Below are 57,671 nucleotides of genomic sequence, written 5' to 3' on the forward strand. Positions count from 1 at the left end.
CTGACCTGTACACTCATCTGCGTGTAATTAAGCTGATACGGATACCCTTTGCCATCGACGCGCTCATGATGCCCGCCGGCAATCACCGGCACGTTTGACATCGTGCGCGGGAATGGCAGGTTTTCCAGCATGATAATGGTCTGCATGATGTGCTCGTTGATTTTGTAACGCTCCTCGTCGTTCAGTGTTCCGCGGCGGATTGCCAGGTTGTAGATTTCGCCATAGTTATACTGCAATTCCGGTTTTTTCAGTTTGAAGTGATAACGGTCCGCCTGTTTGCTGGTGCCATCGCGGTAGACGATATGCTCTTCTTTGTCTGCCAGCATCGGTTCCTGAACCGGTAACGCCGGTTGCGGCAGACGTTGTTTGCGCACCAGCTCTTCGCGTGAAATCCCTGCCGTATCGTCGAGCGTGCGCGTCCAGCGGTAACCGGCAATCTGACTGATTCGCACCAGCGAATCATCGGAGAGAAACTCACTGCCGATATTACAGCGGGCAATAAAATAGAAATCATCGTCGAGCTGGCGCAGCGTTTCGTTCAGGGCGTGCGCCTGCGCGCTGTCAGCAGGCTGTCCGGCGTGTTCACGTAAAAATGCGATCTCTTTCTCGCGTTTCAGCAATTCAAACCGCATACGAATTTCATGGATCCGGTTATAAATCAGCTCCAGCTTGGTGGCTTTATCTACCACGGCTTCCGGCGTGGTGATCTTGCCACAGTCATGCAGCCAGCAGGCGGTATGTAATTCCTCCCACTCGTTTTCGGAAAGCGTAAAACTGGCGAAAGGCCCCTCGCGGCTTTCAACCGCGGCTTTGGCCAGCATTTTGGTAATGACCGGCACGCGCTGACAATGTCCGCCGGTATAAGCGCTTTTCTCATCGATGGCACCGGCGATCAGCTTGATGAAGGCGTTCATCAGATTCTTTTGTTCCACCAGCAGATGCTGTGCTTCAATCGCCACGGAAAGCATGCCGACCAGCGAATTGATCAGCTGGATTTTGGCATTTTCATGCTTATCGGTGAGCGTTCGGGTATTGAAAAGCAACAGAAAACCCAGAAGCTGGTTATCGTGCGTCTGCATGGGAACCGCGACGTAGCGCAGCGGTAAATGTGGCCGGAAGAAGGTGAGCAGCGGGGCGGGCAGCGACTCCTGCGTCAGCGTTCCGCTAATAGTCTGGCCTTTAACGATTTGCCAGAACTCGCTGCAACGGTCGTTATCGATTTCCAGAGGCGAAATCCCGGCAAGCTCAATGTTTTCCTCACGCCAGCGAAATGCCGCGGGTGTAAATAAATTCATGTCCTGATTGGCAAGAAAGACCATGCCGCCGGTCATGTCGGCTATTTCCGTCGTTTCCGTTAACAGCCCCTGCATTTGCTGGGTAAAGTTATTCTTCACCGTCAGCATACTGCCCATCGAGATGAATTTGGTCAGCGTGAGTTTCATTTTCGCCATCGCGGTATGTAAATCATCGACCTCTTCAATCACCGAACTGTGCCCGGCATGGTCTTCCACTTCGAAGTGCAGATTACTGATTGCCTCGGCATCTTTTCGCAGGCTGATCAGCGGGCGGGAGATCCTGCGCGAGAAATACCAGATCACCGGCAGACTGAGTAACAGCAGCAGGAAAGCAATCAGCGTCGAGCGGTTACTGATCGCACTGGCATCCGCCGTCAGGAAAGCCGAAGGCGTGGCGATCGCCAGGCGATAGTCGTTTCCCATACTGTGAATATTGATAACGGCACCGTACCAGTCCTGATTATCCACCCTGAAAAGACGGCTGTTTCCGGCGTTATCCTGCGTGAACAACGGTTGTAAAACGGGGAGATTTCCCGCACCGGTATTCCCGCGTATTTGTGCCGGCTGGCTGGCGATGACTTCGCCGGATTCTGACAAAATCGCCGCCTGACTGCCCGGCGGTAATCCCTGCTGTTGCAAAAAGGCGGACAGCGAGGCAAGAGAAACGTCGAGCCCGATCACGGCGTGCTGATTATCTGCCTGCTGGCTGTAGGTAAAGCCGGTTTCGCCCGTGCCTTTGAAAATATAGTTGGGCGAGGTAATCAGTCCCTCTTCCGCGCTGGCCAGCGTGAACCATTTTCTGCTGCGCGGATCGTAATTGTCATAAGGCACGGTGGCTGAGGAAATCATGTTTTGCTTATTGTCTAAATAGAACTCTTTTTTCTCCGGCGTCGCTAAATCAAACCGGTAGTTTTGTGCCAGCCATTGCGCACTGGCCGGTGCATTAAATAACGTTCGATTCTGATCGGTTAACCGGCGAAGAATAAAAAAGTCGCCGTTCTGATAGGCGCTGTAGACCGAGCTGGCGTAATGATTCTGCTGCAATACCATGATGAAATTGCTCACCAGCGCCATGCGTTGTGCTTCGGTTTGCGCTGCGGTGATGGGCATTTTCGTCAGAATATCCACCGACATCGCCATATTACGTGTCACTGAATCCAGCTCAGCGGCAATGGCCTCACCGGTTTTCTGGTACTGCTGATGCGTGCTGACTTCGGTCAGTATTGTCAGCTGGGTGTGGCTGAAAAGAATGATAATGCAGCCGATCGAAACAATTAAAAACGTAAAAAGGACTGTGATCTGGATGTGTAGCGGATACCGGTTTTTTAGTTTTTTAATACGGGTTTTCATGCTGTGTTCCCCGGAAAAATGTTTCTGCTTTTTAAGCATAACCGACGCGGGTAAAAGCGACAGGCTGGCACGAAAAAAGGCCGCTTTTCTGCGGCCTTAAAGGGGAGATATTTAAACGTTAGTTCAGTTCCAGCAGGGCATTCAGTTCGGCGATTTGCTGTTGCCACTGGCGCTGTAATTCCGGTTTCTGATGTCTGGGCTTTCGCGCCAGATCTTCTTCCAGTTTACTTTCCAGTTCCAGCAGCGTCGCCAGCCAGTGCTCCTCTTCGGTTTCGGGAACCGCAGACGTCGCCACCTGTGGTTTTACCGCAGCCGGAGTATTGGCCACCGGAATATCGGCGAGGATCGCGCAGACCGGCGCGAAACTGTGCCATTCCTCCAGCCGTTGCTGATGAATAAGCCAGAAGCGGTTGCAGCTTTGCGCAATCAGCGTCCGGTCGTGAGAAACCAGCAGCACCGCACCGCTGAAAGTTTTCAGCGTTTCCGCCAGCTCCTCTTTACCCTCCATGTCCAGATGGTTGGTCGGCTCATCGAGCAGCAACAGAGAGTAATTCGCCAGCGTCAGCCCGATAAACAGCAGCCGCGAACGCTCGCCGCCGCTCAGTGTGCTGACTTTTTGCTGATGGCGGAGATACGGAAAACCAGCACCGATCAGCGCCATTTTTCGCTGTTCTTCGGTCAGCGGCGCAAAGTGTGCCAGCGCATCCGACAGTGAATCCTCATCCTGTAGTTGCCGCAGGCTCTGATCGTAATAGCCTGTACGCACTTTGGGATGAAACATCACGCCCTCAGCGGCGGTTTCCTGCTGACTATAAGCCTGCCAGAGATGGTGCAGCAGCGATGATTTTCCGCAGCCGTTGCGACCCACCAGCGCGATACGGTCGCCGCTTTTCACCCGCAGTTCGCCAAGTTCAAACAAGACCGGCGCATCCGCGGCGGGCCGGATCGGTAAGGCAGAAAGCGCCAGTACGCGATCCGCCGGTAAGGCTTCTCCGCGCAGCCGCAACTGCCACTGATTGCCCGCGGTGACATCGGTTTGCTCTTCCTTCATGCGGTCGACCTGTTTTTCCATTTGCTTGGCCTTGCGCGCCAGACCTTCGTTGTCGTAAACGCTGCCCCAGACGGCCAGCCGTTTGGCGCTTTTGGTGACACGGTCGATCTCCTTTTGCTCGGCTCTGCGGCGCAATGCGTCCGCCGCATCTTTTTCGGCCAGCGCCTGACGTGCCTGAGTGCAGGGGAGACGGATAAATTGCAGCGTTTTGTCGCGCAGGATCCAGGTGCAGTTGGTGACGCTGTCCAGCAGGCTGCGGTCGTGGGAAACCAGCACAAAGCTGCCGCCCCAGTTTTGCAGAAACTGTTCGAGCCACAGCAACGTGGGCAGATCCAGATGGTTACTCGGTTCATCGAGCAGCAGTAAATCCGGCTGCCGGACCAGCGCCCGCGCCAGCATCAGCCGCGTATGTTGCCCGCCGCTGAGCGTTCCAGCGGCCAGGCTCCAGGTTTTTTCCTCAAAGCCCAGCGTCGCGAGCAGCACTTCGGCCTGCCAGCGTTCCGGCTGATGGAGGCTGCCGGGCAGGTGGTTTTGCACCGCATCAATCAGCGTCGCCTCCTGCAATGCTGCCGGAAGATGCTGTTCTACCGTCGCCATAATGCACTGATTTGCCAGCGTCAGCGTGCCGGAGGTCGCTGCCAGTTGGCCGTTGAGTATTTTCAGAAGGGTACTTTTTCCGCAGCCGTTATGGCCGATAAGCCCGATGCGGTCGCCTTTTTTCAGGCCGAATGAAATCTCCGTCAGCAAAGGGCCGAAGGAATTATCGAAGGATAAGGATTGTGAAGATAATAATGTCATGGTGCTTACTCAAGTTTTACAGGCAAAAAAAAGCCTCTCGTCAATAAAGCCGACGATAACCGGTAAGCCGGAGGGAAGTTCTCAGATTGTCAGTTAGCTTCGCTCAAGCAGGTTATCGCAGCACGATACCGGTAACGCTTGAGCAGTGACGATCGCTAAGGACGAGTGAAATTAAAAAAACTTCACGGGTCAGCATGGCAATCCTCCTTATGTATTCTGTTGGTGAATGAATTATATTGGGGATTTCCGAATTGTTCCAGTCTTGAAAACCCCCTCAATACGTTACGGTGTCACCGCTTCATTTTCCAGCTTCTGCCGCTTACGCAAGGCAGGGAACCAGGTCATCCATAATCCCACCACGATCAGCGTACCGACGCCGCCAATCGCCGCAGCGGGCACGGCACCGACCCAGGCGGCCAGTAAACCCGATTCAAACTCGCCGAGCTGGTTGGAGGTATTGATGAAAATAGAATTCACGGCGCTGACGCGGCCGCGCATATCGTCCGGCGTGTCCAGCTGAACCAGTGCGCCACGAATGACCATGCTGATCATGTCGAAACCGCCGAGCGCAAAGAGCGCAATCATGGAAAGCCATAACGACGTTGAGAAGGCGAAAACTAACGTCGCGACGCCAAAACCGGCCACCGCCGTAAACATGGTCATCCCGACATTGCGTTTCAGCGCGCGGTGACTCAGCCAGAATCCGACGATTAACCCGCCGACCGCAGGCGCGCCGCGCAATAAGCCCAAACCCCACGGGCCGGTATGCAGAATATCGTGAGCAAAAATCGGCAGCAGGGCCGTCGCGCCGCCCAGCAGTACGGCAAATAAATCCAGTGAAATGACACCCAGAACGTCCGGCCGGTTACGTATAAAACGGATGCCGGCAAACAGCGTCTTGAACGTGGCCGGAACACGGCGCGGAGGTGCCTGTTCATAGCGTAAACGGCTGACCATCAGGATCGACAGCAGATACAGCACGGCGCAGACCGAATAAGCCACGCCTGCCCCGGCGACATACAGAAAACCGCCCAGTGCCGGGCCAACCATTGCCGCCGCCTGGCCGGATACGCTGTTTGCCGCCATGGCGCGCGCCAGTAAATGCGGCGGAACCAGCGCCGGAAGCATCGACTGCAAAGACGGCGCTTCCATCGCTTTGGCGGTTGAAATAATGAAAATCAGCCCGAGCACAATTACTTCATTAACGTGATGTGTGAGCGTTAACCAGGCCAGTGCGGCAATTGCCAGCCATTCGACGATCTGCCCGAGCAAGACGACGCGGCGGCGATCAAACTGGTCAGCGACGTGCCCCGCGACCAGCGCCAGTGCGACGGAGGGGAAAAACTGCACCAGCCCGATCAGCCCGAGATCAAACGCCCGGCCGGTGATGGAATAGATTTGCCAGCTCACCACGATGGAAAGCATCTGAAAACCAAAGCTGGACGCGGCGCGCGCAATCCAGAACGCCACAAATGAACGATGTTGTAACAGTGAATCCGAATCCGCTGGGGAAGCAGGAGGCATGATAAATCCCTGAAATAAAAACGTTTATACGCCGCGACTGAGCCTTATTTTGGAATAAGTTAGCCCGGCAATTATTGTGTGTACAAATTATTAACAACCAACCGGCTAGTTTTACCATAAAAGAGAAACATCACAAAAGGTTCAGCAAATCTTCATTTAACGGAGTTTGCCGTCACATTGTGAAGAAGAAATGGAGTTCCCGGGCAGGGGATTACGGTTGTGTTTTAGAATTGAAAACGGCCTCCTGAGAGGCCGTCAGCGAACGGGGAACTGCAAATTTACCAGCGCAGTTTGCGGCCGGAATATTCCACAAAGTGATGGCCGCCTTTGCCGCGGAATGCGTCGAACTGATCGGCAATCCCGGTGGCGCTTTCTTCTACGGTCAGCGTGGCATCTTCGCCGCCCATATCGGTTTTCACCCAACCCGGATGAACAGACAACAGCGTCAGCTCCTGTTTTTCAGTCGCTTCCTGCAACCCGCGGGTCAGCATATTCAGTGCGGCTTTACTGGCGGAATACAGCGGATACGTGGCGACTTCATTCTCATTGAGGCTGGAAAGCTCAGAAGTCATCAGCGCCAGCACGCCGGTGCGGTGGTTCAGCAGCGGAAGGAATTCAGCCGCGGTGCGCACAGGGGAGATGGCATTGGTGAGAAGCAGCTGAATAATTTCTTCATCGGTAGCCTGGTGAATGTCCTGATGGTCAGGGCCAAACACGCCCGCATTGACAAAAATCAGGTCAAAACGGCTTTCGGAAAGTGCATCTTTAACTGCCTCGCGGGCGTCGGATTTGTTGATGTCCAGTTTAACCCATTCAACCGAAGCCGGGCTTTTGGCCGGAACGGCATCCCGGGTTGTCGCCGTGACCTGCCAGCCACGTTTTGCCAGAACGTCCACCACACCCAAACCGATACCGCGTGAAGCGCCGATGATCAATGCTTTCTTAGAGTCAGTCATATTCATCCTTTTATTCAATGCGTAACGTTAATTTATAGTTTTCGTTAAACCTGTAAAACCTCATAGCGTGAGTTTCAGTATGGGACAGCCCGCCGCTGGCAACAATGGGCTGGAGTCCGATTTTCCTGACAGGTTTTTTATCGTGAGCTTTCTCGCAAATTCGCTAAGAAGCGCGGGATAATAATTTTGTAATCGATTACTTTTCATAAAACACGTTTTGTAATCGATTACTTTTTGTGAGGCGAAAATGATGTCAGCATTAGAAAGCCATGAAAAAAGTCATATCCGGCACCGTTTTCTGGTACCGCGTTTATCTCTGATGATGTTTTTACAGTTCTTTATCTGGGGAAGCTGGTCGGTGACGCTGGGGCTGGTGATGGCGCATCACAATATGTCACTGCTGATCGGTGATGCTTTCTCGGCAGGGCCAATTGCGTCAATTTTATCGCCGTTCGTGCTCGGGATGTTGGTCGACCGTTTCTTCCCTTCACAAAAAGTGATGGCGGTAATGCATCTGGCTGGTGCGGTGATCTTGTGGTTTGTGCCGCAGGCGCTGATCGCAGAAAACGGTACGCTGCTCATCACGCTGTTGTTCGGCTACACGCTTTGCTACATGCCGACGCTGGCGCTGACCAATAACATCTCTTTCCATAGCCTGAAAAACATCGATAAAAGTTTCCCGGTGGTGCGCGTTTTCGGCACGATTGGCTGGATTGTGGCAGGGATTTTAATCGGCGTGACCGGCGTCTCGGCGAGCGTCAGTATCTTCTCGATTGCCGCCGTGTGTTCCGTGGTGCTGGCGGCTTACAGCCTGACGTTGCCACATACACCTGCGCCCGCAAAAGGCCTGCCGTTTGCCCTGCGCGATCTGTTTTGCGCTGATGCCTTTGCGCTGCTGAAGACCCGTCATTTCTTTGTGTTCTCGCTCTGCGCCATGCTGATCTCTGTACCGCTCGGGACGTACTACGCGTACACCGCGTCGTATCTGGCGGATACCGGCATTGCGGATGTCAGTACCGCGATGTCCTTCGGCCAGATGTCAGAAATTTTCTTCATGCTGGTGATCCCGCTGCTCTTCCGCCGTCTGGGCGTGAAATACATGCTGCTGATCGGCATGCTTGCCTGGTTTGTCCGTTACGCCTTCTTTGCACTGGGCGTCAGCGAGGAAGGGCGTTTTCTGCTCTACATCGGGATTTTGCTGCACGGTGTCTGCTACGACTTCTTCTTTGTGGTCGGGTTTATTTACACCGACCGCGTGGCGGGGGAAAAAGTAAAAGGTCAGGCGCAGAGCATGATCGTCATGTTCACCTACGGCATCGGTATGTTGCTGGGGTCGCAGATTTCCGGTGCGCTTTATAACCGTCTGGTCGCCGGGCAAACCGTGCCGCAGGCGTGGGTGACGTTCTGGTGGATCCCGGCGATTTCCGCTGCGGTTATCGCATTAATTTTCCTCTTCTCGTTCAGATATGACGAGAAAGAGCGTGTTGAGTAACTCAGGAGGTGCAATGAAAACCATTAAGGGACCGGGCATTTTTTTGTCGCAGTTCATCGGGGCTGAAGCCCCGTTTAACACGTTAGAAGGCCTGGCGGAATGGGCCGCGGCGCTGGGCTATAAAGCGTTGCAGATCCCGTGCAACCATCCGCACATTTTTGATTTGCCGAAAGCGGCAACCAGTCAGGCATATTGTGACGAAATTACCGCCACGCTGGCGCAGCACGGGCTGGTGATCAGCGAGCTTTCCACCCATCTCGAAGGGCAACTGCTTGCCGTGCATCCGGCGTATGATCTGGCGTTTGATAATTTTGCGCCGGAAGCGGTGCGCGGAAACCCTTCAGCGCGTCAGGCGTGGGCGACGCAGGCGTTAAAACAGGCGGCGGCAGCGTCCGAAAAACTCGGGCTGACGGCGCACGCAACGTTTTCAGGCTCGCTGGCCTGGCCGTATTTTTATCCGTGGCCGCCGCATAATGCGGTGTTGCTGGAAGAGGCGTTCGCCACGTTAGCGCAGCGCTGGCTGCCCGTTCTGGACTGTTTTGATCAGCACGGAGTGGACGTCTGTTTTGAAATTCATCCGGGCGAAGATTTGCATGACGGCGTGACGTTCGGGCGTTTTCTGGCGCTCGTCAATCACCATCCCCGCTGCAATATTCTCTTCGACCCCAGCCATCTGCGGCTTCAGCATATGGATTATCTGGGCTTCATCGACCGCTATCATGACCGCATTAAAGCCTTCCATGTGAAAGACGCGGAATTTGCTGCCAGCGCCCAGAGCGGAGTTTACGGCGGCTATCAGAACTGGGCCGACAGGCCGGGGCGTTTCCGCTCGCCCGGCGATGGCGACATCGATTTCAAAAGTATTTTCAGCAAATTGTCGCAATATGATTATTCCGGCTGGGCAGTACTGGAATGGGAGTGCTGCCTGAAAAACGCTGAAACCGGCGCGCGTGAAGGCAGCGAATTTATCCGCCGTCACATCATCCCGGTTTCAGAACGGGCGTTTGATGATTTTGCTGCCGGCCAGAATGACCGCCATCAGGCACGCCGGATGCTCGGGCTGGCCGGAGATGTTTCTCATGATTAATGTCGGCATTATCGGCACCGGTTTTATCGGGCCTGCGCACATCGAAGCGTTACGGCGGCTGGGATTTGTCAATGTGGTCGCGTTGTGCGATACGCCTTTTGAGGCCGCGCAGAAAAAAGCCGGACAGCTGAATATCCCGCATGCGTACGGTGATATCGACGCGTTGCTGGCACATCCTGGTCTGGACGTGGTGCATAACTGCACGCCGAACCATCTGCATGCGGAGATTAACCGCAAGATCCTTCGCGCCGGGAAACACGTCTTCAGCGAAAAACCTTTGTGCATGACGCCGGAGGAAGCGCAGGAGCTGGTTGTAATGGCAGAAAACGCGGGTGTCGTTCACGGCGTGAGTTTTGTCTACCGGCAATTCGCGATGGTTCAGCAGGCCGCGAGCATGGTGCGTCAGGGGCAAATCGGAAAATTATTTTCGGCGCACGGCAGTTATTTGCAGGACTGGATGTTGCTGGAAACGGACTATAACTGGCGCGTTGATGCGGCTCAGGGCGGGGCTTCACGGGCCATCGCGGACATCGGTTCGCACTGGTGCGATACGCTCCAGTTTGTTACCGGCAAACGCATCACCGAAGTGATGGCCGATCTCTCTATCGTCTGGCCAACGCGCAAAGCTAATGTGCAGGGCAATTCGACGTTTGCCGCCAAAGAGGCGGATACGCACTATGAAGACCGGCCGGTCACCACCGAAGATATAGGATTCGTGCTGCTGCGGTTTGATGACGGCAGTAAAGGCTGTTTCCATGTTTCGCAGGTCAGCGCAGGCCGTAAAAACCGGCTGAGTTTCGAAGTGAATGGCAGCGGGGCATCAGTGGCCTGGGATCAGGAAACGCCGCAGTAACTTTGGGTAGGCCATCGCGCCCAGCCTAATCAGATGTTATCGGACGATCCGGGGCTGATGAATGCCGATGTGGCTCACAGCGCACATTTCCCCGGCGGGCACATTGAAGGCTGGCCGGATGCGTTCAGGAACATGATGTTGCAGTTTTATACTGCCGTCAGGGAAGGGCGTCCACCGGCTAAAAATCACAGTCCGTTTGCCACTTTCTATGAGGGCGCCCGCGTGATGTCCGTTGTTGATGCCATTTTGCAAAGTCACCGGCAGCAGCGGTGGATAAAAGTTTAAGTCCTTTCTTCACGCCCGGCGCACAGATAACGCCGGGCTTCCATTCATGCCATCTCCAAACTGTGGTAGCCTCTGGCAAAAAAGAGCAGACCGCAGGATGTGTTGTCGTTATGTCGATTCAGAAAATTGCCAAACTGGCCGGTGTCTCGGTGGCAACGGTTTCGCGTGTACTCAATAACAGCGATTCCGTCAAAAGCAAAAACCGCGAACGTGTACTGGAAGCGATCAGGGAAAGTAATTACCAGCCCAATTTATTGGCCCGCCAGCTGAGAACGTCCAGAAGCTCAATGATTCTGGTGATGGTCTCGAATATCGCCAATCCGTTTTGTGCTGATGTCGTGAAAGGCATTGAAGAAGAAGCTGAAAAGAACGGCTACCGCATTCTTTTGTGCAATTCCGGCTCCGACATCGAGCGCTCTAAATCCAGCCTCGGTCTGCTATCCGGCAAAATGGTCGACGGCATTATCACCATGGATGCATTTTCCAAACTCCCCGAACTGACGAATATGATCGGCCAGACGCCGTGGGTGCAGTGCGCCGAATACGCGGATACGGGGGACGTTTCCTGCGTCGGGATCAGTGACACTGACGCCTCCGAATTTGCCATCCGGCATCTGCTCGCCCGCGGTTGTCGCCGCATTGCGCTCATCAACCACGACCTGAGCTACAAATACGCCCGGCTGCGCGAACAGGGGTATAAAACGGTCATGCAGGAACAAGAGCACGGTTATCAGGCCATTGAATATGCCAGCGAGCTGAGTTTCAGCGCGGGCAAAGCGGCGATGGAAAAATTGCTGCAAGCCGCGGAACGACCTGATGGTGTGTTTGCCGTCTCCGACACGCTGGCCGCTGGCGCGATGCGTGCTATCGGGGAAACCGGGCTGAAGGTTCCGCAGGATATTGCGGTCATTGGTTTTGATGGCACTGAACTGGCCGAAATGGTTTCTCCACAGCTTACGACCATCGAACAACCGTCGGGCGACATTGGCCGGCAGGCGGTTTCCTTACTGATTAAAAAAATTGATAACCCGGAATCTCCGGCAGAACGCCTGATGATGGACTGGCATTTTATTGTACGCGCGAGTGCGTGAGTGAAATTGCCCGCAGCGGGGCGGGCATTTCTGAAATAAAAATGCCTCGCCAATGCGCCCGGATGTCACCGAACAAATACGTTGCCTATTGAAACTTGCCTCTTGAACACCGGCAGGCCTGATTTATATCGCCAGTTTTTTGCTGGCGTTCACATATTATTAATTAATTCATTGGTGGCATGAATAATAAAAATCTAATTTTTTAGTCATGCATAAATATCTTGTTTTTTAAAAATCTCAGGAACAAAATCACCCTCTGTTTCAATCATCAAAACTCTGATCAATAGTAATTTACTGTGATGAATTATCTGATTAACGGGTTTTCATTAATTGAATCAGTAACAGGAATGAATTATCGCCGAAGCTGACGTGATGTCGAAATGGAAAGTATCACTCATCCAAATAATTTCTAAGGGATTAATATGGCAAACTTAACTTATCTGACGTTAAACGGACAAACTCAGGGGCTGATCTCTGCAGGATGTTCGTCACTGGACTCCATTGGTAATAAAGCGCAAATCGGAAATATCGACAAGATCATGGTTTACAGTATGAAACATACGCTGTCCCGCGATCAGAACGTTGACCATCATGAAGTCACTATTCTTAAGCCGATAGATAAATCTTCGCCGCTTCTTGGGAAGGCTATAACAGATAATGAAATATTAACCTGCGATCTGGAACTCTACCGCACAAATAAAGTCGGCATGGGAGAGTGTTATTACAAAGTGAAATTAACCGGTGCCCGCATAACAAATATCGATTTTATTGTGCCCCACAGCATTCTTGAGAGCGAAGCAGAAGCACAGGAAAGAGTCAGTTTCAGCTACGAAACCATCACATGGGAACACTGCATAGCGGGCACCAGCGCTTACAGTTTATGGAATGAACGCGTTTATTAAGAAAGGGAAACAAAATGTCAGATCTAACGGATGCAGCTTACTGGCGTCGGGTCAATGCCGGCAAGAAAATGTTAATGGGCGAGGACTCGTTCAACTCTTTCCCCAGCATGAATCCTGTGCAGCGCGATATGGCTTTCGCGAACGGTACATTCATTACCGAAACTCGCCATATCATGTTGCTGACGATGGAAGAGGCGCAAGAAATTGTCGATACCCTGATGGGCGGAACGGATAAAATCTTCTCCTACAAACTGGCGCCGGGCAACATTAAAGATATCCTGGAAGGCACTGGGAATATCAGTAAATTAATGACCTATAAGAATTCAGCCGGTGATCTGGTGTTTCATTTCAAATCGCTCGGTGTCCGGGCGATTGAATACACCTTCAAGGGAAAGTCTTACATAAAAATAACCGGGTATGCCGGATTGCGCCAAATTCTCAAGGGCACCCGTTATGCTGTTAATCATCCCCAGATGCTGGAAATGGGCATTGGCTACCGGGGCGTCGGTGGAGCACTTGTTAAAGGGATGAAATTCTGTATTTTTGCTTCCGTAGCCTGGCGCGCACTTGAACTGATCTTCAAATCTGATTATCACCTTGCCGATTTTCTTGTTGATGTTTCGGTGGATGCGGTGAAAACCATTGTTACTAGTATTGTAATAGGAATACTTGGCGGCGTTTTAACAGTAATCGGTTCACCCATAGCCTTATCTATATTTATTGTCGTGATAATAGGTGTTGCTCTAAATATTAGTTTGAATGTATTAGATGATCACATTGGTTTCTCGGTAAGTCTTAAAGAAAATTTACGGAAGAGTTGGGATGAGTATCAAAAAATAAATGAATGGAATTTTAAAAACTCCAAGCTGTTTTTAAATACACCTGTCGGATTTGGATATTGAAATGGTAAGTGACAATTTGTGGCAGTTCATTATTTTCAAGCTTTCTGCAATTTGCATGATCGCCTTTTGCGTGGGATTAATTTATCTTTGCACGGTTTTTATGGATGTAGAGGATACTTACTCATTAATCTCATTAGGGGATATTATACAATATAACGGCAAGACTATTATTTGCATTGGAGGGGTTCCTCTTTTGATTTGGGTGTTTTTCTTTTCATTGAAAACACTTTTGCATAAAGGAATAAAACCTCTAAAAAAAGCTACTGTAATCGGAAATATTTGGTTAGGAATTAGTATAGCCTCCTGCTGCTTAGGGTTTGTTATGTCCTTTATCATTCCTTTCATATTTATGTTTTCATCCTATACCGCCTGCAATACAGATACATACAGCAATTATTATGTCATTCACCCTGATTTATGTAAGACTATAGTTACGCATCGTTGGAGGGATAAATGAAAGATAATGAATTACGAAAATTTATTATTTATAAGTTATCAGCAGCATTTATGATGGTGCTTAGTGTAGTGTTGATTTGTGCTGTTATTAAATTCACGGACATGTTTAATACTTCCTCCATATTTTATCGTGGTGATATAATACAATATAATGGGAAGGTAATTATATGCGTTGGAGGAATTCCTCTGTTCATTTGGTTTTTCTTCTTTTCATTGAGAATATTATTGCATAAGGGAATGAAGCCTTTAAAAAAATCCACATTGATTGGAAGTTTGTGGGCAGGATTTAGTATAGCCTGCTGCTGCTTAGGGTTTGTTATATCTTTTATCATTCCTTTCATCCTAATGTTTTCATCCTACACTTCCTGCAACGAAGATAAACTCGGCAGTTATTATGTTATTCACCCTGATTTATGTAAGACGATAGTGCCTTACGACAAGTTGAGATAATGAAATAACCCTCTTCTTCAACCGCCTTTTGCTACAGAGTTTGTGACGCGCACCAGACTTTCACGTTGCCAGCCTTGTACTGAATGCGTACTGTTGTTCTTTCGAAATGGCTGACAAGAGTGGGCGAAAAAATGGCCGTGAAATGGATAATTCTATGTTTTGTAGGGGTTTTGTTGCTGTCATTCGGTTACAGCTATGCCAGGGCGGCTCACACTAAAACGGAGCCTGCCAGCCAGAACTGGGCGACGGCGCGTCGTGATTCTGCGGGTATTGCGCCCGATCCGGTCAAACTGCGCAGTACTGCGATTATCCAGATATATGCCGCACCGACGTATGGCTGGCGCGGGCTGGTGGCGGTACATCCGTGGATCATTTTCAAACGCGAAGGCGAAACGGCGTTTACACGTTATGACGTCATCAGCTGGGGCAGCACGAACGTTGTTCGCCGCAATTATGCGATCCCTGACGGTTACTGGTTTGGGTCAAAGCCTAAATTACTGGTCGATCACCGCGGGGCTCAGGCTGAAGCGATGATCCCCAATATTGTCGCGGCGATAAAAAGTTATCCGTATCCGCATACTTATCACGCGTGGCCGGGTCCCAACAGCAATACATTTATGGCGCACATTGGCCGTGAAGTGCCGGATCTGCAACTTGATATGCCGTCTAACGCCATTGGCAAAGATTATCGCGGCATCACAAACCCGATCGGTTTACCGCCATCAGGACGCGGCGTGCAGGTTTCAGTACTGGGGCTGTTGGGCGTCACGCTTGGCGTTGAAGAAGGTGTTGAAGTGAATGTACTAGGGCTGAATCTGGGAGTTGATTTCAAAAATCCGGCGCTGCGTTTGCCGTTTGTCGGGCGCGTTGGTTTTGATAATCCGCAAAATGCCGGGCTTTAGCGTTTTTTACTAAAATGTACTTCAGACTTAAAACTGGCCGGACTCTCTCCGGCCAGACAAATGATCAGAACGATGAATGCTTGTAGGACCGGTATTCTGGCTTCCAGAATTCAGTATCAAGACGGTTTTGCAGCGTCTCTTGCGACATTTCCGGCGCCACACCTTCCTGCTGTGCCACACGGGCGACTTCGGCGGCAATCACTTTCGATACATGCTGAATATCGGCGATAGCCGGTAACAGCGAACCTTTGCCGGTGGTTGCCAGCGGAGATAAGCTCGCCAGCGCCTGACTGGCAGCCAGCAACATTCCATCAGTTACGCGACGCGCTTTAGCGGCCAGGATCCCCAAACCTAAACCGGGGAAGATATACGCATTGTTACATTGCGGGATCGGGTAGGTGCGGTCCTGATAATGCACCGGTGCGAACGGGCTGCCGGTGGCCATCAGCGCGGCGCCTTCTGTCCACGCAATTACGTCCTGCGGGCGGGCTTCAGCGCGCGACGTCGGATTCGACAACGGCATGATGATCGGATGGTGGCAGTTGTGGTGCATTTCGCGGATGATTTCTTCGGTGAACAGCCCCGGTTGCCCGGAAACGCCAATCAGAATCGTCGGTTTGGAGTTATGTACGACATCCTGCAACGAGATGTTTTGGGCATCGACCTTCCAGTGGGCAATGTTGGCTTTACGCGTGACCAGCTTGCGCTGGAAACCGAGCACGTTCGGCATGTCATCCGTCAGCAGGCCAAAGCGATCCACCATAAAGACCTGGCTGCGCGCTTCATCTTCCGTTGCGCCTTCTGCAATCATCTGCGCAACAATTTTTTCTGCGATACCACAGCCGGCAGAACCCGCGCCGAGGAAAGTCACGCGCTGGTCGCGCAGTTGCGTTCCGGCGGCGTGGCTTGCCGCAATAAGGCAGCCCAGCGTGACAGCGGCGGTGCCCTGAATATCATCATTGAAGCAGCAAAGCTCTTCACGATAACGCTCCAGCAAGGGCATCGCGTTGGTTTGCGCGAAATCTTCGAACTGTAGCAATACGTCCGGCCAGCGTGTTTTCACCGCCTGAATGAACATATCCATGAATTCATTGTATTCGCCGTCGGTAATGCGCGGGTGGCGCCAGCCCATATACAGCGGGTCATCGAGGCGCTGCGCATTATTGGTGCCGACGTCGAGCATGATCGGCAACGTATTGGCCGGGTTGATCCCGCCGCAGGAGGTATATAACGACAGTTTACCGATAGGAATCCCCATCCCGCCGATGCCCTGATCGCCCAGCCCCAGAATGCGTTCGCCGTCGGTGACGACGATCACCCGGATGTCATTTTTGGAGAAGTTTTGCAGCATTTCATCAATGTGGTCGCGATCCGGGTAGGAGATAAACAGTCCTCTCGCGCGGCGGTAGATATCAGAGAAATGCTCGCAGGCTTCACCAACGGTCGGGGTGTAAATGATCGGCAGCATTTCTTCCAGATGAGAATTCACCAGGTTATAGAAGAGCGTTTCGTTGGTGTCCTGGATATTGCGCAGATAAACGTGTTTGGAGATATCACGTTTGAATTCAGAGAATTGGGTGTATGCACGGTCGGTCTGTTCGCTGATGGTTTCCACCTGATTTGGCAGCAATCCGTTCAGATTAAGCGCCAGACGTTCTTCGCGGCTGAAGGCCGAACCTTTGTTCAGCAGCGGATTTTCGAGTAACAGCGAACCGGTGTAATGCGTGTAGAGTGGGCGTTTTTTTAACATCATTAAGCCTTAGAGTTTGTACTCAGTGATTTCCCTCGGCGTTATTTCTTCGCTTCAGGATCCCTCGCAGTAAAATCCTATAAACAATCAAATCGGAGTGAATGGAAAATAAATAAAATGGCGCACAGCAGCCGGAATAGTATTTTTTATTGTCTTATTTTTATATCACGCGAGGGGTGAGGGTTCTGGTTACATAAATTACAAAAGCATTTAAATACTTACTTAGTGATGAAAGACGTCAGTATGTTGTTGGATATTTCTGAATAATTCAGCGTAAGTAATAAAATGACTTTGCACTTAAGCTAAATATTTGAAATTAATATAATCCATTGATTTTCATGCAGTTTACGGTTAAGTAATTATTGTTATTCCTATCTGATATACAGATGTGAGCATTATCACAAATACCTCTGGGTGAAAATAATATAAAGACTCGCGGTTTTATTTTTCTTCATTCAATTAACAATAAAAAAGATAAAGGTCTGATTATGCCAACGTTACTCTTATCCTCTTTATTTCCTTTAGTTTTTGTTATGGTTTTAGGCTGGCTGAGCGGGAAACTCGGTTATATGAAGCGGGACGATGCAACGGTATTAGCCACCGTGGTGATTCGTTTTGCTTTGCCATTACATCTTTTTATCGGCGCATTACACACCGATCCTTCCAAAATACAGAATTTATCCTTTATGGCTGTGCTGGTGATTGGCCTGATGGGGTCTTATCTTCTGACATTGTGCATCTCGCGGTTTCTGTTCCGGCACGACATAAAAACCAGCGCCATTCAGTCGCTGGTTTGTGCGTTTCCGGATATGGCATATTTCGGCGCGCCGGTTCTGGCTGTGCTTATCGGGCCGGAAGGTTTTCTCGGCGTACTGGTCGGGAATCTGATCACCAGCGTACTGATGATCCCGCTGACCATCGTTCTGATCCGCATGGGGGATAAAGACAGTGAACTGGCCGGGCAGGGCAGCCTGGGCAAAATGATTCTGACCAATCTGTTTAAAGCGGTGCGAAACCCGATTGTGTGGATCCCGGTGCTCGGCGTCATCATGAGTCTGGCAGGGATCAAAATCCCGGAACTGCTGTCATCTTCAGTTGAAATGATGGGGAAAACGGCAGGCGGGATTTCGTTATTCGCGCTGGGGCTGTTGTTCTTCGGTGAACGTCCGACCCTGAATATCCATACGTTGACCAACATCGGGATGAAAAACTTAATTCAACCCGCCATCATGGCCGCCGCCGGGATAGCATTTGGGCTGAGCCATACGCTGATGCAGCAGGTGGTGATTATCGGTGCTACGCCGTCGGCGATTGCCGCCGGAATGTTTGCGGTGCGCAGCGATACCTACGTGGAATCCGCGTCTTCTTCCATTCTCATCGGGACTGCACTCGGAATTGTGACGGAAGGGATCGTGATTTTTATGATGTCTTAAACCAGTAAGATTCACGGAGAGTGAACGGCCTGATTAAAAGCTCAGAACCCGTTCACTCTCCTCAGTTTGAAGCGATGCGCACAGGCTTATTCACGGCAATATACACGGTCTGCTGCCCGTTTGTTTTATGTTCTTCTGACAACTGTTCCCGCACCAGTGCACGCAGATCGTTTCTTGCCGTGTTATCAGAAACGCCCATTTTTTGGCTGACTTCTGCTGCGGTAAATTCCTTACCGGGTGCAGCCAGCATGATGTTGACGAGTGCTATCTGGCGCTGAGTGAGTCTTTGCAGGGCTCCTGATTTGAACAGCATGATGTCGAGAGATGTCCGGCGCGTTACAAGAGCATCTATGTGGTGATAGAGATTATCAAGTGCCCGTCTGATGATACTCAGCTGATATTCCAGGAAGTAGGTGAGATCCATGCCATCAGTTTCCGTGTACTGATAACTACGGGCGTATTTGACCGGTGCTGAGTAAAGCAGGTTGCTGATTGAAATAAACCGAAAGGCTTCATAGCCCGATTTAAGCAGATACCAGTAAAACAATGCCCGGCTGGTCCGGCCGTTGCCATCCCGGAACGGATGTTCATGGGCAATCATAAAGTGCAAAATGCAGGCTCGCAGAAGCGGATGAACGTAGGGACCCGCATCTGAGTTTATCCACGAACAGACGTTCTCAAGCCGCTCAATAATATTGGCAGCTTGCGGCGGTTGGTGAACGATATCGCCGTCGTAATCCGCAATCACGATATCATCTGAATCACGAAACTGACCAGGCATGTACTTGCTATCGTCAATTCCCTCCATACCGACAGCATGCAAATGTCGGATCAGGCTGATGGAGAGGGGTTCATCCAGATGCTCAGAGATTTCGGCCATCAGCCGGGCGTTCCCGACAATCATTTGTTCGCTCTCGGTACGCGGTTTTCTGCCTGACTCGAGCATACTGCGTGCCACCCGCGTTGTGGTATTGGCCCCCTCAAGCTGCGAACTGGTTATTGCTTCATCAAGTTCAAGCTGTATCAGCGCGGCGCCTGTACCCTGCAACCTCTCTTCCTGCTGGCGCAGCGCCTGCGTTGTGCCAGATTTGTCAACGCGCTCGCAGGTCTCATTCATGGATGCCGTAGTATTGAAACCCGCACGCTGTCCTGATTCGTTCTCATAGTCAATAAATTGGGATGCGAAAGCTCGCGCCCTGCGGGTAAAACTCCAGGCCAAAACCTGATCATCACCCTTATTCACGCGGTGCCTGAATTCATCCCAAGGCATATAACGTCCGCGTTCATCCACCAGACGCGCGTAGGGCAGGTAATGCTCTAATTGTTCGCCTGTGACGGATGACAGAGGGGTTAACTCAGGCGGCAGTTTAATGCTCATTTTCAATCTATCTCAAAAATTAAGAATATTGATATAGTTTACGCTGCTGCGGGATGGCGTCAAATTGTTCTGATCTGTAAGAACCCGGTTCTGCGGCATAAATAAAAAAGGCCCGCCATTTACGGCGGGCCTTTTGTTTTACTGCAATGCGATTACTTCACGCATTTAGCACATTGGTTTTGCTGAATCTGCTGGAAGAAGTCGTTGCCTTTGTCATCCACCAGGATGAACGCCGGGAAGTTTTCGACTTCAATTTTCCAGATTGCTTCCATCCCTAATTCAGGATATTCAACGCATTCCAGGCTCTTGATGCTTTGCTGAGCCAGAACCGCTGCCGGGCCGCCGATGCTGCCCAGATAGAAGCCGCCATGTTTGTGACACGCATCCGTCACTTGCTGGCTGCGGTTGCCTTTTGCCAGCATGATCATGCTGCCGCCGTTTGATTGCAGCAGATCCACGTAGGAATCCATACGGCCTGCGGTGGTCGGGCCGAGGGAACCGGATGCATAACCTTCTGGTGTTTTCGCCGGGCCCGCATAGTAAATCGGGTGATCTTTAACGTACTGCGGCAAACCTTCGCCGTTATCCAGACGCTCTTTCAGTTTGGCGTGCGCAATGTCACGGCCTACGATAATCGTACCGCTCAGGGAAAGGCGGGTTGATACCGGATATTCAGAAAGCTGCGCGAGGATTTCTTTCATCGGACGGTTCAGGTCAACTTTAACGGCTTCGCCTTCGCCTGCATGACGCAGTGATTCAGGGATATATTTGCCCGGATTGCTTTCCAGCTTCTCAATCCAGATACCGTCTTTGTTGATTTTCGCGCGGATGTTACGGTCAGCTGAGCAGGAAACGCCCATGCCTACAGGGCAGGAAGCGCCGTGGCGTGGCAGACGGACAACGCGGATGTCGTGCGCAAAGTATTTGCCGCCGAACTGTGCGCCGAGGCCCAGATTGTTCGCTTCGACCAGCAATTCCTGTTCGAGCTGTACGTCGCGGAACGCCTGACCGTGTTCGTTGCCTTCAGTTGGCAGGCCATCGTAGTAATGTGTTGACGCCAGTTTCACTGTTTTCAGCGTGGCTTCGGCAGAAGTACCGCCGATAACAAACGCGATATGGTACGGAGGACAGGCCGCTGTGCCCAGCGTGCGCATTTTCTCAACCAGATAACCTTTAAGCTTCGCCGGGGTGATGAGCGCTTTGGTTTCCTGATAAAGATAGGTTTTGTTCGCAGAACCACCGCCTTTGGCGATGCACAGGAATTTGTACTCGTCGCCATCGACGCTGTAGAGGTCGATTTGCGCTGGCAGGTTGGTGCCGGTGTTCACTTCTTTGTACATATCCAGCGCAGCATTCTGCGAATAGCGCAGGTTGTCTTCGATGAATGTGTTGTACACGCCCTGAGACAGGCTGGCTTCATCGTTGCCGCCAGTCCAGACGCGCTGGCCTTTTTTGCCCATGATGATCGCGGTGCCGGTGTCCTGGCAGGTTGGCAGAATGCCTTTCGCGGCGATCTCTGAGTTTCTCAGGAACTGCAATGCCACGTATTTGTCGTTTTCGCTGGCTTCCGGGTCATCCAGGATAGCGGCAACTTGTTGCTGATGCGCAGGACGCAGCATGAAAGAAGCATCGTGAAATGCGTGCTGCGCCAGCAGGGTAAGCGCTTCGGGCGCGACTTTTAAAACGTCTTCACCGTCAAACTGGCTGACAGAGACGTGCTCTTTGGTCAGCAGATAGTATTCGGTTTCGTCTTTGGAAACGGGGAAGGGATTCTGATAGTAGAAAGGTTTATTCGACATTGTTTTCTCACTTAATCCGTTATGGCCGCCACGGGTACAACGATTTTCAGGAAGAGTACGGGAAAATCACGGCGACGTTTCTATTCGTTCCGTATGTTGCCAGCCAAATACACAGGCTGGCAACGTGGTTTAACTGTTTTATTTCAGTAAATGCTCTGTTAATGCTTTGTAGGTGATTTTATGCACACCCTCAGAACATCATCACCATCCACGGGTAGCCGATAACCAGTAATGCGACCAGGAAGATTGCACCGAAGATGGTGCCCAGACGCCAGTAATCTTTGGTTGGCAGATAACCACTCCCGTAGTAAATCGGGCTCGGGCCAGTACCGTACGGTGTGATGATCCCCATAACACCCAGAGACGTCACCATCAGCAGACAGAACACCTGCATATTGATGCCCGGGATCGCAGCACCAATAGTCAGCATAGCCGGTAAAAGTGCGGTGGTGTGTGCGGTGGTGCTGGCAAACAGATAGTGCAGCAGGTAGAACGCCAGCAGCAGGGCGATTGTCGCCGCGCCCGGAGAGATACCGCCCATCAGCGCAGCGCCTTCTTTACCCAGCCAGGCGATGAAACCCGTACGGGACAGGCCGTCGGCCAGAGCAACCAGCGTGGCGAACCAGGCAAAGGTGTTCCAGGCCGGTTTATTGCTGGTGATATCGTTCCAGTTCAGAACGCCGGTCCACAACATCAGAACCACAACCAGCAGGGCAGCCATTGCTGGCTCAATGAAGCTGGCAGCAAAAATCCACATCGCCAGCGCACAGCATACGAAGACCAGCAGCAGGATTTCGTGACGGGACATTCTGCCCAGTTTTGCCAGTTCAGACGTCGCCCATTTTGGCACTTCGTCATTCACTTTGACTTCCGGCGGATAGAACCAGTAGGCCAGCAGCGGCATGGTCAGCAGCAACAGCAAGCCGACCGGCAGGAATGCCATGAACCAGGTGCCCCAGGAAATGTTGATTCCGGTGACGCTGTTCACGATGCCCAGCGCCAGCAGGTTAGGTGCCAGTGCAGACAGGAACATCGAGCTGGTGATACACGCCGCGGTGATCGCAACCCACATCAGATAAGAACCGATTTTACGCGCACTCGGGTCGTTTGGTTTTGAGCCGTACAGCGGGGGCAGGTTGGCAATGATCGGGTAGATCGTGCCGCCGCTGCGCGCGGTATTGGACGGTGTGAACGGTGCCAGCAGCAGGTCTGCGAAGGTGATGGCATAACCGAGCGTCAGGCTGCGGCGACCCAGATATTTCACCAGAATCAGCGCCAGACGGCGGCCAAACTGGGTTTTATCGTAGCCCGCGGCAAACATGAATGCGCCGAAGATTAACCAGACCGTAGAGTTGCCGAAACCACTGACTGCCCATTTAAAGGACTGTGCAGCCATTTTGAATTTCGGATCCGCCAGTTCTGCCGGGCTGAACAGCAACCACTGGCTGAAAAGGGCGATGACCACGACACCGGTCAGGCCGATAACGGCACCTGGCAATGGCTCGAAGATCAGACCGACGATGACACCGACAAAAATGGCGAAGAAGTGCCATGCGTAAGGTTCAAGGCCATCAGGAGTAGGAACCAGCAGCAACAGAACCGCCACCAGCACGGGAAGTAACATAAAGATCCAGCGATTTTTTTTGCCGGATTCGGCTTTTTTCGCTGGCTCTTTCACCGCAGTTTTTGTTATTTCGCTCATAATATTTATCTTAGGTAGTTAGGAATATTGTGATGATGCTTAGGTAAAATGTCTTATGTGTTTTTTTAGTTACTTTGCTTTTTTTAGTTATTTAACGTTGCCCGTTACTTATTGAAAATCTGCCCCGTTATTATTATTTGTGTTTGGTAGATGTCATTCCCCTTAAGAGGGAGGAGATGTTTATATAATGCGTTTTCCCTATTTATTACTGTTGATCTTGATCAACAAAATACGGTGGCAGTTTAAATTTTAGAATGAATAAATGCCCTGAAGAGACGCTATTAAATCAAACTCCCGGGAAGTTGTGATGGGAGTATCTTTACGGATGTAACCCTTGCACAAACAGGGGTATTCATAAATGAGAGTCATTCACATCCGTGAGCCTGACTGCGCCGATGCCCGTGGCCTTGCGGGCAGGTGAAATCTCTGATTTCTCGCGGGAAAGCCGGTTACGGATGTAATAGTTATCTGATCATATAAATACAAATAAGATCGTAGTTTACACGAATGTGATTATTTATTTTTAGCGTTAACATATTTTTAATATAACAGGCATTAAGTTAATAGATAAATAGTTAATAAACTAATGTAAGAGGTTTTGAAACTAAAAATAAAACTATATTAATAAGCATCAGACCGGCAATGAAATAAAACACATAAATAATAATCAGATATTTCGTCAAATAGCGGCCGGTAAAGAATTCAGAAAATTAATACTTAAAATTTGGAGTTATCATTATGAGCACCAACCAACCGCTATTGAGTCCGTTCACTCTGCCAAATGGTACTGTACTGAAAAACCGTTTCCTGATGGCACCTATGACCACCTGCACCGGTTTTTATGATGGCACCGTTACCAGCGAACTGGTGGAGTATTACCGTGCCCGCGCGGGCAGTATCGGCACCGTTATCGTCGAGTGCTGTTTTGTTGATGATAAAGGCCTCGCATTCCCGGGCGCTATCGGTATCGACAATGACAGCAAAATCGCCGGTCTGGCGAAAATTGCCGAAGCAGTGAAATCTCAGGGTTCCAAAGCGCTGTTGCAGATTTATCACGGCGGCCGCATGAGTGAACCCAAACTGATCGGCGGACAGCAGCCGGTTGCGCCAAGTGCGCTGGCTGCTCCGCGTGACGGCGCAGCAACGCCGGCTGCGTTAACCGCCGAAGAAGTCGATGGCATGATAGCCAAATTTGGTGAAGCAACCCGCCGCGCGATTGAAGCCGGTTTCGACGGCGTGGAAATTCACGGCGCGAATACTTACCTCATCCAGCAGTTTTTCTCCCCGAACTCCAACCAGCGTAACGACAAATGGGGCGGCAGCCGCGAAAACCGCGCACGCTTCCCGCTGGCGGTGCTGGATATCACTCATGAAATGGCGAAGAAATACGCCGATTCCTCATTCATTATTGGCTACCGTTTCTCACCGGAAGAACTCGAAGAGCCGGGCATTCGCTTCGCGGACACTATGTATCTGCTCGAGCAACTGGCGGCACGCGGTCTGGATTATCTGCATTTCTCCCTCGGTTATTCGCTGCGTCCTTCCATCGTCGATACTACTGACCCGACGCCACTTATCGACAAATATGTTGCGATGCGTTCTGACGTGCTGGCGGCCATCCCGGTGATGGGCGTGGGCGGTATTGTGAATAAAGCCGACGCGGAGCTGGCGCTGGAACATGGCTACGACATGATTGCCATCGGTAAAGCCTGCATAGCTTATCCGGACTGGACCGATCGTATTGCTAATGATCAGAAACTCGAGCTGTTCATCGACAGCACACAACGCGAAGCCCTGACCATCCCTGAACCGCTGTGGCGCTTCTCGCTGGTTGACGCGATGATCCGCGACATGAGCATGGCATCGAAAAAATTCAAAGCCGGTATCTTCCAGGAAAAAGTGCAGGACAATGCGCGTGAACTGGCGATTAACGTCAGCCTGGAAACCGACCGCATCTCTGACATCGTGCTGGAAGCCGGTGGAGATCTGGACGTGGAGTTCACCACCAGCTTCGACATTATCCGTACACGTATTCTCGATGCCAACAGCCCGCACGTTGACGCCGTTACGGGGGCAACTGAACAGAGTGAAGCGGTGAAGAAAGCGGTATCCAAAGCCATCGCAAAATCCTGCAAAGCGCAATTACTGGAAGAGGGCGGCAGCCTTTCCGAGCCGCAAAGCTACGACGTGGTGGTGGTTGGCAGCGGCGGTGCCGGTCTGGCGGCAGCGATTCAGGCTTGTGATGAAGGCGCGAAAGTGCTGATTGTCGAGAAAATGTCTACCATCGGCGGCAACACCATCAAGGCCTCGGTGGGCATGAACGCCGCGGAAACCCGTTATCAGAAACTGAAAGGCATCGAAGACAGTAAAGAGCTGTTCTATCAGGAAACCCTGAAAGGCGGCCAGTTCAAAAACAACACCGTGCTGCTGAAAGAGTTCATCGAACGCGCCCCGCAGGCTGTCGAATGGCTGGCTGCACACAACATTGAACTGAGCGATATCACCATCACCGGCGGGATGAGCATCGACCGTACGCACCGTCCGGCAGACCGCAGCGCAGTCGGCGGCTTCCTGATCAGCGGTCTGGTGAAAAACCTCAACAAACGCAATATCGACGTGATGCTGGATACGTCCGTGACCGAAATCCGTTACATCAACGGCGCGGTGCAGGGCGTAGAACTGCTCAACGATGAAAACGAAGTGCTGACGATAAACGCCAAAAGCGTGATTGTTGCGACCGGTGGTTTCAGCGCCAACCGCGACATGGTCGTGAAATATCGCCCTGAACTGGACGGTTTTGTGACCACCAATCACAAAGGCGCGACCGGCGGCGGTATTGCCATTCTGGAAAAAATCGGTGCCGGTACTGTCGATATGGGCGAAATTCAGATTCACCCGACCGTGGAACAGACAACGTCATATCTGATTTCCGAAGCCATCCGTGGCGGCGGCGCGATTCTGGTCAGCCAGGCGGGCCATCGCTTCTTCAATGAGATGGAAACGCGCGATAAAGTTTCAGCAAAAATCATCGGTCTGCCAGAGAAATTTGCCTACGTGGTCTTCGACGAGCAGGTGCGTTTAAACAACAAAGCGGCGGATGAGTACATTGCACGTGGTTTCGTTATCAGCGGAGCAACGCCACGCGAACTCGCCGCTAAGCTGGAAATGGGGTCAGACGCATTCCTCGCTACGCTGGAGACTTACAACGTTGCGGTGGATAAACAGGACGATGCAGAATTTGGCCGTAAAACAGCGATGCGCCATCCGATCAATCAGGGGCCGTTCTACGCAATCCGTATCGCGCCGGGGGTTCACCACACCATGGGTGGCGTGACCATCAACACCGATACCTGCGTGCTGGATGCTCAGAAACAGGTGCTCAGCGGTGCATTTGCAGCCGGTGAAGTGGTCGGCGGGATCCACGGGGGCAACCGTATCGGCGGGAATGCCGTTGCAGATATCATTATCTTCGGTATTCTTGCTGGACAGAATGCAGCGAAATACGCGATGCAATAAAAAACCGTTTTCCTTGCGGTTGCACGGAGTCTGGCAACGCTAAGCCAGCGCCTGTAACTGTAAGGTTAAGGTTTCAGTTCAACGTAAAGCCTGTCCCGCATCGCTGTGGGGCGGGCTTTTTACTTTTTTTCATTAAGGTCTGTTTTAAGGCCTGTTTTTGGATAAATCTGATGACGCCAGATGATCGTGTTTATGCTTACTCCGCCGTTTTGATGGGTTCGCCCATTCTTCTCAAGCTGTTTGAACATAATGAAACCCTGGCCTCAAACGTTTTCCGGCTCATCAAACTTCAGGAAAACAAACTGACGGTTAACCGCCAGCAATCTGAAGTGATGTCGGTTAACCATGCGGCAGGCGATCACGCCGTTGCCGTCAGCAAACCGGTGTTTGACCTGATCAGCCGGGCGAAAGCCGTGAGCGTAGTGGAAAACAGCAGTTTTAATTTCACTATCGGCCCGCTGGTGAAGCGCTGGAAAATCGGTTTTAGCGGCAACAGCGTGCCTGCGGCCACTGACTTACAGGCGCTGCTGAAGATCACGGATCCGCATGACGTGATCCTCGACGAAGGATCGCAGTCCGTTTTTCTGCATAAAGCGGGGATGGAAATCGATCTTGGCGCGATTGCCAAAGGGTATATTGCGGATGTAGTTCGGGATTATTTGCGGGAACAGCGGGTGACTCAGGCGCTGATCAATTTGGGTGGCAATGTCCAAACATTGGGCGCGGGGGCAGAAGGCGCGTGGGCGATTGGTTTGAAAAAGCCATTTTCTGATCCGGAGTCGCTGATTGGCGTGATAAACGTGACGAACAAATCGGTGGTGACATCGGGCATTTACGAACGGTATTTCGAGCTAAACGGCCAGCGTTACCATCATATTCTCGACCCGAAAACCGGCTATCCGCTGGATAACGAACTTCTCAGCGTAACCATTATTTCCGATGATTCGATTGACGGTGATATCTACACCACGCTGCTTTACGGCATGGGCGTGGAAAAAAGCCTCAGGTACTTGCAGAATTTCCCGCACATTGAGGCTGTTTTTGTCACGAAAGACCAGCAGATTATCTTCTCGTCGCAGCGGCAGTTTACATTCACGCCGCTAGACCCGGACTATCACATTACTGGCAGTATTGCTTAAGCAGCGAGTAATGATCGGCCTGTAAGCGGTAGCGGTAAACCGGCCTGCCGGTCACGCCATAATGAATGCTGGTGAAGAGGATGTTCATCTGTGCCAGCCATATCAGGTATTTACGACAAGAGACCCGCGAAATATTCACTGAACTGGCGAGTTCGTCGGTGGAGAACTCCATCGTCGGATGCTCGTCAATCCACTGGCACAGCGTGCGCAGCGTTTGTGGCGTGAGGCCTTTCGGCAGCTTTTTGGATTCTGCCGACGCCGGGTTATTGCCATGAATTAACCGGTCAACGTCCGACTGCTCGTAATATTGCTGGTTATCCATCAGCGTTTTTTTCTGCTGCCAGCCCGTCAGTGCTTCCTCGAAACGGGAAAACTGGAACGGCTTGATCAGATAATCCACAACGCCGTAATTCAGCGATTTTTTGATGGTTTCAGCATCGGCGGCGGATGAAATCACGATCACGTCGATAGGGCGGCGGGCATCGCGCAGCTCAGGAAGCAAATCCAGGCCGTTGTCCTGCTGCATGTAAACATCGAGTAAAATCAGGTCGATAGACAGTTCTGAATTCAAAACCAGATCTTTCGCCTGTTGTAACGTCGACGCCGTGCCGCAGCACGCGAAGCCTTCAATCTGGCCCACGTAGCAGCGGTTAAGCTCGGCTACCATGGCATCATCATCAACTATCAGCACATTGATCAAGAACTTGTCCTCTCACCATCCCAGGGAAGTTGTACAAAAAATTGGGTATAAACATCGGGTTCGGATTCCACGTTAATGGTTCCGCCGAGGCTTTCAACTTGCTGTTTTGCAAGGAACAACCCCATACCACGTTGATCACCCTTGGATGAAACACCTTTCTCAAATATTGCCTCGACGTTCTCCGGTGTAATCCCCGGTCCGTCGTCACTGACAACGCAGGCCAGCGAGCCATTCTGATAATGCAACAGCACGCTGACTTCGCCGTCCGGCTGATCACCAAGCGCATCCAGCGCATTTTCAATCAGATTTCCCAGCACGGTGATAAGCGCCGCGACCTGATTTTCATTGTTGTTATCAGGCAACAGGCTGTCGTCGCTGAGCGTCAGTAAATGCCGGGTATCCGAGGCACGGTTAATCTTACTCAGCAGGAATCCGGCGATAACCGGAGACTTGATTTTCAGCAGCAGGGACCCGATTTCAGCCTGATAATTATTGGCCGTTTTGAGAATGTAATCTTCCAGCTGCGTGTAACTTTTCATGTGCAGCAAACCCAGTATCACATGGAGTTTATTCATAAACTCATGCGAGCGTTCCCGCAGCGAATCGGCGTAGTTTACCATGCCACTCAGGCGCTGCATCAACTGGCTGACTTCCGTCTTGTCCCTGAAGGTACAAATTGCGCCAATAATGACGCCGTTATTGCGCACCGGCACGGTATTGCTCAGCAGCAAACGGCCTTTGTAATTAATCTCTTCGTCACGACGCGGAACGCCGGTATTGAGCACATCGCGCAGGTTGGCGATAAGCGGCAGGGAATCCGCATTCGGCTCCACGTCCGTGGCGGTTTCCTGAAATATCTGGCGTGCGGTCTGGTTGATGAGCGTCACATGTGCGTCCTGGTCAACGGCTATCACACCTTCCTTGATAGATTGCAGCATCGCCTGGCGCTGTTCGAACAGCGTCGAAATCTCATAAGGCTCCAGCCCGAACAGAATGCGTTTCAGCATTTTGACCAGGAACCAGGTGCCCAGTGCGCCAACCATCATGCCAAACAGCACAGTCCAGAGAATGCTCCAGCGGCTTTTATTAATTTGCTCTGTGACTTTTACCAGCGAAATCCCGATGGCGACCACGCCGATTTGCTTGTGATGATCGTCATACACCGGCGTAAAGACGCGCAACGCTTTATCCAGCGTCCCTTTGTTTATAGAGACATTTTCGTTGCCGAGCAGCGCGGGATTGATGTCATCACCGATAAAATGGTGACTGATCACATCTGTATTCGGATGTGAGAAACGGATGCCGTCCATATTCGTGACCACAACAAACAGCAGGTCGTTGCGCTTTTGCACGGCGCTGGCGATCGGCTGGATTATCCCGCTGTCCGGAGAAAGGGAAAGGGCGTGTTTCACTTCGGGGGAATCCGCCAGCGTTCTCGCCACAGCCAGCGCTTTATCTTTAACGCCATCACGCGTGGTATCGCTGACCTGGACAAAATAGAGCAGATGGACAACCAGCAGCACGGAAGCAATCACGGCGCTGATCATCAGAATGACGGAAGTACTGAGTTTCATGGGGTGCTTGCGCACTGATTGACGTTGCTGCGAGTCGCTCATGGGAGCCCCAAAGAGAAAAGAGCAGAATGCTCATGAATGATAATTAATAGTTCGCGTTAAACGTCCTGCGCCGATGTACTGACCCTGGCATGAACGATGAACTAACCCTGTTCAGCCATAATGATAAGTCTATTCGCTTGATATTACCGCTATTTAATACTTTCTAAAGTGCGTTTTGCGGCGTGTCTTCCAATGCTGTAAAGAAAAAAGGCCTGAATCTCTTCAGGCCTTACAGATACGAACGTAAAACGTCTTACTGGAAGTAGATATCGCCGTTTTCGGCTTTAGTGATCTTACCGTCAGTGTCGGTGATCAGCGCGTAGCTGCCACCGATATACGTCCAGTGGGTGCCTGCATCTGGCGCAGGAAGATGACGCTCCTGCCAGCCGATGATTTCATAGGGCTTGGTGCGGTACAGCGCCGGAACCTGATCGCCAATCGAGTAAAGTTTGGAATCATCGTAGAACGATTTGATTTCATGAGAGTTTGACGCAGCGAACGCTGTATTGGCCAGTGGCAATAAGGAAGAAACAACCAGAGCTGATAACATAACAATTTTAGAATGACGCATAGATTATCCCGTTTAAAACCATCAACGTAATGCCTGCCTCGGTGATATGCCGCCAATCCATTGTGTGAGCAGTAAAGCCGAAACCTGTGCTTTTTTGTAGGACAGAATAATAACGAGAAAATCACCAAAGGACGGGGCGTTTTATTGTGTCTAAATGCAAATGAAGCAGGGTGCAGGTACCGGTTTTTCCACTTCATTAAGACTCTGGTTTCTGAAAAACGCGGAAAATTCTTATTTTTGAACCTGTACAGCCCGTTACGCAGCGGGTTTCAGCCGGAGAGCTATGATTGAGTTATCTGTACCTCGCTACAGATAACCACTGCATTTATCCCTTGTGTCCGAATGTGTGCTTGCCCGTGCTAATGCGGGCTTTTTTTATTTGTCTGGTCGGCATAATATCCTGCACCGCAAATCAATTTCTTTCCAAAAGCGTGATAAAACGCGCTACGTTGCAGTTTCTGGTTTCATGTGTCTGCAATATCCGCAATAAGATTGTTCTGGTTATGTTATCTTGAGTGCACACTTTTTTTTCTCATGCCGAGTTCATTCCATGCCGGATATCAGGATTGTTTGCGAACAATGTGGCTCAGACCGTTTTATTGCCGCGGTGAATTCTCCGTTCGCAGAAGTCGTGCATTCCATCCAGTGTGCCGACTGTGCTCATCCTGTGAGAGTAGACGAAGTGGTCATCTTCAGAGACGGAACCTACATCAGCGGGACATTCGACGCGTCATCAGGCACCCAAAACCGGTTTAATGATTTTGATATCTGACGGAAGAAAAGCGCCGGAAGGGAACATCATGCAGGATAGACGGTGGATTGATGGCGGGTTCGTTAATGGTATTGTTATTTAACATAATCATGATTATGCGCACCAAATCGCGGATCCCATTTTATCCCAAATCTCATCAAAATCTTTCGATCTCTTGTACGCAGCGTTGATGCCGGGCTTGAAAATCACATCAGCTTTGATTATTTTGGCAGTGCCTTCTGAAGGTCGTAAGCGTTTACGTTAACCAACGCGCATCTCCCGCTTAACTGCGGGCAATCTGATGTGCAGGTAACGATAAATGTCTAAATTTTCTCTCCCGCTTTTTTCATTTCGAAATCCGCAAGTTCTGGGATTCATCCTCTATTTTCTGGCTGGTTTTGCAGACGGCCTGATGGTGCCATTCTTTCCGCTTTGGGCGCAACACACGGCGGCAATTCCGGTCGGGCTGATCGGCTTACTGTTTGGCTGTTATGCGGGTGGCGAACTGATTGCTGCGCCGTTTATTGGCGGCATTGCTGACCGCATTGGCCGCAGGCCGGTGCTTGTACTCTCGGCTACCGGCGTTGGTCTGGGGTTCATTGCGCTCTACTTTGCGCATGGCGTCATTGAAGCCGCATGGGTTCTGGTGGTCATCGGGATTTTTGAATCTGTCTTACACCCCACGATATACACGCTAATCGCTGACGTAACACCGGCTTCCGAGCATCGTCACCAATTCAGTATTGCACGCGTCTGCTCATATGCTGGCGGGATTGCGGGCCCGCTGCTGGGTGCTGTCATCGTGCAAAGCAGCCTGGGCGACGTGTTTATGGCCAGCGGGATTGCTCTGTTGTGTGGCGCCGTTCTGCTGATTCTTTGCCTGCCAGAAACCCGGGAACATGGCGATGAACCGGATGACGAGGAAGAAGATGAAGGTTTTGCGGCTTTGATGCCCGTTTTTCGCGACCGGCGGCTTGCCATTTTATTGTTCTGGACTCTGCTGCTGGGCGTTTCAGGCAGCTGGGTTGAGGCCATTTTACCGCTCTATGCCCATAATCAGCTGGGAATGAGCAACACGGATGTCGGCTTGTTGTTCACCTTTGGCGCGGTGCTCAATACTTTCGGGCAGATCACCCTGACTAAAATGTTTTCCCGACGCTCACCTCTGTTCATCGTGCTAAGTGCGGGGTTGACGCTGATCCTGGCTTTCGGGGTACTTTTAACCTCCCCGCATATTCTGGCTCTGGTCGTGGCCGTTTGTTTCTATTCTCTGTCACAAATGATGGTCGGCCCGCTGATGCCTGCCGCCGTCAATCAGCTGGCGCCGGTCAGACTGCGTGCGACGTATATGGCGGCGCTGTCGGTAGTCAGTGATTTGCGCGATTCTGTGGGGCCAGCAACGGGAACTGCGCTGTTCGCGGTGGCTTTTTCCCTGCCGTGGATGATAGGTATTCCGGTTGTAGCAATTGCCGCGCTGGGGTTAGGTATCTCATTGTCATCACGCCGTAAATCTTCAGTTCAGACCTCTGAATAACGTGTAAATATCTCAAACTGAAGGTGACAGGTTCGCCCTGTCACCTCCATTCAATTGCCGCTTACGCCGTCAGTTGTTTAATCAGCACTTCTGCCGTTTCCGTTGAGGACATCGGGTTTTGTCCGGTGATCAGCAGGCCGTCGCGGACGACATACGAACTCCAGTCTGCGCCTTTGGAATAGTCCCCGCCCTTCGCAATCAGCTCGTCTTCCACCAGGAACGGCACTACGTCCGTCAGGCCAACCGCCTCTTCTTCTGTATTGGTAAAACCGGTGACTTTTTTGCCTTCTACCAGCGGTTTGCCAACGGGCGTTTTTACATGACGCAGCACGCCGGGAGCGTGGCAAACGAGAGCAACGTGTTTGTTCGCCGCCAGGAATGCTTTGATGAGTGCGATTGAGTTTTTATCTTCTGCAAGATCCCACAAAGGACCGTGACCGCCCGGATAGAAAACGGCGTCGTAATCGGCCTGTGAAACGCTGTCGAGGCGAACCGTTGCAGCCAGTTGTGCCACGGCATTCGCATCGGCCTCGAAACGATGAGTCTGCTCAGTCTGGAAATCAGGTTCATTGCTTTTCGGATCTAACGGCGGATTACCGCCTTTTGGCGAAGCCAGCGTGATTTCAGCGCCCGCATCATTGAACGCATAGTAAGGCGCTGCCAGCTCTTCGAGCCAGAAACCTGTTTTACGTCCGGTATCGCCCAGCTGGTCGTGTGAGGTTAAAACCATAAGAATCTTCATCGTAAATCTCCGGTGTTGTGGGGTAAAACGACCAAGTAGACCAGTCGTCTAGATGTTAGGTAAATAAAAAACGGTTAACCGTTTGTGATAAACCCCCGTCAGGGGGTGGTATGAATAATTTGCTGCGTCATGCTCATGGCCGAATCAAACGGGCCGGTATTGCGGACAATCTTAACCATAATGCTGGCACCGACCCAGAGCTGATAAAGGCTCTCCGCGACGCGAGCGGGTTCATCATCAAGGGTCAGGGAGCCTTCCGCGACGCCTGATTCTAATGCATGCGCAAGCCGCGATATTATCCCTGACGTCCCTGCCTGCAAGGTTAAACGCATACTGTCGGACAAATCCGCCACTTCTGCGCCAAGTTTCACGGCAAGGCACTTACCCTGGCAGTCATAAAATGACTGTGATTCCTGCCATTGTTGCCAGTATTTCATCAGGCGCTGCGACATCTTCAGGCCCGGCTGGCTCAGCGTGCTGTCGAGCTGCGCCAGATAATCATCAAAATAGCGCTCAAGCATCGCCGCGCCAAAGGCCTCTTTCGAACCGAAATAATGGTAGAAAGATCCCTTAGGCACGCCTGCGTCCCTGAGGATTTCATTGAGTCCGACCGCCGAAAAACCCTTCCCGGCCATAATTCGCTGGCCAGTCTCGAGAATGTGCTCGCGGACATCATTGTTATGGTGCTGAGTTGCTGTCGTCATGGGGCTAAACTATCAGCGATTAGACCAGTCGTCTACAAGTAAATTAAACGAATTGTCTTTTGCCGAAAAAAAGAGGCCGATCCTCAGATCCGCCTCTTTCATCTTTACCCTGCTGTTTCGCTATTTGTTGAGAATAGCGTTATGTCTTATCACGCATTGGTCGCGGGTTTCGTTTGTGAATTTTCCAGCATTTTGCGTACCGGAATGATCAGCACGAACAGCACCGCAGCACAAATCAGCAGCGAAATAGAACAACGCGCGAAGAGATCTGGCAGAACGTCCAGCTGGTCGGCTTTCACGTGGCCACCAATCAGGCCAGCCGCCAGATTACCCAGCGCACTGGCGCAGAACCACAGCCCCATCATCTGGCCGCGCATTCTTTCCGGTGCCAGCAGCGTCATGGTCGCCAGCCCAATCGGGCTCAGGCACAGTTCGCCCAACGTCAGCATCAGAATACTGCCCACCAGCCACAGCGGGGATACCCCTGCTCCGCCGTTGCTCAGCACATTCTGCGCCGCCATCATCATGATCCCGAAGCCCGCCGCGGCGCACAGAATACCGATGATGAACTTAGTGATGCTGCTCGGACGCACGTTATTCTGTGCCAGTTTCGGCCATGCCCAGCTAAATACCGGGGCCAGCAAAATGATGAACAGCGCATTGACGGACTGGAACCACACGGCAGGGATTTCAAAATCGCCGATCATGCGGTTGGTGTAGTCATTAGCAAACAGGTTGAACGAGGTCGGTTTCTGCTCAAACGCGGACCAGAAGAACGCCGCTGAAACCAGCAAAATGAAGCACACCAGCAGTCTGGCGCGCTCTTTGCGATTCAGACCGGCGAACACGAACAGATAGATGAAATAGAGAACGACCGAGGCCGCAATGACGTACACCAGCATGCTGGCAAGTGCGACAGGATTAATGACGATAATGCCCTGTGCGATCAGCGTAACGATAACCGCCACACCGGCTGCCAGCGCCAGCAACCAGCCGCCGACGCCTTTTTTCTTCGCCACCGGGCTGTTCCAGGTAGAATCCAGACCGACTTCGCTGTCATAGCGTTTCATCGCCGGAACGGCGTAAACGCGGAAAATAATCAGCGCCACCAGCATCCCGATACCACCGATACCGAAGCCCCAGTGCCAGCCGTGGGTTTTGATCAGCCAGCCGGAAATCAGCGGTGCGATAAATGAACCCATGTTAATGCCCATATAAAACAGTGAGAAACCGCCGTCGCGGCGCGTGTCCCCTTTTTTATACAGCGTGCCGACCATGACGGAGATGCACGTCTTAAACAGGCCGGAACCGAGGACGATAAACATCAGGCCGATAAAGAACAGGTTGTCGCCAAACCACGCAGACAACGCAATCGCGAGGTGGCCGAGCGCAATCAGAATTGAACCGTACCAGACCGCTTTTTGCTGCCCGAGCCAGTTATCCGCCAGCCAGCCGCCCGGTAATGCGGCGAGATACATACAACCCGCGAAAATACCCACGATTGCCGATGCGTTTTCGCGCGCCAGCCCCATGCCGCCGTCGTAAACGGTCGCGGCCATGAACAGAATCAGTAAAGGGCGGATCCCGTAAAACGAAAACCGTTCCCACATTTCGGTAAAGAACAATGAACCCAGCGGATACGGATGGCCGAAGAACGTCCGGCTCTCGTTTTTGTTAACAGAGGAATGCATAAATTCTCCAGAGAAAGTCTTTAGTCGTGCTTGTGAATACCGAAATGTCCGGCGGCATCTGGACGGCCGCTCTACGACAATCAGCTTTTATTATGGGTAGCAAAATACCAGTCAGGTCTGGCGCCAACCGGGGGACTTTAAGATGAAAAGTCGACAGTTGTCTACTTTTACAGATTTTAAATCGGCAAAAAGAGAGGGGTTATTGGCATGAATATGGCGAGGTGATTTAACGCATTAGGAAAACAACCCTATGATTTATAGATAAATCTTATTGCACAAAATGCCCGTGTTTACCATTCAAAAAAGAACAGACGCCATGACCGCGCGTCTGTTCTGATCAGCCGGTTTCAGTGATGTGAGCCGGAAATCTGCGTTATCCGTTTCACTTTACGAGAAACCCAGAGCGTAAAACGTCTCCAGATTTGCGCGATCCGGTAATGCTGTCATGGCCCCTCTGGCCGTCGTTGCCAGTGCCCCGCAAGCGAGCGCCTGACGGAGTGTCTGTTCCCAGTCGCTTTCTGAATTCAGCGGCCAGTGTTGCGCCAGTCCGGCCAGTAATCCGGCGACAAACGCATCGCCCGCGCCGGTTGTATCCAGGGCTTTCACTTCAGGCGCCGGATATTGCATCAGCGACGCATCATTTTTGCGGTATACCGACACGCCATTTTTGCCCTGTGTGACCAGCAAAAGTTCAGGATTATGACGGTCGCACAAACGCAGAATACCCTCGGAAAGCAGCGCTTCACCCGTCAGATATTCCAGTTCGTCTTCGGAAATCTTGATGATATCGGCCATCGACAGCGCCTGGTTCAGGCAATCGCGTAGCTGATTTTCATCCGGCCATAAGTCGTGGCGAATATTCGGATCAAAACAAACGATGCCGCCCGCCGCTTTCATCTGTGCCATTGCCAGCACGGCGGAAGATCGGCTGGGTTCTGCGGATAAAGCAATGGAACACAGGTGTAGAAACTGCCCGGCTTTGAAGGCAGGAATGTCCGTCGGTTGAAGGAATAAGTCTGCACCCGGACGCACCATAAAGGTAAAAGAGCGTTCTCCGTCTGCATCGTTTTCAACCACCACGGTTGAAGTGCGATGGCTGACGTCAAGAAGCATGTGCTCTGTGTCTACGCCCTCAGCGCTCAGCGTTTTCTTCAGGTATTTCCCAAACGGGTCATCCCCTACCCGCCCGATAAAGGCGCTTTCTCCGCCCAGACGACTGATCCCCACGGCGACGTTAGCGGGCGCACCTCCCGGACATTTCAGTAAGCGGCCATCTTCTTCCGGAATTAAATCCACCACCGCATCGCCCAGTACCCAAATTCGATTTTTCATTTTCATTCCCTGTATTCGATCCCTGTCTGGCTACAGGGTTAGGTAAAATAGAAGAACCGGTTTAGCTAATCAAGTACAAATGAATTATCCGAGTTTAGTGATAATTTGCAAAGAGGATCACAAATACGGGATCTGACGGTAAAACATCATTGATTAAATCAGGCGCGGGTGATTATTGTGCACAGGAAAACCAGTTTAGCAATTTAGCAAAAATGGTTTTCTCATAATAATTACACTTACCCTGAGGGATAAAAATGATGATGAAACCTCGCTATCTTGCTGTTGCTATTGGATTAATTCTTTCAGGCGCCGCGCAGGGAGCGGATACGTCGGTGAGTGCCATTGAGGCCCGCCTGAATGCTCTGGAGAAAAGACTGCAACTCGCCGAGAACCGCGCCGCCAAAGCCGAAGCCCGCGCCACTGAAGCAGAAAAACAGGTGAAAACGCTGGAAACACGCACCGCCAGCAATGAACAACAGACCCGTCAGGTGGCCAGGAATGCGGAAATAAATCAGCAAAAAACGGCTCAGGTGGCTGAGCGCACGGAATCGTTAGCCAGCATTAACAACAAAACCAGCAGCGCGCCTGAAGGCTTCAAATTCTCAGGTTATGCGCGTTCCGGCGTGATCATGAATGATTCCGGCACATCAACGGAAAGTGGCCCGTACGTGACCCCGGCCGGGCAAACCGGCGGTGCTGTGGGTCGTCTGGGCAACGAAAACAACACTTACGTTGAATTAAATCTGGAACATAACCAGACCATGGCCAGCGGCGCGACCTCCCGCTACAAAGTCATGCTGGCGGACGGACAGCGCAGTTATAACGACTGGACCGGTGCCACCAGCGATCTGAACATCCGCCAGGCATTTGTTGAATTAGGCTCTTTGCCGACGTTCAGTGGCCCGTGGAAAGATTCGACGCTGTGGGCGGGTAAACGATTTGACCGGGATAATTTCGACATTCACTTCCTCGATTCCGACATCATCTTCCTTGCCGGGACCGGTGGCGGTATCTATGACGTCAAATGGGGAGACAACCTGAAAAGTAACTTCTCACTTTACGGGCGTAACTTTGACGATCTCGAAAATAAGAACAAAGACGATACGCGGATTGAGAACTACATTGTTACGGCGAACAACTACGCCGGACCATTCCAGTGGATGCTCAGCGGCCTGCGCGCCAAAAATAATCAGGATCGCGAAAATACCAGCACTCAGGGCATCACGAATGCCGCCGATACCGGCTTCCACACCATGCTGGCGTACCACGGGGACAGTTTCTACGGGCTGCGCGACGGGACATCCACGACCGCACTGCTTTACGGTCATGGCCTGGGTGCAGAAGTTAAAGCGCTGGGTTCGGACGGTCATCTGACCGGTGACGCCAACACGCTGCGTCTGGCAACTTACGGGATCACGCCGTTAAGCAAAAACTGGAGCATCGCCCCTGCCGTTCTGGCGCAGCAGAGTAAAGACCGCTACATCTCAGGCGATGATTACAAATGGGTGACCTTCAACACCCGCCTGATTCAGAAGATCACCGAAAACTTCGAGCTGGCCTATGAAGGCAGCTATCAGTACATGGATCTCGATCCGCAGGGCTACAACGATTACAACAAAGTGAAAGGCGGATTCTACAAACTGACCTTTGCGCCAACCTTCAAAGTGGGCGATATCAGCGACATGCTGAGCCGCCCGGAAATTCGCTTCTTCGCCAGCTATATGGACTGGAGCAAAGAGCTCGACCGCTATTCTTCCAGCGATTCGTTCGGCACGGATGGTTTTACCGCCGGCGGACAGTGGAATTTTGGTATCCAGATGGAAACCTGGTTCTAAAAAACAGGGTGTGATTCACCAGGACGCGCCCGGTTAAACCGGGCGATGTCGATAATAAAAACGGTAAGGGACAAAATGAACATCAATGCAATTGCGACGGAATTGCTGCCATTACTTGGCGGCAAAGACAATATCGCCAGCGCGGCGCACTGCGCGACACGCCTGCGTCTGGTGCTGGCCGATGACAGCCTGATCAATAAAAGCGCCATAGAAAAAGTTGAAGGCGTGAAAGGCTGTTTCAGCAATGCGGGCCAGATACAGATTATTTTTGGTACCGGTCTGGTGAATAAGGTTTACGCCGAGTTCATCAAAGTGGCGGGCATCAGCGAGTCGAGCAAGTCTGAAGCGGCGGATATTGCGGCGCAAAAACTGAATCCGTTCCAGCGTATTGCCCGCGTGTTATCCAACATTTTTGTGCCGATTATTCCGGCGATTGTCGCTTCCGGTCTCCTGATGGGCCTGCTCGGCATGGTGAAAACCTACGGCTGGGCCAATCCTGAGAGCGCGATTTTTATCATGCTCGACATGTTCAGCTCGGCGGCATTTATCATTCTGCCGATCCTGATTGGTTTTACCGCCGCGCGTGAATTTGGCGGTAATCCGTTCCTGGGGGCAACATTGGGCGGCATTCTGACTCACCCTGCGCTGACCAATGCCTGGGGCGTTGCCAGCGGTTTCCACACCATGAACTTCTTTGGGATTGAAATTGCGATGATCGGCTATCAGGGCACGGTATTTCCGGTGTTGCTGGCGGTCTGGTTCATGAGTTTCATTGAAAAACGCCTGCGAAAAATCATCCCTGATGCACTGGATTTAATCCTCACGCCGTTCCTGACGGTTATCATTTCGGGATTCATCGCGTTCCTGATTATCGGCCCCGCCGGTCGTGCGCTGGGTGACGGAATTTCCTTTGTGCTCAGCACGCTGATCGCGCATGCAGGCTGGTTCGCCGGGCTGGTATTTGGCGGATTGTATTCCGTGATTGTGATCACCGGGATTCATCACAGCTTCCATGCGATTGAAGCCGGGTTGCTGGGGAATCCGAATATTGGCGTTAACTTCCTGCTGCCGATCTGGTCAATGGCGAACGTGGCGCAAGGCGGTGCCTGTCTGGCGGTTTATTTCAAAACGAAGGATGCCAAAATCAAAGCCATCGCCGTGCCTTCGGCCTTCTCGGCCATGCTGGGCATTACCGAAGCGGCAATTTTCGGGATCAATCTGCGTTTCATGAAACCGTTCCTTGCTGCGCTGGCGGGGGGGGCGCTGGGCGGTGCCTGGGTGGTGGCGATGCACGTGAATATGACGGCCGTCGGCCTGACCGGTATTCCGGGGCTGGCGATCGTACAGGCCAGTTCGATCCTCAGCTATCTGATTGGCCTGGTGATTGCTTTTGGCAGCGCATTCCTGCTGTCGTTGTTGCTGAAATACAAAACGGAGAGTGAATGATGACGGAAACGAGCTTGCTCAAACAAGCCCTGCGCAGCGTGGTTGCAGAGCAGGTCAAAGCAGCGTCGGACCCTTACCGGCCCGGCTGGCATCTTGCGCCACCGGTAGGATTACTCAACGACCCGAACGGATTTATTCAGCATAAAGGCCGTTACCATGTTTTCTATCAGTGGAATCCGCTGTCCTGTGCGCATGGCGCGAAATTCTGGGGGCACTGGAGTTCGGCGGATTTACTGAACTGGCGGCACGAACCGCTGGCGCTGGCACCGTCGGAAGCCTACGAAACCCACGGCTGTTATTCCGGCTCTGCGGTCAGCGATCACGGTCACCTGACGCTCATCTATACCGGCAACGTGAAATACTCTGATGGCAGCCGCACGGCGTTCCAGTGTCTGGCGCGTGAAAATGCGAAAGGTGAATTTGATAAAACCGGCCCGGTACTGGATTTACCGGAAGGCTATACCGGTCATGTGCGTGACCCGAAAGTCTGGCGAAAAGGCGGCCACTGGTTCATGGTGCTGGGCGCGCAAGATCTCAGCCTTCAGGGCAAAGTCTTATTGCTCCGCTCTGACGACCTGCTCAGCTGGGAATTTCTGGGCGAAATTGCCGGATCGAATCTGAACGGATTAGGGGATTTTGGTTACATGTGGGAGTGCCCGGACTTATTCAGACTGGATGGTCAGGACGTGCTGATTTGCTGCCCGCAAGGTCTGCCTGCGCAAGCCGACCGTTATCTGAATACCTTCCAGTCGGGCTATTTTGTCGGGCATCTGGATACCGAAAAAGCGAAGTTTCCGCATGGCGAATTCGCGGAGCTGGATCTGGGATTTGAGTTTTATGCGCCGCAAACGACGCAAGCCGACGATGGTCGCCGGTTGCTTATCGGCTGGATGGGTATCCCGGACGGCGATGAGTTTTATCAGCCAACGGTGGAAAACGGCTGGCTGCATACCCTGACCTGCCCGCGCGAACTGACGCTTGTGGCCGGTAAAATTATTCAGCGCCCTGCCCGTGAATTGCAGGCTCTTCGCGGCGACATGCAGGAGTGGCAAGGGCTGGCGGACGACGCGCCGGTTTGGGATGTTACCCGTGCTGAAGTGGAAATTGAAACCGTACGGGCCTTCAGCGCTGATTTTGGCGGTGACCTGCTGCTGAGATGGGACGGTGATTGTCTGCATCTGACGCGCAAAAACCGGCGCACCGGGTTGCCGGAAGAACGTGTCTGGCACGGTTCGTTACGCAAACTGACGGTGATGTGTGACAGTTCCAGCATTGAGATTTTCATCAACGACGGTGAAGCGGTGATGACCTCACGCTATTTCCCTGTATTACCGGCCAGATTAAACTTCAGCGGCCATTACCCGATTGCTCTGTGCCACTGGCTGTTAGCCGATTGCGTGTTAGAATAAAAACCTTTCCGGACAACAGAATATGGCGCAGTGAAAAAGACCAAACGCATCACTATCAGTGGCATAGCAGAGCTGGCTGGCGTATCGAAATCGACTGCCAGCCAGGTTCTTAACGGACACAGTAAGAAGTTTCGCATCTCCGATACGACGCGCGATCGCGTACTCGCGGTGGCCGCCGAGCAGCATTATCAGCCCAGTATCCACGCCCGTTCACTTAACGTCACCCGCAGCTTCACGCTGGGTCTGGTTGTCCCGGAAATGACCAACTACGGTTTTGCGGCCTGTTCCAACGAGCTTGAAACGCTCTGCCGCGAGAACGGCATGCAACTGCTGATTGCCTGCACGGATGAGAACACCAGTCAGGAAACCATGGTGGTGAACAACCTTATCCAGCGCCAGGTAGACGGACTGATCGTGGCGTCCAGTATGCTCAGCGATGCGGAATACGTGAAAATCAGCCAGCAGTTACCGGTGGTTCTGTTTGACCGTCATTTGCAGGAAACGCAATTGCCACTGGTCGTGTGCGAAGCCATCGAATCCTCGGCTGAACTGGTCGCCCGGGTGGCAAAAAAGCATCCGGACGAATTTTATTTTCTTGGCGGCCAGCCGCGTATTTCTCCCACGCGCGACCGTCTTGCCGGTTATCAGCTGGGGCTGGAGCGTGCGGGTGTCAGCCTAAATCCTGAGTGGATTATGTACGGTAATTATCATCCCAGCTCAGGTTATGAAATGTTTGCCAATCTTTGTGCCCGGCTCGGGCGTCCGCCCAAAGCGCTGTATGTCGCGTCCTGCGGGCTGATGGAAGGGGTATTGCGTTATATGAGCCAGCACAAACTGCTCGGGAGCGATATTCATCTGTGCAGTTTTGACGATCACTATCTTTATGACTCCCTCACGGTGAAAATTGATACCGTCGCGCAGGATTGCAAAGCGCTGGCAATTCATTGTTTTGACATGATTATCAGCCTGATCAACGAACAGCCGACTGAGCAGATACAAAGTTATTTAGCGCCGAAACTTCACTGGCGGCATCCAGATTCTGCGGAAACCACAAACTGAATATCATCCTGCGCGCATGAACCTGTTGGCCGGAGGAATGCGCCTGAATTCTTCACTTCACATCAATGCGGAAAATACGTAAAAACGCCCTTTTCCCTTCTTCAGTAAATGTGACTTCGCGATAACCCGGCGTTCTGTTCAGCCACCCTTTTCGCTCAAAAGCGGCCAGTAAAGCGGCGCCGGAATCGCCCCCAAGATGGAAACGTCGCTCGCTCCAGTCGAGACACGCGCAGCTGCTTTTGCGCCGGGTGTTCGGGTTCAGAATGGCGCCTAAATCTTCAAAATGCTGCTTTCCGGCGGGCGTCAGCGCATTACCGTCAGGTTCCAGCCAGCCTTCGTCACGCATGAATTCGTAAATCCCGACCGCGATTTTTCCTGCCAGATGGTCATAACAGGTTCGCGCGACGCGCAAATGTACCGGCGTTTTTGGCTGCGGCGATTTCATGGATTTCATGGAAATTCCCATCAGGGTTTCCAGAAGATGGGCGACATCGCTGCCAGCCAGCCGGTAATAACGGTGTCTTCCCTGAGAAAGGCAGGTAATTAATTCGCTGTTGAGGAGTTTGGTCAGGTGCGCGCTGGCTGTGGACGCCGCAATATTGGCGACTGAACTCAGCTCTGTCGCGGTCCACGCGCGGCCATCCATCAGCGCACAAAGCATGCTGACCCGCGAAGGGTCAGCAATGGCCGAGGCAACCGCGGATAACGACAGCTCAAGCTGCAATCCGTCATCATCCGTTTTACGAACGTTGGGTAAACTCATTCAGCCGGTACGTCCCATTCTGCTGTCACCTCTGTGGCCAATGTATTGTTATCGGTAAGCAAAATCAGCCGGTTATCGTGATCGCTGTACTGCACCAATATGTTAATACCGTTCTGCGCGATGACAGCGGCAATGGCACCCAGTTCTCCGGGGCGTTCCTGTTTCAGCTTTCTGATAACCGGCTTTGTGACCTGCCGGACGTCCAGCCCGGCTGCCGTCAGCACCGTGCGGGCGCGCTCGCCGTCTTCAACCAGAAAATGCGCATGGCTTTCATCGCCTGCCGTAAACACACCGCCGCCTTCCAGCCCGACGCCATTTTTGCCGAGGACAGAACCGAGACGCGCCAGCTCACCGGGTGCATTGCGGAGAATAACGTGAATATCATACATGCGAATAACCTCCTTTTTCAGATGAATAGTCCCTGAGAACCTCAGCAACGCGGATCCGGTAAAAAGAGAAAACAGAGTTCCGCCCCTCGGATTGTGCGGCCTGATGCTTCGGATTCCTTTTCCACGCCAGCACCGATTCTTCATTTTCCCACCATGACAGCGACAAAATTTTTCCCGGTGTACTCAGGCTCTGAAAACGTTCAATAGAAATAAAACCCTCAACGTCGTCCAGCAGAGGTTTTAGCTCTGCGGCCAGCTCAAAGTATCGGTCCTGTTGTTCAGGAATGGCGTCAGCCTCGAAAAGTACAGCGATCATAAAATGCTCCGGTATGAATGTCTTCGGAGCTCACTATAAGATGCAAAAATGGGTGACACTTCGGCGGCGGACGAAATGTTGATGTTGGTATCTGCCCCACTTTTCAGAATAAAAGCTGACGGGTAAAGTACATGTCCTGTTTGCCTCTTTTACTGCGTATTTATGAGGGATGATGAAAACTAAATTAATCGCCGGAATTTTTCTCGCTTGCCTGTCTGCCAGTGCTTACAGCGAACCATTACAGGACGATTCAACACCCATCTCGCTGAAGCTGAATGACAATTCAGTCGTTGACGTCACAACATGCGAGGATTTTATTGCGCTTCGCCGCGCGGGGAAAACCGTCACTGATTTCGAGAACATGCCCGACCGTTTTGCGTCGATGGCTCAAAATTCCTTAACCGATTGCTATCTGACAACCAGGGCCAAAGCGCAGGGCCTAACGGAAGTGAATCCGCCGCCTGCAACCCTGACGATCAGTAATGTAGTAAAACATTTCCCGGCAACAGCGGCAGTTGCGATCAGTGATGATGAAGTCGCCAGAGTAAAAACGCATTACCTAAACAAGACCATTATTCAGAAAGAACCTGATTTAAAAGCGGATGATATGGGACGGCTGATCTCTGCGAAATCTTCTGACGGCTATATCATCACCGGCCACCGCGCATTTAAAGGTCAGGACGGAAAACTGACTGATTTCGTTACGCTCGGAAAGTTTGTTACCGGCGGGACCTGGAGTGTGTCAACGACGTACAGGATTATTTCCCAAAATGAACCGATATGGAAAATTCAGGAAGTGACGGAAAACGATCCGCTGTAATTCATCGCTACCTGAAACTCCACTGCACGCTCACCACAAACACGGAAGGAATGATGATCCCGGTCTCTACGCCGAAGTAGCTGGTGAAGTTGTACTGGATGGCATGGTAGATGTACGGGGAAAATCCAATGCCGGTGACTTTTTTGAAGTCCTCGTAGGAGCCGTCATCGCCGCAGTGTTTGAAGGCGTCGAAAAAGAACTCGCCGGTATAACCGTACACGCCTTTAAATACCCAGTTGGAATCTCCCTGGATCCAGTCGCGGCGCAGCCCGAGCGCAATACAGCGGTCACCGAAGCTGTTGTTCATGGTGCCGACCAGCGCGCTGTATTTGGAGTCCTCGGAGAATTTTCGTTCTACCGACATGAATTTATTATCGAAAAACTCGTTGTATTGCCCGTAGTTACCGGTCAGGTGGTAAACAAAAGAACCGGTGTTGAAGGAGTATAAATTAATTTCATCCGCATGAAGACCAACGGCGACGAGGAGTAAAAAGAAACACAGAACCCGGCTTGAATTTTTTATCATTTAGATAATCTCTTTGATTATAAAGACATAATTTTATCTAAAAAATTTAAATCATTGATATGAGCGTGATCAGGCCCGTAAAAATTATTCTAAGACAGGATCTGTGTTTGTACAAAAAAGCCCCGGTAAATCCGGCAACAACGCGATGTCTGTTGCCGGGAGTTTATTCAGTCAGACCATTTATTCATTTTTAGCCGCCCTTCCCAGCTCAACGATAACGTGATGATCCTGCCCGTCATCGGTGAGCGGGATCTCGTCATTCGCCAGCTGATTGCCGTCCAGCGTCACGCGATATTCCTCCGTGCTTTTGCGCACCGTAATCAGATAGCGGCTGCTGCCTTGCTGGCAGGCGACGCTGATTTCCGGCCAGTTTTCCGGCAGCTGGCTGTGAATGGAAATGGTGTCGCCTTTGCGCGTGATACCCAGCAACGATTCGGTGATCAGGCGGTACGTCCATCCGGCGGAACCGGTATACCAGCTCCAGCCGCCGCGTCCGCTGTGCGGCGCGACCGAATAAATATCAGCGGAAATCACGTAAGGTTCGGCTTTGTACCGGCCAACCGCCTCTGTGGTCAGGCTGTGATTGACCGGATTGATCATCGCCATCAGTTCCCACGCGCGTTCGATATTGCCCTGTTTCGCAAAGGCCATGACTGCCCATATCGCGCCGTGCGTGTATTGCCCGCCGTTCTCGCGAACCCCCGGCAGATAACCGCGAATGTAACCGGGGTTCGGGCCGTTGCCGTCGAAAGGCGGCGTCAGCAGTTTGATTAAACCGGCGTCATTATCGACCAGATGTTTATCCACCGACTGCATGGCGCTGGCGGTGCGTTCAGGCGTGCCCGCCCCGGAAAGCACCGACCAGCTTTGGGCGATGGCGTCGATCTGACATTCGCTGTTCAGATGTGAACCCAGCGTTTGTCCGTCGTCAAAATAGCCGCGCAAATACCATTCACCGTCCCAGGCGTGATCGTTGAGATTTTGTCTGAGCCGCGCAGAGTGTTCACGGCAAAGTGTGGCGACCTCTGCGTCCTGACGCGCTTCCGCCAGCGCGCCATAACGTTGCAGAACGTCATAGAGGAAGAAGCCCAGCCAGACACTTTCGCCGCGCCCGCCCAGCCCGACCAGATTCATGCCGTCATTCCAGTCGCCCGCACCCATCAGTGGCAAACCGTGTTCGCCCATCTTCAGCCCGTATTTCAGTGCGCGGACGCCGTGCGCCCACAGGGTTTCCTGCGTGTTGCTGACCACCGGTTGTTCATAGAAAGATTCCTCGCCGGGAGCCAGCAGACGCGATTCGAGGTATGGCACGATTTCTTCCGCCACCGCGCCATCGCCGGTTACGGCAATGTAATGACTGATTGCCAGCGGCAGCCACAGATAGTCGTCCGAGCAGCGCGTGCGGACGCCATTGCCGGTCGGCGGATGCCACCAGTGCTGGACGTCGCCTTCAATAAACTGCCGCGAGGCGCACAGCAGGATCTGCTCGCGCATGCGTTGTGGCGCGGCGTGCGTCAGCGCCAGCGTATCCTGCAACTGATCGCGGAAACCAAACGCACCGCCGGACTGATAATAGCCGCTGCGCGCCAGTATGCGGCTGGCGAGGGTCTGGTAAATCAGCCAGCCGTTAGTCAGCAAATCGACGGATTTATCCGGCGTGGTGATCTGAATTTTATCCAGCACCTGATGCCAGTGATGATGAACGCGATCCAGCTCGGCCTGCGCGGCGCCTTCCTGGAAGAACTGATGGATCAGCCCTTCGGCGTCTCCGGCGTTTTGCCCCAGACCCAACGCAAAAATAAAGGTGCGCTGATCGCCGTCAATCAGTGTGGTCGCCGACTGCACCGCGCCGCAAGGATCAAGCATTGCGCCGGTTTTATCTGACAGGCGCTGCGTTTTCATTGCTGCGGGTAATGCGGCGGAACCTGTTCTGCCGAGGAATTCACGGCGGTCGCCGCTTACGGAACAATGTGCGCCGGTCACAGCAAAAAAGGCCGTTCGCGGTGAGCCGTTGCTGGTGTAATGATTGGTCGCCAGCACGCCGCAGCCCTGCACGACGTGCGCCGCCGAGGTGACAATATGCATGGCTGATTTCACCCGCAAATCGGCCATTACCCACTCGACATAACCGGTCACCGAAAGCCTGCGTGGCCTGCCGGAAACGTTGGTCAGCGTCAGCATGATCAGTTTGACCGGCGCGTGCTCAGCGACCAGCACCGTCATTTCGCTGCTGATCCCCCGTTCGGTATGCTCGAAAACGCTGTAACCAAAACCGTGACGCGTCACGTAGCCACCGGGGCCGCGCACCGGCAAAGGTGCCGGAGACCAGACGCTGCCGGTCTCTTCATCGCGCAGATAAAACGCTTCGCCTGAACTGTCGCTGACCGGATCGTTTTCCCACGGCGTCAGGCGGTATTCATGGGCATTTTCATACCAGGTATAAGCCTGACCACTTTCTGAAATTACCGAGCCAAAATCCGCATTCGCGAGCACGTTCGACCACGGCGCAGGCGTGTTTTCTCCGTCGTTGAGGACTATCTGATACTCACGCCCGTCCGGTGAGAATCCACCCAGTCCGTTGAAATAAGTCAGGTCGCGTGGAGGAGCCGTGACCGGCTGGCTGTCGTTTAGCGTGCGTACCGGCAGTAAAGCGGGTAGCGAAACATGCGGTGGTTGCATGCGCTGATTCAGCTGATCGGCCAGCGACCCGCGGCGGTCATCGATCACCACGCGGGCGACGCTCATCAGCAGCGTGCGGTCATCCTGCGTCATCTGTTCGCCATTACGCACAAAAATGCCGCCCGGAATATCGGTCTGGCTGGACCCCGCGCCGGATGCCACCAGACCGAGGATCTGGTTTTGCAGCGCCTGCTGGTAGCCGCCGGAATCATTACACATAATCACCAGATCGACTTTCAGCCCTTTCAGCCGCCAGTAATGGTGCGCACGGATAAGCAACGTCACCAGCCCGATATTTTCATTGCTGGTCATGGTCAGCAGAACCACCGGCAGATCGCCGGAAAGCGATTGCCCCCACAGGCCGGATTGCCCGCGACGGTTAGCGCTGACCGCCTGCGCATCGCCACGCATTTCCTGACTGGCGAAGAGAATGGCACCGGCCAGCCGGTTAAACAGCCCCGCGTCTTCCTCGGTGGCATTCAGCTGGCGCAGCACCACCTGACTGTGCGACCAGGTGATTTCGAATACCCGATCAGCAATATGGTGATCGCGGTATTTTTCCAGCAACGCCAGACTTTGCAGACGGGTGTCCGCAATTCCGTAAACCATATCAATGATGACCGGTACGCCGGGTTTCAGGCGGATGCGCTGGCGGATTGCCATCACCGGATCCAGCACCGCTCCGGCGCTGTTACTGAGCGCCCCGGCACGGCGTAATGCCTGCGGGTTTGAGGCCGTATTGCCGCGTCCGATAAACTGCGCACGATCAGTTTCAAATGACGTTTCCCGCTCGACGGAACCGTGGATCGCCATCATGTGGAACATCCACGGGCACTGTTCTTCCGGCTCGCGCGGGCGGCGATGACACAGAATGCCTTCCTGCGCGGGCATCAGTTCAGTCTGCACAAACAGATTGCTGAACGCCGGATGCGCCGCGTCATTGGCCGCCGGTGCCAGTACGACTTCGGCATAGGTGGTAATTTCCAGCTCACGGGCATGGCGGCCATGATGCGTGACCGTCATCCGGCGGATTTCGACATCATCTTCCGGTGACACCACGATATGCGTTTGCATCGTCAGCGAACCGTGCGTGCGGCGGAATTCAGCACCGGCATCGGTCAGCACGGCGTGATACGTGCCCTTTTGTTTGCCGAGCGGCTGCCACGTATTGCTGGTCACGGTGCCGGATTCCGGATCACTCAGATAACAGAAAATACCCCGGTAATCGCGCGTCGCATCTTCCCGCCAGCGGGTCAGCGTCAGGTCTTTCCAGCGGCTGACGCTGCCACCCGCCTGCGTTACCATCAGATGATAATTCGTATTGGAAAGCAGCTGAACTTCCGGTGCCGGGCTGTCGGCGTTGCTGAATTCGCGCAGCTCGATATTCACTTTTTGCAGCGTGCTGTCGTGGGATTCGAAATGACGGCGCGGGCTGTAAAGCTCTACGGCGTCTGGCACGCGTTCCTGCAACAACAGGCGTGCAGACTGGAATGCGGCATTCGCCGCAAAGCGCGCGTTCATGGGCGCACCGAGCAGCACATTCGCCAGCGCCAGAAAACCCATGCCCTGATGGTGAGCCATATACGAGCGCACCACGATGTAAATCTGCCCGCGGATCAGGCGAGACGGTGTGTAATCAAGCGCATCATAAAAACCGTATTCCCCGCGTGCGCCGCGATTTTCCAGCTCAGCCAGATTGAGACAGGCTTCCTGTGGCCGGATCATCAGCGCCATCAGCGTGGCGTAAGGCGCGACGACCATGTCTTCGGCGAGCCCGCGTTTCAGCCCGAGGCCGGGCACGCCAAACGCGTGATACTGATAATTCTGGTTGAGATCAAAGGCGGCGTAGGCGGATTCAGAAATCCCCCACGGCACCTTGTTCTCCCTGCCCCAGGCAATTTGCCGGTCAACGGCGGTCTGGCACATCTGTACCAGCAGCGTGTCCGGATACGCAGGCATGACCAGTTGTGGCATCAGGTATTCAAACATCGAGCCGCTCCACGACATCAGCGACGGTTGTTTGTCGATCACCGTGAATAACCGGCCCAGCGCAAACCAGCTTTTTTGCGGCAGCTGATTGGTGGCGATGGTGACGTAGTTGGTGAGGCGGATTTCCGACGGCAGCAGATCGTATTTCCCGCTGTCCATTTTATGCGCGTCGCAGTTATAGCCGACGGTCAGCAGATGCGTGTTTTTGTCGTACAGGAACTGGAAATCCATGCGCGCATGGTCGTTCAGGCGTTTTTCCAGCTCACTGATGATGTCCAGTCGCTGACGCGCCAGCCCGATCGCGCGGGATAAACCCGGCTCCGTTCGTGCATCCTGTTGCGCCAGCCATTGCAATGAAGGCAGGACGCCGCTTTGCACTTCCGGCGTAAACGCACCATAAAACTCGGTCCACTCTTCCAGACCGGCGTCAATTTGTGCGGCCAGACGTTGCAGCCAGACGCCATCGGCAGGCGTGATCAGAGCGCGCATTTCCCGCAAAGGATCCAGCGCCTCCGTACCTGACGTTTGCGGCATCAGCTGGCGGAGTTTGTTCAGCACTGGCGATGGCGTCTGCTTTTCGGCCATTTGCAGGGAATCTTCCAGCCCGGCCAGCCACCGCCCGATATCTGCCGCAGGTTGCGTGCGCCACAGCCGTAAACCGGTGCTCAGCGTCAGCAAATGCCCCGCCAGATTGCCACTGTCCACGCTGGAAATGTAGCGCGGATTCAGCGGTTCCAGCGTGCGCGTGTCGTACCAGTTATAAAGATGCCCGCGATAATGTTCGAGTTTGTCGAGCGTATCCAGCGTCAGGCTGGTGCGTTCGAGCACCTCTTTTTGCGTGAGATAGCCGAAATCCCACGCGGTAATATTGGCCAGCAAAGAAAGGCCGATATTGGTGGGTGATGTGCGGTGCGCAATCGTGGGCTGCGGGATTTCCTGGAAGTTATCCGGCGGCAGCCAGTTTTCGGTTTCAGTGACGAAATCTTCGAAGAAAGCCCAGGTCTGGCGTGCTGTCTGGCGCAGGAAAGCGTGTTGCAGAATATTGAGATCCGGCACCTCGCGTTTTGCCGGCTGGCTGAGCCAGCACAGAATGCGCGGCGCGAGAAACCACAGAATGCCCAGCGGCAGTGCGAACGCCAGCAGCGGCAGATGGGAATACGCCGCCACTAAGATCACCGCCACACCGGCCAGAGGGTTGGCCCACATCTGTCGATAAAAATACTCCGGCGAATGCGCCCGGCTTTGGGCACCAATACTCACGCTCGCCCATTCGTGCAGTTTGCGATGGCTGACGTTCAGCCGCCACAGCGTCAGCAAAATTGCCTGTACAGAGTAAACCGCTTCGTGCGGCAAGGTCATCAGGTGCAGAAAAATACGCGAAACCCGGCTGACGGTGGCCGAAAACACGCTTTTCAGATGCGGGATCAGCGCGCGTCGCGGGCCTTTATTGAACAAATCCAGCACCAGCGCAACGAGCGAGGGGAACAGCAGCATAAAGCTGATAAAGCCAAACCAGTAAAGCTTGTTGGGCACCAGAATCAGCGTGCTGAAAATGAGGATTAATAAGGCGGGCGCGACCAGACTGCGGCGCAGGTTATCAAACAGTTTCCAGCGTGAAAGCAGGGTCAGCGGATTGCGGGCGCGCTGGCCGTCTTCCTGCGTCACCCGTAGTCCCAGCCAGTTCAGAAGCTGCCAGTCACCGCGGATCCAGCGGGTTTTACGCGCCACATCCGCCAGATAATGGTCAGGATATTGCTCGTATAACACCACATCGCTGAGCATTCCGGAGCGGGCGTAACAGCCTTCCAGTAAGTCATGGCTGAGCACCAGATTTTCCGGGCAGGTGTTTTCCGTGGCCTGAATGAAAACATCCACGTCGTAAATGCCTTTGCCGACAAACGAGCCTTCGCCGAATAAGTCCTGATAGATATCGGACGACATGGACGAGTACGGATCGTTTCCCGGCACGCTGCTGCACAGCGCGGCATAACGTCCCTGGCCGTTCTCCGGGATTTCTTCCGCCAGCCGTGGCTGGAGAATGGCGTAACCGGAAACCACCCGTTGCCGCTTTTCGTTGTACACCGGATGATTCAGCGGATGCGCCATCGCGGCCACCAGCTGATGCGCCGTCGCACGCGGCAGGACCGTATCGCTGTCGAGCGTAATCACGTATTTCACCTGCCGCAGATGTTCCTGCGTGCTGCCTTCAATCAACGAGAACGGCTGACCCTCATCGCGCAGCCAGCGGTTCAGCGCGTTCAGCTTGCCGCGCTTACGCTCATACCCCATCCACACGCCCTGCGCCGTATTCAGTTCACTGTCGCGATGCAACAGCGTAAACCGCGCGCCCTGCGTGGCGGGATAACGGCGGTTCAGTGACTGGATCTGGCGGGTGGCGTAAACCAGCAGCGCGTCATTTTCAGGATTGTCGCGTTTATCGCTGTCATGGAAATCACTCAGCAGCGCGAAATTCAGGTGCGTGAGCATGTTGCCGAGATAACACACCTCGAGGCTGTTAATCAGCGCATCGATATTTTTCTGGCTGCCCAGCAGACAGGGAATGACCACCAGCGTACTGGCGTTTTCCGGGATCCCCCCGGCGAATTCCAGACGCGGCAACGGCTGCGGCGTGCGGCTGCGGGTGGTGATTTCACTGAGCAGATTCAGTGCGAACTGGCTGGCGACCAGCACAACGGGGATCAGCAGTGCCCACCAGAGCCAGTGCAGCGCCGGATGCGCCGAGCGGTAAAGCGCATCAGCGGTAACGGCGGTGGTCAGCAGCAACAGACTGCCGAGCCACGAAAGCAGCGGCGTCTGGCTCAGTCTGGCGCGCAGGCGGGTGATCAGGGAAAAACGGGCGTTGAGATCTTTCTCCAGCGTTTTACGCCCGGCATCAATCAGATAGTAGCCGACGTGTTGTTGCTGATAAGAACCGGTTGCTTCGCGGGCCAGCGCCACGGCGCGGGCGGCGACAAAGGCTTCGTCATGACGGGAATTGCGCGAGAGCCGTTCAATCTGATGGCGGTAATTGTCGCGGGTATCAAAATGCATCAGCGGATAAACTCCGGCCGGATCGCCCTGCAACGTCTGCTCTACCACGCTGAGATTTTCGGCAAAATCAGCCCAGTCCATTTCAGTCAGCTGACGTAAACCCATAATGCTGTTGCTGACAGAAAGCTGATTAGCGGCCAGCTGCTGGTTAAACTTGTCGATCACTTCACGCTGCGTCAGCCCGACTTCGCTCAGGCGTTGTTCCACCCAGGTCAGCGGCAGTGCCAGCATCGAACCATGCCCCTGTAAGCGGCGCACCAGTTCGGCGACAAACGCGCTGGTGCGCGGCGGATTGGTGCGCGCCATATCGGCGATAATAATGATCTGACCGGACGGATCGTTTTCGGCGCTGTCCTGCAATTTATTGACCCAGTAATCGGCCAGATTGCGTTCCTGCTGGGCATTCGCCACTTCAATGCTGACGCGACGCAGATTCTCGATCAGCGCCAGCCGCAACATGCCGGGAAATGCCCACAGCTCGCCAAGCGTTAGCGGTTTCACGCTCTGGTAGGTGGTGAAAAAACGGGTGAGCGTGGTGATATCCAGCAGCCCGTCGCTGTGGCTGACGACTTCCGTGGCGATGTCATAAATACGCGGGCAGAAATGCGGAGCGCCAAGCGGCGGCAGGCCTTTACCGAAGTTTTTCGGCAGCAACTGACGGACCAGGCGGATTTGTTCTTCAATCAGATAAAAGTTATCGAGCAGCCATTCACCGGCGGGCGTGATGCTCGCTTTCTCTCCGTTGCTTAAAATCAGACAACTTCGGGTCAGGACTTTTTCATTATCATCGAGGCGTTTAAGCAGGTAATACGGGAGTTTTTTACCGGAGAGTTTGTGCGAGAGTGCCAGTTTTCCGCCGTAGCGTTCCATCTGATCTGCCGAGAAAAGCTCCGTGCGGATTGGCACCGGTTGCTCCAGCGCGCTGGCGCGGTGACGCCGCGTGAGGGAGATAACAGGCGGTGCGCGTTTGCTTTTGAACCAGTTAATGACAGTCTTTTTCACATCTACATACCGTACGCGGACCCGAGAAGGCAGTTGCCTGAGCTGCGATAAGAGTTCACATAAAAAAGGAGAGAGGGTAAAGGTCAGGGAGGCAGAACGGGTTTATCACCCGCAGCGGGCAATACCTTTCATACTAGTCGTTTTAGCGGGGGGCAGTGGGTTTATTTTCCGCGTCACAACATATTTACAGGCCGGATATCTCTGTGTAATATCGCCGCCAGACATCAGGGTGCCCGCCCTTTTGCGTAAGCGTTAACGTCAACCAACGCACTTTCTGCAGGATAATCCTGCTCAATGTGCGGTGTATCTATGACTCAGCCTCAGACGTCGTTGGCGCGTCCTTCGTTTATTTTTAATTCTGCTTTTTTCCTGTTTCTTATCCTGCTCACAGCAGCCAATTTACGTTCTCCGATCACCGCCACCGGTCCGGTTCTGGCAGATATTTGCGCGACGTTTGGCCTGAGTGCTTCAGCCGCCGGGCTGCTCAATTTTATTCCTCTGTTCCTGTTTGCGGCTGTTGCGCCGCTGGCTTCGTGGGCGGGAAACAAAGCCGGGCTGGAGAAAAGTTTATGGGTCGCGGTTTGCCTGATCACGCTGGGTTCTGTGGTGCGCGTGACGCCGTATGCCAGCGGCCTGTGGGCCGGAACCGTGATCCTCAGCACCGGGATTGCTGCGGCAAACGTGCTGCTTCCGCCGTTAATAAAGCGCGATTTCAAACACCATACCGCCAAATATATTGGCCTGTATGCTTCAACCATGGCGATTACTGCCAGTCTCGCCTCCGGCATCGCGGCCCCTTTGCAGCACGTCAGCGGCTTTGGCTGGAAACTTTCGCTCGGCATCTGGATTGTCCCCGCCCTTATCGCCACCGTCGCCTGGCTGCCGCTGCTGAAAAATGCGCAACCGCGTGAATTACCGCATCAGCAGGCGGCTTCTGGCCGGTTGAGATCGCCGTGGAAATCCATGCTGGGCTGGCAGGTTTCATTGTTTATGGCGCTTCAGTCGATGGTTTTTTACACCCTGATAGACTGGTTCACGCCCTACGCCAGTTCACACGGCATCAGCCAGGAAAGCGCGGGCTGGATGTTATTTGCCTATCAGGCGGTGGCGATTGTGGCCAATCTGGTCTGCATGTCGGCGCTGAAAAAATACCGCGATCAGCGCGGGATCAGTTTCATCGCCTCGCTGGCCATTTTCACCGGATTAGCGGGGCTGCTGGTCTTCCCTGCTCTGCCCTTACTGTGGCTGGTTATTGCCGGTCTTGGCGCTGGCGCTTCCATGGTGATTTGCCTGTCGTTATTTAATCTGCGGGCGACAGATCATCGTCAGGCGGCAGCACTTTCCGGGATGGCACAATGCGTGGGGTATGGCGTGGCGGCGCTGGGGCCGTTAGTTTTTGGCATGTTGCACGAAGTCAGCAACGGCTGGACGGTGCCTTTGATTGTGCTGACGGCAGTTAACGCGCTACAGCTGGTGATTGCCCCGCTGGCAGGGCGCGCCAGACAGATAGGATAACGTTGCTTCTTAAATTTGTTATTAAAAAAATTCAGGCGGATTTCTCCGCCCGTTTTTTCGTAATTTGTCACATCACCGTTTTAGCTGATATCTGCGCCGTTGGTGGCGATCACTTTCTGGTACCAGTGGAAAGATTTTTTCTTGTAACGGTTGCCGGTGCCGGAGATTTTGTCATCGAGATCGACATAAATCAGGCCGTAGCGTTTGCTCATTTCGCCGGTGGACATACTCACCAGATCGATACAGCCCCACGGCGTGTAACCCATCAGATCCACGCCGTCTTCAATGGCTTCAGCCATTGCAGCGATATGCTGGCGCAGATAGTTGATGCGGTAATCATCGGCGATAAAGTGGTTTTCATCCGGCTTATCGACGGCACCTAACCCGTTCTCAACAATAAACAGCGGCTTTTCGTAGCGGTCATAAAGCTGGTTCAGCGCGATGCGCAGGCCAACCGGATCGATTTCCCAGCCCCAGTCGCTGGCTTCGAGGAACGGGTTACGTGCGCCGCCAAGCAGATTGCCCTGCGCAGACACCGCGTCGGGATTGGTTTTGTTGATGGTTGAAGACATGTAATAGCTAAAACCAATGTAATCCACCGTGTGCTGTTTAATCAGCGCCAGATCGTCCGGCTGAATGTCCAGCACGACGCCCTGCGATTCCCACAAACGTTTGGCGTAGTACGGATATTTCCCACCCGCCTGCACGTCCGCGCAGTAGAAGTTAAACGCTTGTGTCTCTTTCAGGGTTTCCAGCTGGTTCACCGGATTGCAGTCGTATGCGTAGTTGGTGGCGAACAGGATCATGCAGCCGATCTGAATCTGAGCATTCGTTTCGTGGGCAATTTTGACCGCCAGGCTGCTGGCCACGAACTGGTTATGCCATGCCTGGAATTTGGCCTGTGCTTCCAGCGCGCCGGTTTTGACCGTCAGCCCCTGGCTCATGATCGGGAAATGTGCCGCACTGTTGATCTCGTTGAAAGTCATCCAGTATTTCACTTTATGACCAAAGCGCGTCAGCACCGTGCGCGCAAAACGCTCGAAGTGGCCGATCAGTTCACGGTTTTTCCAGCCACCGAATTCGGTCGCCAGATGCAGCGGCATTTCATAATGGGAAATAG

Annotated in this window: 40 protein-coding genes and 1 pseudogene (2 of these 41 running past the window's edge); 20 read left to right on the forward strand and 21 right to left on the reverse strand. The window is 52.9% G+C overall.

Annotated features, from left to right (window positions below; translation table 11 throughout):
* The 4 genes from KWG64_RS08700 to KWG64_RS08715 form a co-directional block, all read right to left on the reverse strand.
* A protein-coding gene (locus tag KWG64_RS08700) for an HD domain-containing phosphohydrolase (RefSeq protein WP_218521631.1) crosses the window boundary here: on the reverse strand, positions 1 to 2,645 show its 5' portion. The gene continues 286 nt to the left of window position 1, outside the view; 2,645 of the gene's 2,931 nt are visible here — the first part of the coding sequence; its start codon is at positions 2,643 to 2,645; the stop codon falls past the left edge of the window.
* A gap of 118 nt (positions 2,646 to 2,763) precedes the next feature.
* A complete protein-coding gene (locus tag KWG64_RS08705) occupies positions 2,764 to 4,494 on the reverse strand; it encodes an ABC-F family ATP-binding cassette domain-containing protein (protein ID WP_218521632.1) in 1,731 nt (576 codons plus the stop codon).
* Positions 4,495 to 4,776: 282 nt separating this feature from the next.
* A complete protein-coding gene (locus KWG64_RS08710) occupies positions 4,777 to 6,018 on the reverse strand; it encodes an MFS transporter (protein WP_218521633.1) in 1,242 nt (413 codons plus the stop codon).
* A gap of 278 nt (positions 6,019 to 6,296) precedes the next feature.
* The gene (locus KWG64_RS08715; protein WP_218521634.1) at positions 6,297 to 6,974 is read right to left on the reverse strand and encodes an SDR family oxidoreductase; all 678 of its coding nucleotides are present in this window, start codon (positions 6,972 to 6,974) and stop codon (positions 6,297 to 6,299) included.
* 247 nt (positions 6,975 to 7,221) lie between these two features.
* On the opposite strand from KWG64_RS08715, the gene KWG64_RS08720 reads away from it, so the two are divergent.
* The 9 genes and pseudogenes from KWG64_RS08720 (at position 7,222) to KWG64_RS08760 (ending at position 15,394) form a co-directional block, all read left to right on the forward strand.
* On the forward strand, positions 7,222 to 8,466 hold the full coding sequence (locus tag KWG64_RS08720) for an MFS transporter (protein ID WP_370628623.1): 1,245 nt from the start codon (positions 7,222 to 7,224) through the stop codon (positions 8,464 to 8,466).
* 13 nt (positions 8,467 to 8,479) lie between these two features.
* Positions 8,480 to 9,553: a sugar phosphate isomerase/epimerase gene (locus tag KWG64_RS08725; protein ID WP_218521635.1), complete on the forward strand. Its 1,074-nt coding sequence runs from the start codon at positions 8,480 to 8,482 to the stop codon at positions 9,551 to 9,553.
* Positions 9,546 to 10,691 (forward strand): annotated as a pseudogene (locus tag KWG64_RS08730) (Gfo/Idh/MocA family protein). Before KWG64_RS08725 ends, KWG64_RS08730 begins: the two are co-directional and overlap by 8 nt.
* A 110-nt stretch (positions 10,692 to 10,801) precedes the next feature.
* Positions 10,802 to 11,782, forward strand: a complete 981-nt coding sequence (locus KWG64_RS08735; protein WP_218521636.1) for a LacI family DNA-binding transcriptional regulator — start codon at positions 10,802 to 10,804, stop codon at positions 11,780 to 11,782.
* A 422-nt stretch (positions 11,783 to 12,204) separates the two neighbouring features.
* Positions 12,205 to 12,684 (forward strand): Hcp family type VI secretion system effector, encoded by a 480-nt coding sequence (locus tag KWG64_RS08740; protein WP_218521637.1) that lies wholly within the window; start codon positions 12,205 to 12,207, stop codon positions 12,682 to 12,684.
* 14 nt (positions 12,685 to 12,698) lie between these two features.
* Entirely contained in the window at positions 12,699 to 13,586 is an 888-nt protein-coding gene (locus KWG64_RS08745) for a hypothetical protein (protein ID WP_218521638.1), read from the forward strand.
* A gap of 100 nt (positions 13,587 to 13,686) precedes the next feature.
* Positions 13,687 to 14,043 (forward strand): DUF1240 domain-containing protein, encoded by a 357-nt coding sequence (locus KWG64_RS25865; protein WP_370628633.1) that lies wholly within the window; start codon positions 13,687 to 13,689, stop codon positions 14,041 to 14,043.
* Entirely contained in the window at positions 14,040 to 14,492 is a 453-nt protein-coding gene (locus KWG64_RS08755; protein WP_218521640.1) for a DUF1240 domain-containing protein, read from the forward strand. Before KWG64_RS25865 ends, KWG64_RS08755 begins: the two co-directional genes overlap by 4 nt.
* 131 nt (positions 14,493 to 14,623) lie before the next feature.
* Complete coding sequence (locus KWG64_RS08760) at positions 14,624 to 15,394, forward strand: DUF3750 domain-containing protein (RefSeq protein WP_195813533.1); 771 nt, start codon at positions 14,624 to 14,626, stop codon at positions 15,392 to 15,394.
* A 64-nt stretch (positions 15,395 to 15,458) separates the two neighbouring features.
* On the opposite strand, the gene KWG64_RS08765 is transcribed toward KWG64_RS08760, so the two are convergent.
* Positions 15,459 to 17,144: an NAD-dependent malic enzyme gene (locus tag KWG64_RS08765; protein WP_370628626.1), complete on the reverse strand. Its 1,686-nt coding sequence runs from the start codon at positions 17,142 to 17,144 to the stop codon at positions 15,459 to 15,461.
* A 488-nt stretch (positions 17,145 to 17,632) separates the two neighbouring features.
* On the opposite strand from KWG64_RS08765, the gene KWG64_RS08770 reads away from it, so the two are divergent.
* Positions 17,633 to 18,577: an AEC family transporter gene (locus KWG64_RS08770; RefSeq protein ID WP_218521642.1), complete on the forward strand. Its 945-nt coding sequence runs from the start codon at positions 17,633 to 17,635 to the stop codon at positions 18,575 to 18,577.
* A 61-nt stretch (positions 18,578 to 18,638) separates the two neighbouring features.
* Here KWG64_RS08770 and KWG64_RS08775 read toward each other — a convergent pair whose 3' ends face one another.
* The 3 genes from KWG64_RS08775 to KWG64_RS08785 form a co-directional block, all read right to left on the reverse strand.
* Entirely contained in the window at positions 18,639 to 19,955 is a 1,317-nt protein-coding gene (locus tag KWG64_RS08775; RefSeq protein WP_218521643.1) for a Fic family protein, read from the reverse strand.
* Positions 19,956 to 20,107: 152 nt separating this feature from the next.
* On the reverse strand, positions 20,108 to 21,754 hold the full coding sequence (fumA, locus tag KWG64_RS08780; protein ID WP_152323875.1) for a class I fumarate hydratase FumA: 1,647 nt from the start codon (positions 21,752 to 21,754) through the stop codon (positions 20,108 to 20,110).
* A 190-nt stretch (positions 21,755 to 21,944) separates the two neighbouring features.
* The gene (locus KWG64_RS08785; RefSeq protein WP_165060344.1) at positions 21,945 to 23,456 is read right to left on the reverse strand and encodes an anion permease; all 1,512 of its coding nucleotides are present in this window, start codon (positions 23,454 to 23,456) and stop codon (positions 21,945 to 21,947) included.
* 738 nt (positions 23,457 to 24,194) lie between these two features.
* Here KWG64_RS08785 and KWG64_RS08790 point away from each other — a divergent pair.
* Positions 24,195 to 26,972, forward strand: a complete 2,778-nt coding sequence (locus tag KWG64_RS08790) for a flavocytochrome c (protein WP_218521644.1) — start codon at positions 24,195 to 24,197, stop codon at positions 26,970 to 26,972.
* A gap of 170 nt (positions 26,973 to 27,142) precedes the next feature.
* On the forward strand, positions 27,143 to 28,111 hold the full coding sequence (locus tag KWG64_RS08795) for an FAD:protein FMN transferase (RefSeq protein WP_218521645.1): 969 nt from the start codon (positions 27,143 to 27,145) through the stop codon (positions 28,109 to 28,111).
* Here the strand turns inward: KWG64_RS08795 and dcuR are convergent.
* The 3 genes from dcuR to KWG64_RS08810 all read right to left on the reverse strand — a co-directional run bounded on the left by dcuR (position 28,092) and on the right by KWG64_RS08810 (position 30,998).
* Positions 28,092 to 28,811 (reverse strand): two-component system response regulator DcuR, encoded by a 720-nt coding sequence (gene dcuR, locus KWG64_RS08800; protein ID WP_195813376.1) that lies wholly within the window; start codon positions 28,809 to 28,811, stop codon positions 28,092 to 28,094. The two genes, KWG64_RS08795 and dcuR, sit on opposite strands and share 20 nt — an antisense overlap.
* Positions 28,808 to 30,427, reverse strand: coding sequence for a sensor histidine kinase (locus KWG64_RS08805; RefSeq protein WP_218521646.1), 1,620 nt, complete (start codon positions 30,425 to 30,427; stop codon positions 28,808 to 28,810). Before KWG64_RS08805 ends, dcuR begins: the two co-directional genes overlap by 4 nt.
* A 253-nt stretch (positions 30,428 to 30,680) precedes the next feature.
* Positions 30,681 to 30,998 (reverse strand): RcnB family protein, encoded by a 318-nt coding sequence (locus KWG64_RS08810; RefSeq protein ID WP_195824064.1) that lies wholly within the window; start codon positions 30,996 to 30,998, stop codon positions 30,681 to 30,683.
* 550 nt (positions 30,999 to 31,548) lie between these two features.
* On the opposite strand from KWG64_RS08810, the gene KWG64_RS08815 reads away from it, so the two are divergent.
* On the forward strand, positions 31,549 to 31,770 hold the full coding sequence (locus tag KWG64_RS08815) for a hypothetical protein (RefSeq protein ID WP_218521647.1): 222 nt from the start codon (positions 31,549 to 31,551) through the stop codon (positions 31,768 to 31,770).
* A gap of 298 nt (positions 31,771 to 32,068) precedes the next feature.
* Positions 32,069 to 33,283 (forward strand): MFS transporter, encoded by a 1,215-nt coding sequence (locus KWG64_RS08820; protein ID WP_218521648.1) that lies wholly within the window; start codon positions 32,069 to 32,071, stop codon positions 33,281 to 33,283.
* Positions 33,284 to 33,344: 61 nt separating this feature from the next.
* On the opposite strand, the gene KWG64_RS08825 is transcribed toward KWG64_RS08820, so the two are convergent.
* From KWG64_RS08825 to KWG64_RS08840, 4 genes are all read right to left on the reverse strand, one after another.
* Positions 33,345 to 34,025 (reverse strand): type 1 glutamine amidotransferase domain-containing protein, encoded by a 681-nt coding sequence (locus KWG64_RS08825; RefSeq protein WP_218521649.1) that lies wholly within the window; start codon positions 34,023 to 34,025, stop codon positions 33,345 to 33,347.
* Between the two features lie 98 nt (positions 34,026 to 34,123).
* Positions 34,124 to 34,729: a TetR/AcrR family transcriptional regulator gene (locus KWG64_RS08830; protein ID WP_218521650.1), complete on the reverse strand. Its 606-nt coding sequence runs from the start codon at positions 34,727 to 34,729 to the stop codon at positions 34,124 to 34,126.
* A 149-nt stretch (positions 34,730 to 34,878) separates the two neighbouring features.
* On the reverse strand, positions 34,879 to 36,420 hold the full coding sequence (locus KWG64_RS08835) for a peptide MFS transporter (protein WP_195813382.1): 1,542 nt from the start codon (positions 36,418 to 36,420) through the stop codon (positions 34,879 to 34,881).
* Between the two features lie 387 nt (positions 36,421 to 36,807).
* Positions 36,808 to 37,752, reverse strand: coding sequence for an aminoimidazole riboside kinase (locus KWG64_RS08840; RefSeq protein ID WP_218521651.1), 945 nt, complete (start codon positions 37,750 to 37,752; stop codon positions 36,808 to 36,810).
* Between the two features lie 254 nt (positions 37,753 to 38,006).
* Between KWG64_RS08840 and KWG64_RS08845 the strand changes: the two genes are divergently transcribed.
* The 4 genes from KWG64_RS08845 to KWG64_RS08860 all read left to right on the forward strand — a co-directional run bounded on the left by KWG64_RS08845 (position 38,007) and on the right by KWG64_RS08860 (position 43,501).
* Entirely contained in the window at positions 38,007 to 39,587 is a 1,581-nt protein-coding gene (locus tag KWG64_RS08845; RefSeq protein ID WP_218521652.1) for a carbohydrate porin, read from the forward strand.
* Positions 39,588 to 39,662: 75 nt separating this feature from the next.
* Positions 39,663 to 41,033, forward strand: a complete 1,371-nt coding sequence (locus KWG64_RS08850) for a sucrose-specific PTS transporter subunit IIBC (protein WP_195813385.1) — start codon at positions 39,663 to 39,665, stop codon at positions 41,031 to 41,033.
* Positions 41,033 to 42,442, forward strand: a complete 1,410-nt coding sequence (locus tag KWG64_RS08855; RefSeq protein WP_218521744.1) for a sucrose-6-phosphate hydrolase — start codon at positions 41,033 to 41,035, stop codon at positions 42,440 to 42,442. The genes KWG64_RS08850 and KWG64_RS08855 overlap by 1 nt, the downstream gene beginning before the upstream one ends.
* Before the next feature lie 30 nt (positions 42,443 to 42,472).
* Complete coding sequence (locus tag KWG64_RS08860; RefSeq protein WP_152323905.1) at positions 42,473 to 43,501, forward strand: LacI family DNA-binding transcriptional regulator; 1,029 nt, start codon at positions 42,473 to 42,475, stop codon at positions 43,499 to 43,501.
* 52 nt (positions 43,502 to 43,553) lie between these two features.
* On the opposite strand, the gene KWG64_RS08865 is transcribed toward KWG64_RS08860, so the two are convergent.
* From KWG64_RS08865 to KWG64_RS08875, 3 genes are read right to left on the reverse strand one after another with little or no spacing between them, the layout of a single operon-like run.
* Positions 43,554 to 44,264, reverse strand: a complete 711-nt coding sequence (locus KWG64_RS08865) for a helix-turn-helix transcriptional regulator (RefSeq protein ID WP_218521653.1) — start codon at positions 44,262 to 44,264, stop codon at positions 43,554 to 43,556.
* Complete coding sequence (locus KWG64_RS08870; protein WP_218521654.1) at positions 44,261 to 44,653, reverse strand: amino acid-binding protein; 393 nt, start codon at positions 44,651 to 44,653, stop codon at positions 44,261 to 44,263. Before KWG64_RS08870 ends, KWG64_RS08865 begins: the two co-directional genes overlap by 4 nt.
* Positions 44,646 to 44,969, reverse strand: coding sequence for an antibiotic biosynthesis monooxygenase (locus KWG64_RS08875; RefSeq protein ID WP_218521655.1), 324 nt, complete (start codon positions 44,967 to 44,969; stop codon positions 44,646 to 44,648). Before KWG64_RS08875 ends, KWG64_RS08870 begins: the two co-directional genes overlap by 8 nt.
* Before the next feature lie 172 nt (positions 44,970 to 45,141).
* Between KWG64_RS08875 and KWG64_RS08880 the strand changes: the two genes are divergently transcribed.
* The gene (locus KWG64_RS08880) at positions 45,142 to 45,789 is read left to right on the forward strand and encodes a hypothetical protein (RefSeq protein ID WP_218521656.1); all 648 of its coding nucleotides are present in this window, start codon (positions 45,142 to 45,144) and stop codon (positions 45,787 to 45,789) included.
* A 7-nt stretch (positions 45,790 to 45,796) separates the two neighbouring features.
* Here KWG64_RS08880 and KWG64_RS08885 read toward each other — a convergent pair whose 3' ends face one another.
* On the reverse strand, positions 45,797 to 46,315 hold the full coding sequence (locus KWG64_RS08885; RefSeq protein WP_229893226.1) for a hypothetical protein: 519 nt from the start codon (positions 46,313 to 46,315) through the stop codon (positions 45,797 to 45,799).
* 180 nt (positions 46,316 to 46,495) lie between these two features.
* On the reverse strand, positions 46,496 to 55,036 hold the full coding sequence (locus tag KWG64_RS08890) for a GH36-type glycosyl hydrolase domain-containing protein (protein WP_370628628.1): 8,541 nt from the start codon (positions 55,034 to 55,036) through the stop codon (positions 46,496 to 46,498).
* A gap of 309 nt (positions 55,037 to 55,345) precedes the next feature.
* Between KWG64_RS08890 and KWG64_RS08895 the strand changes: the two genes are divergently transcribed.
* Complete coding sequence (locus tag KWG64_RS08895; RefSeq protein ID WP_218521657.1) at positions 55,346 to 56,551, forward strand: MFS transporter; 1,206 nt, start codon at positions 55,346 to 55,348, stop codon at positions 56,549 to 56,551.
* A gap of 80 nt (positions 56,552 to 56,631) precedes the next feature.
* On the opposite strand, the gene KWG64_RS08900 is transcribed toward KWG64_RS08895, so the two are convergent.
* On the reverse strand, positions 56,632 to 57,671 hold the 3' portion of the coding sequence (locus tag KWG64_RS08900) for a glycoside hydrolase family 1 protein (RefSeq protein WP_218521658.1). The gene runs 397 nt beyond the window's last position; the window shows 1,040 of its 1,437 coding nt (coding positions 398–1,437); the start codon falls outside the window, past its right edge; the stop codon is at positions 56,632 to 56,634.

Origin of the sequence: Rahnella sp. PD12R (assembly GCF_019200965.1) — a bacterium.
Classification (GTDB): Bacteria; Pseudomonadota; Gammaproteobacteria; order Enterobacterales; family Enterobacteriaceae; genus Rahnella; species Rahnella laticis.

Coding starts and splice junctions, on each gene's coding strand:
- KWG64_RS08705 (WP_218521632.1), bottom strand. CDS start 4,494: ATGACATTATTATCTTCACAATCCTTATCCTTCGATAATTCCTTCGGC.
- KWG64_RS08710 (WP_218521633.1), bottom strand. CDS start 6,018: ATGCCTCCTGCTTCCCCAGCGGATTCGGATTCACTGTTACAACATCGT.
- KWG64_RS08715 (WP_218521634.1), bottom strand. CDS start 6,974: ATGACTGACTCTAAGAAAGCATTGATCATCGGCGCTTCACGCGGTATC.
- KWG64_RS08720 (WP_370628623.1), top strand. CDS start 7,222: ATGATGTCAGCATTAGAAAGCCATGAAAAAAGTCATATCCGGCACCGT.
- KWG64_RS08725 (WP_218521635.1), top strand. CDS start 8,480: ATGAAAACCATTAAGGGACCGGGCATTTTTTTGTCGCAGTTCATCGGG.
- KWG64_RS08735 (WP_218521636.1), top strand. CDS start 10,802: ATGTCGATTCAGAAAATTGCCAAACTGGCCGGTGTCTCGGTGGCAACG.
- KWG64_RS08740 (WP_218521637.1), top strand. CDS start 12,205: ATGGCAAACTTAACTTATCTGACGTTAAACGGACAAACTCAGGGGCTG.
- KWG64_RS08745 (WP_218521638.1), top strand. CDS start 12,699: ATGTCAGATCTAACGGATGCAGCTTACTGGCGTCGGGTCAATGCCGGC.
- KWG64_RS25865 (WP_370628633.1), top strand. CDS start 13,687: ATGGATGTAGAGGATACTTACTCATTAATCTCATTAGGGGATATTATA.
- KWG64_RS08755 (WP_218521640.1), top strand. CDS start 14,040: ATGAAAGATAATGAATTACGAAAATTTATTATTTATAAGTTATCAGCA.
- KWG64_RS08760 (WP_195813533.1), top strand. CDS start 14,624: ATGGCCGTGAAATGGATAATTCTATGTTTTGTAGGGGTTTTGTTGCTG.
- KWG64_RS08765 (WP_370628626.1), bottom strand. CDS start 17,144: ATGTTAAAAAAACGCCCACTCTACACGCATTACACCGGTTCGCTGTTA.
- KWG64_RS08770 (WP_218521642.1), top strand. CDS start 17,633: ATGCCAACGTTACTCTTATCCTCTTTATTTCCTTTAGTTTTTGTTATG.
- KWG64_RS08775 (WP_218521643.1), bottom strand. CDS start 19,955: ATGAGCATTAAACTGCCGCCTGAGTTAACCCCTCTGTCATCCGTCACA.
- fumA (WP_152323875.1), bottom strand. CDS start 21,754: ATGTCGAATAAACCTTTCTACTATCAGAATCCCTTCCCCGTTTCCAAA.
- KWG64_RS08785 (WP_165060344.1), bottom strand. CDS start 23,456: ATGAGCGAAATAACAAAAACTGCGGTGAAAGAGCCAGCGAAAAAAGCC.
- KWG64_RS08790 (WP_218521644.1), top strand. CDS start 24,195: ATGAGCACCAACCAACCGCTATTGAGTCCGTTCACTCTGCCAAATGGT.
- KWG64_RS08795 (WP_218521645.1), top strand. CDS start 27,143: ATGACGCCAGATGATCGTGTTTATGCTTACTCCGCCGTTTTGATGGGT.
- KWG64_RS08805 (WP_218521646.1), bottom strand. CDS start 30,427: ATGAGCGACTCGCAGCAACGTCAATCAGTGCGCAAGCACCCCATGAAA.
- KWG64_RS08810 (WP_195824064.1), bottom strand. CDS start 30,998: ATGCGTCATTCTAAAATTGTTATGTTATCAGCTCTGGTTGTTTCTTCC.
- KWG64_RS08815 (WP_218521647.1), top strand. CDS start 31,549: ATGCCGGATATCAGGATTGTTTGCGAACAATGTGGCTCAGACCGTTTT.
- KWG64_RS08820 (WP_218521648.1), top strand. CDS start 32,069: ATGTCTAAATTTTCTCTCCCGCTTTTTTCATTTCGAAATCCGCAAGTT.
- KWG64_RS08825 (WP_218521649.1), bottom strand. CDS start 34,025: ATGAAGATTCTTATGGTTTTAACCTCACACGACCAGCTGGGCGATACC.
- KWG64_RS08830 (WP_218521650.1), bottom strand. CDS start 34,729: ATGACGACAGCAACTCAGCACCATAACAATGATGTCCGCGAGCACATT.
- KWG64_RS08835 (WP_195813382.1), bottom strand. CDS start 36,420: ATGCATTCCTCTGTTAACAAAAACGAGAGCCGGACGTTCTTCGGCCAT.
- KWG64_RS08840 (WP_218521651.1), bottom strand. CDS start 37,752: ATGAAAAATCGAATTTGGGTACTGGGCGATGCGGTGGTGGATTTAATT.
- KWG64_RS08845 (WP_218521652.1), top strand. CDS start 38,007: ATGATGATGAAACCTCGCTATCTTGCTGTTGCTATTGGATTAATTCTT.
- KWG64_RS08850 (WP_195813385.1), top strand. CDS start 39,663: ATGAACATCAATGCAATTGCGACGGAATTGCTGCCATTACTTGGCGGC.
- KWG64_RS08855 (WP_218521744.1), top strand. CDS start 41,033: ATGACGGAAACGAGCTTGCTCAAACAAGCCCTGCGCAGCGTGGTTGCA.
- KWG64_RS08865 (WP_218521653.1), bottom strand. CDS start 44,264: ATGAGTTTACCCAACGTTCGTAAAACGGATGATGACGGATTGCAGCTT.
- KWG64_RS08870 (WP_218521654.1), bottom strand. CDS start 44,653: ATGTATGATATTCACGTTATTCTCCGCAATGCACCCGGTGAGCTGGCG.
- KWG64_RS08875 (WP_218521655.1), bottom strand. CDS start 44,969: ATGATCGCTGTACTTTTCGAGGCTGACGCCATTCCTGAACAACAGGAC.
- KWG64_RS08880 (WP_218521656.1), top strand. CDS start 45,142: ATGAAAACTAAATTAATCGCCGGAATTTTTCTCGCTTGCCTGTCTGCC.
- KWG64_RS08885 (WP_229893226.1), bottom strand. CDS start 46,315: ATGATAAAAAATTCAAGCCGGGTTCTGTGTTTCTTTTTACTCCTCGTC.
- KWG64_RS08895 (WP_218521657.1), top strand. CDS start 55,346: ATGACTCAGCCTCAGACGTCGTTGGCGCGTCCTTCGTTTATTTTTAAT.